The sequence below is a fragment of the Polaromonas sp. genome, from assembly GCF_030689685.1.
In the GTDB taxonomy this organism is placed as follows: domain Bacteria; phylum Pseudomonadota; class Gammaproteobacteria; order Burkholderiales; family Burkholderiaceae_C; genus Polaromonas.
The window spans coordinates 54,903-97,119 of the sequence record NZ_JAUYEY010000010.1 but is presented as its reverse complement, the minus strand read 5'-3'; the positions used below and the strand labels follow the sequence as shown (position 1 = coordinate 97,119).

At 62.3% G+C, this 42,217-nt stretch carries 44 protein-coding genes and 1 pseudogene (1 of these 45 running past the window's edge); 27 read left to right on the top strand and 18 right to left on the bottom strand.

Translation table 11 applies throughout. The features are described from left to right. Positions 1-185: 185 nt before the first annotated feature. The 11 genes from Q8O29_RS03230 to Q8O29_RS03180 all read left to right on the top strand — a co-directional run bounded on the left by Q8O29_RS03230 (position 186) and on the right by Q8O29_RS03180 (position 11,611). Positions 186-905: an SDR family oxidoreductase gene (locus tag Q8O29_RS03230; protein WP_305560616.1), complete on the top strand. Its 720-nt coding sequence runs from the start codon at positions 186-188 to the stop codon at positions 903-905. 1 nt (position 906) lies between these two features. Then, positions 907-1,500 (top strand): 2-hydroxychromene-2-carboxylate isomerase, encoded by a 594-nt coding sequence (locus tag Q8O29_RS03225; protein WP_305560615.1) that lies wholly within the window; start codon positions 907-909, stop codon positions 1,498-1,500. Positions 1,501-1,547: 47 nt separating this feature from the next. Beyond that, positions 1,548-2,321, top strand: a complete 774-nt coding sequence (locus Q8O29_RS03220; protein WP_305560614.1) for an enoyl-CoA hydratase — start codon at positions 1,548-1,550, stop codon at positions 2,319-2,321. 188 nt (positions 2,322-2,509) lie between these two features. Beyond that, a complete protein-coding gene (locus Q8O29_RS03215) occupies positions 2,510-3,235 on the top strand; it encodes a TetR/AcrR family transcriptional regulator (protein WP_305560613.1) in 726 nt (241 codons plus the stop codon). Continuing rightward, on the top strand, positions 3,232-4,200 hold the full coding sequence (locus tag Q8O29_RS03210; RefSeq protein ID WP_305560612.1) for an SDR family oxidoreductase: 969 nt from the start codon (positions 3,232-3,234) through the stop codon (positions 4,198-4,200). Before Q8O29_RS03215 ends, Q8O29_RS03210 begins: the two co-directional genes overlap by 4 nt. A gap of 68 nt (positions 4,201-4,268) precedes the next feature. Next, positions 4,269-5,858 (top strand): acyl-CoA carboxylase subunit beta, encoded by a 1,590-nt coding sequence (locus Q8O29_RS03205; RefSeq protein ID WP_305560623.1) that lies wholly within the window; start codon positions 4,269-4,271, stop codon positions 5,856-5,858. Positions 5,859-5,892: 34 nt separating this feature from the next. Continuing rightward, on the top strand, positions 5,893-7,071 hold the full coding sequence (locus Q8O29_RS03200; RefSeq protein WP_305560611.1) for an acyl-CoA dehydrogenase family protein: 1,179 nt from the start codon (positions 5,893-5,895) through the stop codon (positions 7,069-7,071). Next, positions 7,071-7,871 (top strand): enoyl-CoA hydratase/isomerase family protein, encoded by an 801-nt coding sequence (locus tag Q8O29_RS03195; RefSeq protein ID WP_305560610.1) that lies wholly within the window; start codon positions 7,071-7,073, stop codon positions 7,869-7,871. Before Q8O29_RS03200 ends, Q8O29_RS03195 begins: the two co-directional genes overlap by 1 nt. Positions 7,872-7,935: 64 nt before the next feature. Continuing rightward, positions 7,936-9,906: a biotin carboxylase N-terminal domain-containing protein gene (locus Q8O29_RS03190; RefSeq protein WP_305560622.1), complete on the top strand. Its 1,971-nt coding sequence runs from the start codon at positions 7,936-7,938 to the stop codon at positions 9,904-9,906. Continuing rightward, entirely contained in the window at positions 9,903-11,120 is a 1,218-nt protein-coding gene (locus tag Q8O29_RS03185; protein ID WP_305560609.1) for an acyl-CoA dehydrogenase family protein, read from the top strand. The genes Q8O29_RS03190 and Q8O29_RS03185 overlap by 4 nt, the downstream gene beginning before the upstream one ends. Further along, entirely contained in the window at positions 11,117-11,611 is a 495-nt protein-coding gene (locus Q8O29_RS03180) for a thioesterase family protein (RefSeq protein WP_305560608.1), read from the top strand. Before Q8O29_RS03185 ends, Q8O29_RS03180 begins: the two co-directional genes overlap by 4 nt. A 43-nt stretch (positions 11,612-11,654) precedes the next feature. Here the strand turns inward: Q8O29_RS03180 and Q8O29_RS03175 are convergent, their stop codons facing one another. Beyond that, the gene (locus Q8O29_RS03175; protein WP_305560607.1) at positions 11,655-12,812 is read right to left on the bottom strand and encodes an ABC transporter substrate-binding protein; all 1,158 of its coding nucleotides are present in this window, start codon (positions 12,810-12,812) and stop codon (positions 11,655-11,657) included. A gap of 167 nt (positions 12,813-12,979) precedes the next feature. Between Q8O29_RS03175 and Q8O29_RS03170 the strand changes: the two genes are divergently transcribed. Beyond that, the gene (locus tag Q8O29_RS03170) at positions 12,980-13,762 is read left to right on the top strand and encodes an enoyl-CoA hydratase/isomerase family protein (protein ID WP_305560606.1); all 783 of its coding nucleotides are present in this window, start codon (positions 12,980-12,982) and stop codon (positions 13,760-13,762) included. A 38-nt stretch (positions 13,763-13,800) separates the two neighbouring features. Here Q8O29_RS03170 and Q8O29_RS03165 read toward each other — a convergent pair whose 3' ends face one another. The 5 genes from Q8O29_RS03165 to Q8O29_RS03145 all read right to left on the bottom strand — a co-directional run bounded on the left by Q8O29_RS03165 (position 13,801) and on the right by Q8O29_RS03145 (position 19,388). After that, a complete protein-coding gene (locus Q8O29_RS03165) occupies positions 13,801-15,657 on the bottom strand; it encodes a long-chain fatty acid--CoA ligase (protein WP_305560605.1) in 1,857 nt (618 codons plus the stop codon). Positions 15,658-15,787: 130 nt separating this feature from the next. Further along, positions 15,788-16,585, bottom strand: a complete 798-nt coding sequence (locus tag Q8O29_RS03160; protein WP_305560604.1) for an ABC transporter ATP-binding protein — start codon at positions 16,583-16,585, stop codon at positions 15,788-15,790. Then, the gene (locus Q8O29_RS03155) at positions 16,582-17,412 is read right to left on the bottom strand and encodes an ABC transporter ATP-binding protein (RefSeq protein ID WP_305560603.1); all 831 of its coding nucleotides are present in this window, start codon (positions 17,410-17,412) and stop codon (positions 16,582-16,584) included. Before Q8O29_RS03155 ends, Q8O29_RS03160 begins: the two co-directional genes overlap by 4 nt. Continuing rightward, positions 17,409-18,485, bottom strand: coding sequence for a branched-chain amino acid ABC transporter permease (locus Q8O29_RS03150; protein ID WP_305560602.1), 1,077 nt, complete (start codon positions 18,483-18,485; stop codon positions 17,409-17,411). Before Q8O29_RS03150 ends, Q8O29_RS03155 begins: the two co-directional genes overlap by 4 nt. 6 nt (positions 18,486-18,491) lie before the next feature. Next, complete coding sequence (locus Q8O29_RS03145; RefSeq protein WP_305560601.1) at positions 18,492-19,388, bottom strand: branched-chain amino acid ABC transporter permease; 897 nt, start codon at positions 19,386-19,388, stop codon at positions 18,492-18,494. Between the two features lie 125 nt (positions 19,389-19,513). Between Q8O29_RS03145 and Q8O29_RS03140 the strand changes: the two genes are divergently transcribed. From Q8O29_RS03140 to Q8O29_RS03130, 3 genes are read left to right on the top strand one after another with little or no spacing between them, the layout of a single operon-like run. Further along, on the top strand, positions 19,514-20,905 hold the full coding sequence (locus tag Q8O29_RS03140) for an acyclic terpene utilization AtuA family protein (RefSeq protein ID WP_305560600.1): 1,392 nt from the start codon (positions 19,514-19,516) through the stop codon (positions 20,903-20,905). Beyond that, on the top strand, positions 20,902-21,291 hold the full coding sequence (locus Q8O29_RS03135; protein ID WP_305560599.1) for a hypothetical protein: 390 nt from the start codon (positions 20,902-20,904) through the stop codon (positions 21,289-21,291). The genes Q8O29_RS03140 and Q8O29_RS03135 overlap by 4 nt, the downstream gene beginning before the upstream one ends. Next, the gene (locus Q8O29_RS03130) at positions 21,288-22,094 is read left to right on the top strand and encodes a crotonase/enoyl-CoA hydratase family protein (protein ID WP_305560598.1); all 807 of its coding nucleotides are present in this window, start codon (positions 21,288-21,290) and stop codon (positions 22,092-22,094) included. Before Q8O29_RS03135 ends, Q8O29_RS03130 begins: the two co-directional genes overlap by 4 nt. Before the next feature lie 145 nt (positions 22,095-22,239). Here the strand turns inward: Q8O29_RS03130 and Q8O29_RS03125 are convergent, their stop codons facing one another. Together Q8O29_RS03125 and Q8O29_RS03120 are read right to left on the bottom strand one after the other, a co-directional pair. After that, positions 22,240-22,737, bottom strand: coding sequence for a hypothetical protein (locus tag Q8O29_RS03125; protein WP_305560597.1), 498 nt, complete (start codon positions 22,735-22,737; stop codon positions 22,240-22,242). A gap of 4 nt (positions 22,738-22,741) precedes the next feature. Next, complete coding sequence (locus tag Q8O29_RS03120; RefSeq protein WP_305560596.1) at positions 22,742-23,812, bottom strand: XRE family transcriptional regulator; 1,071 nt, start codon at positions 23,810-23,812, stop codon at positions 22,742-22,744. Between the two features lie 105 nt (positions 23,813-23,917). Here Q8O29_RS03120 and Q8O29_RS03115 point away from each other — a divergent pair, with 105 nt between their 5' ends. From Q8O29_RS03115 to Q8O29_RS03100, 4 genes are all read left to right on the top strand, one after another. Next, positions 23,918-24,151 carry a DUF2188 domain-containing protein gene (locus Q8O29_RS03115; RefSeq protein WP_305560595.1) on the top strand — a complete coding sequence of 78 codons (234 nt, stop codon included), beginning with the start codon at positions 23,918-23,920 and terminating at the stop codon, positions 24,149-24,151. Between the two features lie 251 nt (positions 24,152-24,402). Then, the gene (locus Q8O29_RS03110; protein WP_305560594.1) at positions 24,403-24,819 is read left to right on the top strand and encodes a MerR family transcriptional regulator; all 417 of its coding nucleotides are present in this window, start codon (positions 24,403-24,405) and stop codon (positions 24,817-24,819) included. Continuing rightward, positions 24,816-25,253, top strand: a complete 438-nt coding sequence (locus Q8O29_RS03105) for a PaaI family thioesterase (protein WP_305560593.1) — start codon at positions 24,816-24,818, stop codon at positions 25,251-25,253. Before Q8O29_RS03110 ends, Q8O29_RS03105 begins: the two co-directional genes overlap by 4 nt. Further along, positions 25,250-25,660, top strand: coding sequence for a PaaI family thioesterase (locus Q8O29_RS03100; protein ID WP_305560592.1), 411 nt, complete (start codon positions 25,250-25,252; stop codon positions 25,658-25,660). Before Q8O29_RS03105 ends, Q8O29_RS03100 begins: the two co-directional genes overlap by 4 nt. Before the next feature lie 60 nt (positions 25,661-25,720). On the opposite strand, the gene Q8O29_RS03095 is transcribed toward Q8O29_RS03100, so the two are convergent. Then, positions 25,721-26,578 carry an oxaloacetate decarboxylase gene (locus Q8O29_RS03095; RefSeq protein ID WP_305560591.1) on the bottom strand — a complete coding sequence of 286 codons (858 nt, stop codon included), beginning with the start codon at positions 26,576-26,578 and terminating at the stop codon, positions 25,721-25,723. Between the two features lie 89 nt (positions 26,579-26,667). Further along, the gene (locus Q8O29_RS03090; protein WP_305560590.1) at positions 26,668-27,099 is read right to left on the bottom strand and encodes an acyl-CoA thioesterase; all 432 of its coding nucleotides are present in this window, start codon (positions 27,097-27,099) and stop codon (positions 26,668-26,670) included. A 46-nt stretch (positions 27,100-27,145) separates the two neighbouring features. Here Q8O29_RS03090 and Q8O29_RS03085 point away from each other — a divergent pair, with 46 nt between their 5' ends. The 3 genes from Q8O29_RS03085 (at position 27,146) to Q8O29_RS03075 (ending at position 31,687) form a co-directional block, all read left to right on the top strand. Further along, positions 27,146-29,038, top strand: coding sequence for an ABC transporter ATP-binding protein/permease (locus tag Q8O29_RS03085; RefSeq protein ID WP_305560589.1), 1,893 nt, complete (start codon positions 27,146-27,148; stop codon positions 29,036-29,038). Positions 29,039-29,391: 353 nt separating this feature from the next. Next, on the top strand, positions 29,392-30,582 hold the full coding sequence (locus tag Q8O29_RS03080; protein WP_305560588.1) for an ATP-binding protein: 1,191 nt from the start codon (positions 29,392-29,394) through the stop codon (positions 30,580-30,582). A gap of 163 nt (positions 30,583-30,745) precedes the next feature. Further along, positions 30,746-31,687, top strand: coding sequence for a LysR substrate-binding domain-containing protein (locus tag Q8O29_RS03075; RefSeq protein ID WP_305560587.1), 942 nt, complete (start codon positions 30,746-30,748; stop codon positions 31,685-31,687). A gap of 406 nt (positions 31,688-32,093) precedes the next feature. On the opposite strand, the gene Q8O29_RS03070 is transcribed toward Q8O29_RS03075, so the two are convergent. From Q8O29_RS03070 to Q8O29_RS03055, 4 genes are all read right to left on the bottom strand, one after another. Further along, positions 32,094-33,503 carry an IS701 family transposase gene (locus Q8O29_RS03070; RefSeq protein ID WP_305560586.1) on the bottom strand — a complete coding sequence of 470 codons (1,410 nt, stop codon included), beginning with the start codon at positions 33,501-33,503 and terminating at the stop codon, positions 32,094-32,096. Positions 33,504-33,547: 44 nt separating this feature from the next. Beyond that, positions 33,548-34,861: a HAMP domain-containing sensor histidine kinase gene (locus Q8O29_RS03065; protein ID WP_305560585.1), complete on the bottom strand. Its 1,314-nt coding sequence runs from the start codon at positions 34,859-34,861 to the stop codon at positions 33,548-33,550. A gap of 5 nt (positions 34,862-34,866) precedes the next feature. Further along, entirely contained in the window at positions 34,867-35,577 is a 711-nt protein-coding gene (locus tag Q8O29_RS03060; protein ID WP_305560621.1) for a response regulator transcription factor, read from the bottom strand. A gap of 281 nt (positions 35,578-35,858) precedes the next feature. Next, complete coding sequence (locus Q8O29_RS03055; RefSeq protein WP_305560584.1) at positions 35,859-37,262, bottom strand: AmpG family muropeptide MFS transporter; 1,404 nt, start codon at positions 37,260-37,262, stop codon at positions 35,859-35,861. A 154-nt stretch (positions 37,263-37,416) separates the two neighbouring features. Between Q8O29_RS03055 and Q8O29_RS03050 the strand changes: the two genes are divergently transcribed. The 5 genes and pseudogenes from Q8O29_RS03050 to Q8O29_RS03030 all read left to right on the top strand — a co-directional run. Beyond that, positions 37,417-38,235 (top strand): M48 family metallopeptidase, encoded by an 819-nt coding sequence (locus Q8O29_RS03050; RefSeq protein WP_305560583.1) that lies wholly within the window; start codon positions 37,417-37,419, stop codon positions 38,233-38,235. A 50-nt stretch (positions 38,236-38,285) separates the two neighbouring features. Beyond that, complete coding sequence (locus Q8O29_RS03045; RefSeq protein WP_305560582.1) at positions 38,286-38,471, top strand: hypothetical protein; 186 nt, start codon at positions 38,286-38,288, stop codon at positions 38,469-38,471. Then, positions 38,468-38,803, top strand: coding sequence for an Hpt domain-containing protein (locus Q8O29_RS03040; protein ID WP_305560581.1), 336 nt, complete (start codon positions 38,468-38,470; stop codon positions 38,801-38,803). The genes Q8O29_RS03045 and Q8O29_RS03040 overlap by 4 nt, the downstream gene beginning before the upstream one ends. Before the next feature lie 72 nt (positions 38,804-38,875). Further along, positions 38,876-39,265 (top strand): response regulator, encoded by a 390-nt coding sequence (locus Q8O29_RS03035; RefSeq protein WP_305560580.1) that lies wholly within the window; start codon positions 38,876-38,878, stop codon positions 39,263-39,265. Between the two features lie 122 nt (positions 39,266-39,387). Continuing rightward, positions 39,388-40,078, top strand: a pseudogene (locus tag Q8O29_RS03030) (MFS transporter); the annotation flags it as partial. A 74-nt stretch (positions 40,079-40,152) separates the two neighbouring features. Here the strand turns inward: Q8O29_RS03030 and Q8O29_RS03025 are convergent. The 4 genes from Q8O29_RS03025 to Q8O29_RS03010 form a co-directional block, all read right to left on the bottom strand. After that, the gene (locus Q8O29_RS03025; protein ID WP_305560579.1) at positions 40,153-40,881 is read right to left on the bottom strand and encodes a GntR family transcriptional regulator; all 729 of its coding nucleotides are present in this window, start codon (positions 40,879-40,881) and stop codon (positions 40,153-40,155) included. Between the two features lie 9 nt (positions 40,882-40,890). Further along, positions 40,891-41,580 carry a cysteine hydrolase family protein gene (locus tag Q8O29_RS03020; RefSeq protein ID WP_305560578.1) on the bottom strand — a complete coding sequence of 230 codons (690 nt, stop codon included), beginning with the start codon at positions 41,578-41,580 and terminating at the stop codon, positions 40,891-40,893. 16 nt (positions 41,581-41,596) lie between these two features. Continuing rightward, positions 41,597-41,731 carry a hypothetical protein gene (locus Q8O29_RS03015; protein WP_305560577.1) on the bottom strand — a complete coding sequence of 45 codons (135 nt, stop codon included), beginning with the start codon at positions 41,729-41,731 and terminating at the stop codon, positions 41,597-41,599. A gap of 62 nt (positions 41,732-41,793) precedes the next feature. Continuing rightward, on the bottom strand, positions 41,794-42,217 hold the 3' portion of the coding sequence (locus tag Q8O29_RS03010; RefSeq protein ID WP_305560576.1) for an ABC transporter ATP-binding protein. Its footprint extends 1,205 nt past the window's final position; 424 of the gene's 1,629 nt are visible here — the last part of the coding sequence; its start codon lies beyond the right edge, outside the window; the stop codon is at positions 41,794-41,796.

The following is a 42,217-nucleotide window of genomic DNA, read 5'->3' as shown; positions in this document are numbered from 1 at the left end:
CCATCGTTGTGGCTTGCGAGATCGCTATTTGCGCAATTTCGATCGTCTCATCATCCCCGGTAACTGGACGTGCCATGACTTTCTCCATCAAGTATGATGGAGGATATTATTGCACTAATGTTGTGGAAATGGAATAACGACGCACCAAGTGGTCTATTTCAGAGAATGAGCATGAATAAGTCGCTTTGGTCATAGGCGCGGGCGACGCCACCGGCGGTGCCATCGCCCGGCGTTTTGCGCGCGAAGGCTATACCGCGTGTGTGACGCGCCGCAGCCTGGACAAGCTGCAGCCCCTGCTCGAACAGATACGCGCAGAAGGCGGCCAGGGCCACGGCTTTGCGTCTGACGCGCGCAAGGAAGAGGACGTCATTGCGCTGATCGAGCAGATTGAGTCCACCGTTGGCCCCATTGAGGTGCTGGTGTTCAACATCGGCGCCAATGCGCCCAGCAGCATTCTTGAAGAAAGCGCGCGCAAATATTTCAAGATCTGGGAGATGGCTTGCTTCGGCGGTTTCCTTAACGCCCGCGAAGTCGCCAAACGCATGGTGCAGCGCGGCGGCGACGGTCACCAGGGCACCATCATCTTCACCGGCGCCACCGCATCGCTGCGCGGCAGCGCCAACTTTGCCGCTTTTTCGGGCGCCAAGATGGCGCTGCGCGCGCTGGCGCAAAGCATGGCGCGTGAGCTGGGGCCACGCGGCATCCATGTGGCGCATGTGGTGGTCGATGGCGCCATCGACACGGCCTTTATCCGCGACAATTTCCCCGACCGTTACGCAATGAAAGACCAGGACGGCATTGTGAATCCCGACCACATCGCCGATACCTACTGGATGCTGCACCGGCAGCCGCGCGATGCCTGGACCCACGAGCTGGACCTGCGACCCTACATGGAGAAATTCTGAGATGGCAAAAACCGTGGATTTTTTTTTCGATGTGGGCAGCCCCGCTGCGTACCTGGCGTGGACGCAACTGCCGCATCTGTGCCGCCAAGCCGGTGGCCAGATCGACTACAAGCCCTTCCTGCTGGGCGGTGTGTTCCAGGCCACCGGCAACCATTCGCCGGCGACTGTTCCGGCCAAAGGCAAATACATGATGGAAGATCTGGCGCGCTTCGCCGACCGCTATGGCGTGCCTTTCCACAACAACCCGTATTTCCCCATCAACACGCTGATGCTGATGCGCGCTGCGGTCGGTGTGCAGTCGAGTGAGCCCCTGCGGTTCGCCGACTACGTCGATGCAGCCTATCGCGCGATATGGGTAGACCAGAAAAACATGAATGACCCGGCGGTGGTTGGTGAGGTGCTGGCGGCCGCGGGCTTCAACCCGTCCGCGATGCTGGCGCTGACGGCGGAGCAAGCGGTCAAGGACAAGCTCAAGGCCATCACGCAGGAGGCGGTGGAACGCGGCGTGTTCGGCGCCCCGACATTTTTTATCGACGGGACCATGTACTGGGGCCAGGATAGGCTCGACTTTGTGCGCGAGGCGCTTGCCGCCTGATCACGCGACGCGGCAGACCACACCATCAAAACACTTCAGGAACCACCATGAGCGATTTCAAAGACATTCTTTCCAGCCTTGACGCCGGCGTGATGACCCTCACCCTGAACCGGGTGGACAAGAAAAACGCCATCACCGCAGCCATGTACGCGGCCATGGCCGACGCGCTGGACGCCGCCGCCGTCGACCCTGCGGTGCGGGCGGTGGTGATCCAGGGCCACGAAAGTATTTTTTCAGCGGGCAACGACATCGGTGATTTTCTCAATGGCCCGCCCGCCACCCACGAGTCGCCGGTCTTTCGCTTCCTGCGCGGCATCAGCACCTTCCCGAAGCCGGTGGTCGCGTCGGTGTGTGGCCCGGCTGTCGGCATCGGCACCACGATGTTGTTGCACTGCGACCTGGTGTATGCCGGCGACAACGCGGCTTTCTCCATGCCCTTTGTGAACCTGGGGCTGTGCCCCGAAGCGGCGTCGAGCTTTCTGGCGCCGCAGTTGATGGGTTACGCCCGTGCGGCCGAGGTTTTGCTTCTGGGTGAGCCCTTCATGGCCGAGACGGCGCTGGAGATGGGCCTGGTCAACCGCATTGTTCCGCCGCTTGAAGCCAATGCGCTGGCGCAGCGCCAGGCGCAAAAACTCGCGGCCAAACCACTGAGTTCGCTGGTGGAAACCAAACGCCTGATGAAAAAAGGCCAGGCCAGCGTTGTTGCCGAGCGCATGGCCGAAGAGGGCGTCAGCTTTGGCCGCATGCTCAAGGAGCCCGCAGCCCGCGAAGCCTTCGGGGCCTTCATGGCAAAGCGCAAACCAGATTTCTCCAAACTTTAAGTACCAAATCGGCTTGCAGCCCATAACCAGTGGGCCTCAACAGCTATTCATTCAGTAGCGTTCTTGAATCAGAAGGCCCGAACAGCCCCTGCCCCGCCGGCCCCCAGATCAGCGACTTGCGCAGGGGTTTGTATTTATACAAAGCAACTGCTTGCTAAAAATATCGACTTTTGGTATGGTCGATTTCCATGGACACATCTCATGCGCGCAAGCGCTCGGCGGTGGGCCTGCCCGCTGCCTCTGAAGTGGCAGTGGCGCTGCCCGACAAGCGGCCGCGTGGCCGACCGCGCAAGACCGTGGCCGAGCGCGACGACGGTAACCGCCGCGTCGAGCTGGTCCATGCGGCGGCGCGGCTGTTTCGGCGCAAGGGCTTTGACGGCACCAGCACGCGGGACATTGCGACGGCCGTCGGCATGCACAGCGGCTCGCCGTTTTATCACTTCAAAAGCAAGGGTGCGCTGCTGTATGCGGTGATGGACGAGGGCATGCGCTCGGCCACCCTGCGCCAGACGGCGGCCCTTGAGCTGGCGTCTGCCGCAAAGCCCGATGCGGCTGCCCTGTTGCGCGTGCTGGTGCGCAACCATTTCGATATTCTTCTAGGCCCTGGCAGTGACTTCATCCCGGTCATGCTCTACGAGTCGCGCTCCATCACGGCGCGTCAGCGTACCTCTCTGGCCAAGCTGCAAAGCGACTACGAATCGGTCTGGCAGCCGGTGCTGCAGGCGCTGAGCGAACAGGGGCGCCTGGGCTGCCCGGTCAAACTCGCGCGCCTGTTGATTTTTGGCGCCCTGAACTGGTCCGCCCAATGGTTTGATGCAAAAAAAGGGGCGTCGCTCGACGAGCTCACCGACGCGGCCATTGCCCTGTTCATCGGCGACGACCCGAAACCGCCCGCCAGGAGAGTCCGACCATGAGTTACCGATCTGTTTTCACCTCCGGGCTGTTTGTCGGCAAGGTGATGGTGGTGACAGGCGGGGGCTCCGGCATAGGCCGCTGCACCGCTCACGAGCTCGCCGCACTGGGCGCGCAGGTGGTGCTGATCGGGCGCAAGCTTGAAAAGCTGCACGATGTGGCTGGCGAGATTGTTGCCGCCGGTGGCCGCGCCAGCTTTCACCCCTGTGACATCCGGCAGGAGGCTGCGGTGCAGGCCACGGTGGCGGCCATTGTGCTGGCGCATGGCCGCATCGACGGCCTGGTCAACAACGCCGGCGGCCAGTACATTGCGCCGCTGGAAAGCATCAGCGCCAATGGCTGGGAGGCGGTCCTCAACACCAACCTGACGGGCGGGTTTCTGATGGCGCGCGAGTGTTACCTGCAGGCCATGGCCGGGCACGGCGGCTGCATCGTCAACATCGTCGCCGACATCTGGGGCTCGATGCCGTCCATGGGCCACAGCGGCGCGGCGCGGGCCGGCATGGTCAGCTTCACCGAAACTGCGGCGGCCGAGTGGGCGCACAGCGGCGTGCGTATCAATGCGGTGGCGCCGGGTTATATCGCATCGAGTGGCATGGACCACTACCCGCCCGAGGCCGGCGCCATGTTGCGCGAGATGCGCAACACCGTGCCGCTGGGCCGCTTCGGCACCGAGGCTGAAACCTCTGCAGCGATTGTGTTTCTGCTGAGCCCCGGCGCCAGCTTCATCAGCGGCAGCGTGTTGCGTGTGGATGGCGCGCGGCCCCAGGTGCGCATGGGCTGGCCCATGCGCCTGCCCGATGCCCAGGCGCAGCAGCGTGACGCCGTCAAGCCGTTTGACGGGTTTCACCTGGCGACGACGCCGAAAGTGTTTCAGCAGCGCCCTCACCCTAACCCTCTCCCAGAGGGAGAGGGGACTGGCGGCGGGGCTCTTGCTCCCTCTCCCTCTGGGAGAGGGCAGGGGTGAGGGCGGTGACGGCCTACACATCCAGCTGGAACCCACAAAGCTTGCAGGCCCAGCAGCGGCGCGGAGCTATGCTCGCGCGCATTGCAGCTCTGCGTGCGCTCGAAGACCGTGCGGCACAGGCCTCGGCCAAGTCGAAACCGGTGTTTGACAAACGCGGTCAATTGTTGCCGCGTGAGCGCGTCGCCTTGCTGCTTGACCCCGGCACGCCTTATTTGCCGATCTGCGCGCTGGCCGGCTTCATGCAGGACAACCAGGACGCAGAACGTTCCGTGCCCGGCGGCGGTGTGGTGGCTGGCATCGGTTTTGTCGAGGGCGTGCGCTGCATGGTGGTGGCCAGCGACTCCGGCATCGAGGCTGGCGCCATCCAGGCCATGGGGCTGGACAAAATCCTGCGCGTGCAGGAGATCGCCTTGCAGAACAAGTTGCCCTTTATCCACCTGGTCGAAAGCGCCGGGGCCAACCTGATGCGTTACCGGGTCGAGGGTTTTGTCCACGGTGGCGCGCTGTTTCGCAACCTGGCGCGGCTGTCGGCGGCAGGTATTCCGGTCATCACAGTGCAGCATGGTTCCGGCACGGCTGGTGGCGCCTACATGCCGGGCCTGTCGGATGTGGTGATCATGGTGCGGAGCCGTTCGCGCGCCTTCCTGGCCGGCCCGCCGCTGCTGATGGCGGCCACCGGCGAGGTGGCCAGCGAAGAGGAACTGGGCGGCGCCGAGATGCACACCCGTATTTCCGGCCTGGGCGAGCAGTTGGCTGAAGATGATCGTCACGCGCTGGGGCTGGCGCGCCAGGTCTTGGCCCGAACTTCATGGTCAAATCGGCCTCTAGCCCATACCACGCGGGCGCAAGCAGCTATCAATTCAGGAGCGCCCGAGGAACGGGAGCCTCTGTACCCGGCCGCCGACCTGCTCGGGCTGATGAGCGCCGACCTGCGCCAGCCGGTGGACATGCAGGAGGTGATTGCGCGGCTGGTCGACGGCTCGGACTTTCTGCCTTTCAAGGCGCTGTACGGCGCCGCCACGGTCTGTGTGCAGGCGTCCATTCATGGCCATGCGGTCGGCATCATCAGCAACAACGGCCCGATTGATGTGGCGGGTGCCAACAAGGCGACTCACTTCATCCAGATGCTGTGCCAGCTCGGCCAGCCCATCATCTACCTGCAGAACACCACGGGCTACATGGTCGGCAAGGACAGCGAGCAAGCCGGCATGATCAAACACGGCTCCAAGATGATCCAGGCGGTGACAAATGCCACGGTGCCGCAGATCACCATCCAGTGCGGCGCCTCGTTTGGCGCCGGCAACTACGGCATGTGCGGGCGCGGCTACGCGCCGCGTTTCCTGTTCAGTTGGCCGAACGCCAGAACTGCAGTCATGGGCGGCGAGCAGGCCGCGCGCACCATGCAGATCGTCACCGAGGCGGCCATGGTGCGCAAGGGCATCGCCGTTGACGCGGTGCAGTCGCAGGCGCAGTTCGACAAGATGGTGGCCCTGTTTGAGTCACAGGCTGACGCGTTTTACACCTCGGGCCTGCTGCTCGACGACGGCGTGATTGACCCGCGCGACACCCGCGCGGTGCTGGCGCAGTGTCTGGCCATGTGTGCCGAAGCCGAGGCGCGGCAACTCAGGCCCATGCAGTTCGGCGTTGCGCGGATGTGAAGCGGCAGCGACAAAAATATCAGGAGACAAAACCATGCAATACACCCACGAACACCTCGAAATCCAGAAAACCCTCAAGCGCTTCATAGACGCCGAAATCAACCCGCATGTGGACGAGTGGGAGGCGGCTGAAATTTTTCCCGCACATGAAGTTTTCAAAAAACTCGGCAATCTTGGCCTGCTGGGTCTGACCAAGCCCGAGGAATACGGCGGCGCGGGCCTGGACTATTCCTACGGCGTGGCGATGGCCGAGGCGCTGGGCCATATCGATTGCGGCGGCGTGCCGATGGCCATCGGTGTGCAGACCGACATGTGCACGCCGGCGCTGGCACGCTTCGGCAGCGATGAACTCAAGCGCGAGTTCCTGGCGCCGGCGATAACCGGCGACACGGTTGGCTGCATAGGCGTGAGTGAGCCGGGCGCCGGCAGCGACGTGGCGGCCATCAAAAGCCATGCGCGCAAAGACGCAGGCGATTATGTGATCACCGGCCAGAAGATGTGGATCACCAACAGTCTGCAGGCCGACTGGATGTGCATGCTGGTCAACACCGGCGACGGGCCGCAACACAAAAACAAGAGCCTGGTGATGGTGCCCATGCGTGACAAGGGCAAACTGCGCAAGGGTATTGAGGTCGGCAAAAAGATCAAGAAGATAGGTATGAACGCCAGCGACACCGGTCTGATTTATTTTGACGAGGTGCGAGTGCCGCAACACAACCGGATTGGTGCCGAAGGCTCGGGCTTTATGTACCAGATGATGCAGTTTCAGGAAGAGCGGCTTTGGGCCGCAGCCAGTTGCCTACAGTCGCTGGGCAATTGTGTGGCCTGGACGGTGGAGTGGGCGCACGAGCGCAAGCTGTTTGGCGCCACGCTGGCGGACCAGCAGTGGGTGCAGTTCAAGCTGGCCGAGATGAAAACCGAGGTCGAAAGCCTGCGCGCCATGACCTACCGTGCCTGCGAGCTGTATGTGCAGGGCCAGGACGTGACCGAACTGGCGTCGATGGCCAAGCTCAAGGCCGGGCGCCTGAACCGCCTGGTGCCCGACACCTGCCTGCAGTTCTGGGGTGGCATGGGCTACACCTGGGAGAACAAGGTGGCGCGCATGTACCGCGACGGCCGGCTGGCGTCCATAGGCGGCGGCGCCGACGAGGTGATGATGGGCATCATTGCCAAAACCATGGGCTTGTCCAAAACCCGGAAGCCCGCAGCCTGATGGACGGCAACCTGACCGACAAGCTGCAGATCACCCGCACCGGCGAGGTCGAGTGCTGGACGCTGAATGACCCGGCCACGCGCAATGCCTTGACGGACGAGGTGGTGGCCGCGTTGCGCCAGGCCTGCGAGCGTGTTGCTGCCGACAACACCGTGCGGTTTGTGGTGCTGCAGGGCAGTGGCGGTGCGTTTTGCGCTGGCGGCAGCCTCGGTGGTTTCGCCGCCTCGATAGGCCAGGCCTTGCCTGCCGGCCAGGCCGACCCGCTGATCGCGATGAATGCCGGTTTCGGTGCGCTGCTGACCGCGCTGTGCGCCTTACCGCAGATGCTGCTGGTCGCCGTCGATGGCCCGGCCATGGGTGGCGGCCTGGGCCTGGTATGCTGCGCCGACTTTGTGCTGGCCACGCCAACGGCGGTGTTTGCGGCGCCTGAAGTCACGCTGGGTGTGGTGCCGGCCCAGATCGCCGCCTTTGTTCACCGCCGGCTCGGCGACCGCGCGGCACGCCGGCTGCTGCTGTCTGGCGAAAAACTCGCCGCAGACCAGGCGCTGGCGCTGGGTCTCGTCGATGAGGTCGCCGCTGATTTGCAGGCTGCGGTGACGCAGCGCATCCGCGTCCTGCGCCGCGCCGCCCCCGGTGCCGTGGCCCATACCAAGGCCTTGCTTTACATGCTAAATAGGCCTGTAGCCCATGACCTGTCTGTGCAAGCAGCTATTAAATTTGTAGCAAATTTGCGCAGCCCGGAGGCGGCTGAAGGTCTGGCGGCATTTGCCGGCAAGCGCAAGCCGGGGTGGGCGGCATGAGCCGCCCGGCCGTTCCGAAGGCGAATACCGCAACTCGCAGAGTGAAGCTTATCCAATGAGGCCCATCACACGCCTGCTGATCGCCAACCGCGGCGAGATCGCGCGCCGCATCCTGCGCACAGCGCATCGCCTGGGCATGACCACGGTGGCAGTGTATTCCGATGCCGATGCACAGGCCCTGCATGTGCGTGAAGCCGGCAGCGCGGTGGCGCTAGTTGGCAATGCGTCGGTCGATACCTATCTGCGCATCGACAAGTTGCTGGCCGCTGCCAAGGCCAGCGGCGCCGATGCGGTGCATCCGGGCTACGGCTTCCTGAGCGAAAACGCCGACTTTGCGCAGGCGGTGCTGGACGCCGGCCTGGTCTGGGTCGGCCCGCCGCCAGAAGCGATACGCGCGCTCGGCAACAAGGCTGCCGCCAAGCAGCTCGCGCTGGCGAAAAACGTGCCCTGCCTGCCGGGCTACCAGGGCCACGATCAGTCGAATGACCGGCTGGTGGCCGAGGCCGCAAAAGTAGGCTATCCGCTCATGGTCAAGGCCACGGCCGGCGGTGGCGGGCGCGGCATGCGCCGGGTGACGCAGGCCAACGGGCTGCAGGCTGCGCTGGACAGTGCCCGTTCCGAAGCCTTATCGTCTTTCGGCAGCGGCGAGTTGCTGCTGGAACGCGCGCTCTTGAGCCCGCGCCATGTCGAGGTGCAGGTGTTTGCCGATACACAGGGCCATTGCATCCATCTGGGGGAGCGTGATTGCTCGGTTCAGCGGCGCCACCAGAAGCTGATCGAGGAGTCGCCTAGTCCGGCGGTGGATGCGGCTTTGCGCGAGCGCATGGGTGCTTGTGCAGTGGCATTGGCGCAGGCGGCCGGGTATGTGGGTGCGGGTACGGTGGAATTTTTGCTCAATGAGCAGGGCGAGTTCTTTTTGATGGAGATGAACACCCGACTGCAGGTCGAGCATCCGGTGACTGAGGCAGTAACCGGGCTGGATCTGGTCGAGTGGCAACTCCGCATCGCGCAGGGCGAGCCGTTGCCGCTGCGCCAGGACGAAGTGAGGTTCAACGGCCATGTGATCGAGGTGCGCCTCTGCGCCGAGGACGAAGACTTCACGCCGCACACCGGCACGCTGATGCATTTCCGCGAGCCAGCTCTTGGCACCCTCTCCCCCTGGGAGAGGGCTGGGGTGAGGGTTCCGCGTTTTGACCACGCCCTGCAGTCCGGGGGGGAGGTCGCGCCGTACTACGACTCCATGCTCGGCAAACTCATTGTTCACGGCGCCAGCCGCAGCGAAGCGATTGAGAAGATGATTGCCGCGCTGGCTGGCACGCAGGTGCTGGGCGTGCCCACCAACCGCGCTTTTCTTGCAGCCTGTCTGGCGCACCCGGTGTTTAAAGCCGGTCAGGCGCTGATTCCCTTCCTGGCCGAGCACGGTGATGCGATTCGCCAGACCCTGCGGGCGCAGCAGGCGGAGGTTGTGTTGCCTGCCGCGCTTGGCATGCACTTCGGCAGCGGGCTCGGTGCAGCGCGGGCCTTGCCCTGCCCGTTTGCCAAAACCTTGCGCGTGCTGCACGGCGAGCAGGTGCTGGCGATCAACGTGACGGAAATTGGCCAGGGCCTGCTGACGGTTTCATCCAGTTCGCGGCAACACACGGCGAGCTGTGTGCGGGGCGGCAACGGCCAGATGTTTGTCACGGTCGATGGTCTGGGCAGCACCGTACAGGCTTGCCGCGTGGCAGACGGGCGCTGGCATGTGCAGGTCGGCGCCATCGATGTTTGGCTCAGGGACGCGAGTTTCGAGCCGACTGCCGGGCCGACATCGGCCAGCCGCGCGAGCGAGTTGCGGGCGCCGTTCAACGGCAAGCTGCTGGCCGTCAAGGTAGCGGCTGGTGCGAAGGTCCAGCGTGGCGACACCTTGCTGGTGATCGAATCGATGAAGCTGGAACACGCGGTGTGTGCCACGCGTGATGCGGTTGTCGCGGCGGTGGAGGTGGCACCTGGCCAGCAGACCGCGACCGGCCAGGTGCTGCTGAGGTTTGAAGCATGACGCCGCCGCCCTTTGACCTGGAGGCTCTGGCCGGTATCAGTGAATCGGTCCAACGGTTTGCCCAGCGCGAGATTGCGCCGCATGTGAGCCAGTGGGACGATGCCGGCGAGTTTCCGCGCGCGCTGTACCGCCAGGCGGCTGAACTGGGCCTGCTGGCTCTGGGTTATCCCGAGGCGCTGGGCGGCACACCGGCTTCATGGCGCTTGCGCAATGCGATGACGCTGGCGCTGTGCCGTTACGGCGGCAGCGGTGGCGTGCTGGCCAGTCTGTTTTCGCACAACATTGGCCTGCCGCCGGTCTTGCACCACGGGACCGGGGCTTTGCAGCAGGCCGTGATTCCGGCAGTGCTGCGTGGTGAAAAAATCGCTGCGCTGGCGATCACCGAGCCGGGCGGCGGCTCTGACGTAGCGGCCCTGCGCACCACCGCACGGCGCGACGGTGCGGACTATGTGCTGGATGGCGAGAAGGTCTTCATCACCTCGGGCATGCGTGCCGACTACATCACGGTGGCGGTGCGCACCGGTGAAATAGAGCCCCCACGCTTCGCTGCCCCCCAGGGGGGCGTTGGCGCCTTGGGGCGGCCCGGCGGCGCCAAAGGTGCGGGCGGCATTTCCATGATCCTGGTTCCAGGCAACAGCCCCGGTCTGTCCCGCAGTGCGCTTCAAAAAATGGGCTGGTGGTGCTCTGACACCGCGCACCTGCGTTTTGACGGCGTGCGTGTGCCGGCCAGCCACCTGTTGGGCGAGGAGGGCGGCGGCTTCAAGATCATCATGGGCAACTTCAACGGCGAGCGCCTGGCGATGTCGGCTGGGGCGCTGGGATTTGCCCAGGCCTGTTATGACGAGGCGCTGGACTGGGCGCGCCAGCGCAAAACCTTTGGCAGCCTGCTGACCGACAAGCAGGTGATCCGGCACAAGCTGGTGGACATGCAGATGCGCATCGCTTCTACCCAGGCCTGGGTGGAGGCGCTGGCGGACCGGGCTGACGCCGGTGACCAGGGCGCTGAGTGGGTGGCACAGGTCTGCATGCTCAAGAACCACGCGACGCAAACCATGCAGTTCTGTGCCGACCAGGCGGTGCAAATCTTGGGCGGCATGGGTTTTATGCGCGGCACCAAAAGCGAGCGCATTTACCGCGAAGTCAAGGTCATGATGATTGGCGGCGGCGCCGAAGAGATCATGAAAGACTTGGCTGCACGACAATTGGGACTATGACGCCAACACCACCGCTCCCTGCCGCAGCACCCACAGAATTCGAGCCCGAATTTATTGCCGGGCTAAAAACGTTGTTTGAAGAAAAAATCGTGTTCAACCGCGTGCTGGGCCTGAAAATCACCTTGCTGTTGCCGGCGCGTGTCGCGGGGCGCATCACAATGACCGACCAACTGGTAGGCCACTACGCACAAAACCGCATCCACGGCGGCGTCATCAGCGCCGGCCTGGACGCCATGGGTGGTCTGGCCGTGATGGCCGCCATAGGTGCACGCCACATGGACGAGTCGCCGCTGCAACGCCTGCAGCGTTTCAGCAAGCTCGGCACCATCGATCTGCGTGTGGACTACTTGCGTCCGGGCATTGGCGAATACTTCGAGCTGCGCGCCGAGGTCATGCGCCTGGGTTCGCGTGTGGCCAGTACGCGCATGGAGTTTTTGGGTGCCGACGGCAAGCTGCTGTCCACCGGGGCGGGCGCTTACATCGTGTCATGAAAAAAGCCACCCGAAGGTGGCTTTTTGATCCCTTGCAAGCCGACTACTTGATGTAGTCGGAAACCGCTTTCCATTTTCCATCGGTGATTTGTGACAGACGAGAAGCATCGCTGCCCAGGCGTTTGGTTGGCGAAAATGTAGACGGTGCGCTGCCAAACATGTCGGGTGGAATGGTCATCGTGTCCATGACCTTGATGAAACTGTCGGTCGTCAGGTTAGGTCCGGCTTTTTGCGCCGCTTTGGCAAACACGTCGATGATGGTGTAGCCATAGACCGAGAAAACGGTGGGGTCTTCATTGAACTTGGTCTTGTACTTGTTGGCCCAGAAGCGGATCGGCTGCGAGGCTTCGTCAAGATACGGGTTTTGCACGGTCATGGTGGCGTACAGCCCGTTCATGGCCGCGCCGCCCAGTTTGTGGATCAGGTCGGTGTAGGCGGCACTGGAGCCGAGAAACACCGGGTTGAACCCCGTCTTGCGCGACTCGCCAATGGCGCCAATGGTTTCACGGATGATGGTGCCAAGCACCACCATGTCGCAGCCTGCGGCCTTCATCTTCGCAACCTGCGACGAAAAATCGGTCGCGCCGCGCTTGTACGATGTTTTTTCTGCAAACTCCATGCCCATGGTTTTCAGGCCGGCTTCTCCGCCGCGCATCACTTCCAGCCCGAACTCGTCGTCCTGGTACATGGTGCAGACCTTCTTGATGCTTTTTTCTTTGACCATTTTTGGTACGGCATGGCGCATCTGGTCGAAGTAGGTGGCGGCGAAAGAATACTTCAGCTTGTGGAAGGGGTCGTACATCTCGCGCGCGGCGGTGATCGGGAAGAAGTTGATGACGTTTTTGTCAAACTGCACCGGCATCGCGGCCAGGTTTTGCGCCGTGCCAATGTGGCCGACCATCATGAAAATTTTGTCCTGGTTGACCAGCTTCTGCGCCGCCAGAACGGCTTTTTTCGGGTCATAAGCCGAGTCTTCCACAATGATTTTCAGCTTGCGGCCATTGATGCCGCCTTGTTCATTGATCTCATCGACGCGCAGCAGCATGCCCAGCCGTGACTGCTTGCCAAAACCTGCGATAGGCCCCGACAAATCCTGGATTGAGCCCAGGGTGATTTCGGTTTTGCTGACGCCTTGTTGGGCCATGGAATAGCCGGCAGCGAGTGCCAGTGCTGCCAGTGCCAGTGTGGATTTGAACTTCATCGAAAGTCTCCTGTAAATGAGAGGGCCGTTGTTAGCGCGAATCGGTGCGACGCATGCTGCATTTTTGACCCCAACCGGTGAAAGTCAAGCTGGCATAACTACGCAAGGGAAACTACTTAACGGTCGATATACTTGTCCGCTTCGACCGCCATCTCAAAGGAACCAGCATGAGTCGGCTCGTGGACATACAGGCCAAGGATGGAATCTGGACGGTTCGGCTGAACCGCCCCGAGGTGCGTAACGCCTTTTCCATCGAACTGATGCGCGGCATGACGCAGACGGCCGAGCGGCTGCGCGACGAAGCCGGGGTGCGCGCGGTGATCCTCACCGCTGCGGGCGAACACTTTTCCGCCGGCATGGACCTCAAGGATCTGAAGCGCTGGGATACCGACAAGCAGAGTCTGGGTGATCGGCGCGTGCTGGCATCCACCGGCGAGCGCATGTGCCAGGCCTGGGAAAACATCCCTGCGCTGACCATTTGCGCCATTGAAGGCCATTGCATCGGCGGCGGTGCCGCGCTCGCGGTGGCGACCGATTTACGCATCATCGGCGCATCGGCGTGGTTCTGGCTGCCTGAAATCGCCATCGGCATTCCGCTCGGCTGGGGCGCGCTGCCGCGCCTGGTGCGGCTGCTGGGTCCGGCCAAGGCGAAGCGTTTCATCATCCTGTGCGACCGCTTCGCTGGCCGGGAGGCGGTCGATTTCGGCCTGGCCGAGTACCTGGTCGCGGATGGCCAGGCGTACGCCGAGGCTTTGATGCTGGCGGCGCGTATCGCCGCTCTGCCGGAGATACCGGTGAAAATGAGCAAGGAGGCGGTCAACGCCACCGCCAATGCGCTCAACCACCTCGCCTCCTACATGGTGAGCGACCAGGTGGCGCTGGCGGTCGCAAGCGAGGAAGCGGTCGCGGCGCGTGCCAGGTTCGCCGCGAGAAAAAAGGGCGGGCGATGAAGCCGGGCGACATCGGCGCCTGACGAACCGGGGAAGATTTACAGGTACATCGCTTCGATCTGCTCGCCGTATTTCTTCTCGACCAGCTTGCGCTTGAGCTTCATCGTCGGTGTGAGTTCTTCGTCTTCCGCACTCAACTGTGTTTCGAGCAGGAAAAATTTCTTGATCTGCTCAACCCGCGCAAATTTCTTGTTGACCCGGTCCAGCTCGGCCTGGATCAATTCCTGCACCTCGGCCGAGCGTGTCAGGCTCAGGTAGTTGCTGAAGGGCACGTCATGGTCCTGCGCATATTTTTCGACGTTTTCCTGGTCAATCATCACGATGGCCGTCAGATAGGGGCGTTTGTCGCCAATCACGACGGCGTCGGTGATGTAGGGTGAAAATTTCAGCTCGTTTTCCAGCTCGCTGGGCGTGATGTTTTTTCCGCCGGCCGTGATGATGATGTCCTTCATGCGGTCGGTGATGCGGAAGAAGCCTTCATCATCCATGAGTCCGACGTCACCCGTGTGCAGCCAGCCGTCGGCATCTATCGTCTCGGCGGTTTTCTCGGGCATGTTCAGGTAGCCCATGAAAACATTGGTGCCGCGCACCATGATTTCCCCCGTCGTTGGGTCGAGTTTGACCTCGTTGTAACCGGCCGCCGGTCCGATGGAGCCGGGTTTGATGCGGCTGGCCGGAACGCCCGTCGCTGCGCCGCAGGTTTCCGTCATGCCCCACACCTCCAGCATCGGCACGCCCAGCGCCATGTACCACTTGACGAGTTCTGGCGAAATCGGTGCGGCGCCGGTGACGCAAAAGCGCGCACGGTGAATACCGATCAGCTTGCGCGCATTGTCCAGCGCGATCCAGCGCGCAATCGTGAACTTGAGTTTTAGCCAGCCGCTCACAGCCTCGCCCGCCATGACCTTGTCGGCGATTTCGGTACCCACACCTATGCCCCAGGCATACGCGCCCTGCTGCAGTCGGCTCGCTTCCTTGAGTGAAATCATCACACCGGAATAAAATTTTTCCCAGACGCGGGGCACAGCCGTGAACACGGTGGGCGCGATCTCGCGCACATTTTCCGGGATGGTCTCGGGATTTTCAACAAAGTTGAGCTTGGCGCCGGTGTACATCGCAAAGTATTCGCCGCCCATGCGCTCGGCAATGTGGCACAGCGGCAGAAAACACATGCGCTCGTCGTTCTCGTCCTGCGCCACCAGCGTGTTGTAGCCGCGCGCGGTGAACACCAGGCCCTTGTGGTTGTGCATGGCGCCCTTGGGCTTGCCGGTGGTGCCCGAGGTGTAGACCAGAATGGCCAGGTCTTCGGGCCTGCAGGCATTGACGCGCTTTTCAACGGCATCGGGATGCAGCGCCAGGTAGTTGCGGCCGAGTTCGCGCAACCCGGCCAGGCTGATGACATCGGCCTCATTCAGATCGCGCAGGCCTTCCATGTCAAACACAACAATTTTGCGCAGGCTGGCCAACTGGCTGCGCACTTCGAGGGCTTTGTCGAGCTGCTCGTCGTCTTCCACAAACAGGATGCGGGTAGCAGAGTCTTCACACAGGTAATGCACTTGCGACGCCGCATCGGTGGGGTAAATGCCGTTGGACACGCCGCCGCAGCTAAGCACGGCCAGATCAGCCAGCACCCATTCGATCAGCGTGTTGGACAGGATTGAGGCACATTCGCCCCGCGCAAAACCCAGGCTCATCAGGCCACCGGCGATTTCGCGTACTGCTTCGCCGGTCTGGTTCCAGCTCCAACTGCGCCAGATGCCGAGCTTTTTTTGCCGCATCCAGACCTTGTCCTGGCGCTGCCTGACCCCGTTCCAGAACAGGGCCGGAATGGTCTCGCCTTCAAGCACCACGCGGGTCTCGGGCTGGATGTGGGAAAGATCCCAAAGATTGCTCATTCAAAACTCCGGTGCCGGGTGAACCCAACTGACTCAATGCGGGGATGCTGCGGAACCGGCTTTGCCGGGCCGCTGGCGTCGTCCCCCAGTGGGGGGAGGAGGCCGAAGGCCGCTTGGGGGGGCGTCCTGCTCACCGCCATGTCTTTTTCTTCTTCCAGCGCCGCTCGCTGCGCACGCCGTCTTCCTTCATGCCCAGATAGAACTCCTTGATGTCTTCCTTTTCCCGCAGGCGGGCACAGGTGTCTTCCATCACGATGCGGCCATTTTCCAGCACGTAGCCGTAGTCGGAGGCGTTCAGCGCCATGTTGGCGTTTTGCTCGACCAGCAAAATGGTGGTGCCGCGCTCGCGGTTGATGCGCACCACAATCTCGAAGATTTCTTTCGTCAGCTTGGGGCTCAGGCCCAGGCTGGGCTCGTCGAGCAGGATCAGGTCGGGCGCAGCCATCAGCGCGCGCGAAATAGACAACATCTGCTGCTGGCCGCCCGACAGCAGGCCGGCGTCCTGCGAAGTCCGTTCGCGCAGGATCGGGAAGTAGCCGAACACAGTTTCCATGTCGCGCGCCACGCCGTCGCGGTCCTTGCGGGTGTAGGCGCCCATCAACAGGTTGTCGCGCACACTGAGCAGCGCAAACATCTCGCGGCCTTCCGGCACATGGCTCAGGCCCTGCTGCACGATGTAGGCCGGGTCCTGCGCGGTAATGTTGCCGCCCTTGAATTCGATAGTCCCCTTGCGCGGGTCGATGATGCCGGAGATGGTTTTTAAAATGGTCGTTTTGCCCGCGCCGTTGGAGCCCAGCACGGTGGCAATCTCGCCACGGCGCACCTGCAGGCTGACGCCACGTATTGCTTTGATCGGGCCGTACGAGCTTTCGACATTGAGCAGCTTGAGGACAGGCTGGTCGCTGATGGGTGGCGGCACAGCGCTCATGGGCGGGCCTCCTGGTTCAACTCGACCGGCTTGTGCTGCCGGCGCAGCGAAGAAACATCGTCAATCGAGCCCAGGTAGGCCTCGATCACGCCGGGGTCGTTTTGTACCTCGCGCGGTGTGCCCATGGCCAGCACCTCGCCTTGGTTCATGGCCAGTACGCGGTCGGAAACTTTGGAGACCAGTGTCATGTCATGCTCGACCATCAGCACCGTGATGCCCAGCTCGTTTTTGATGTCCTGTATCCAGAAGGCCATGTCATCGGTTTCCTCCACATTCAGGCCCGAGGATGGTTCGTCCAGCAGCAGCAGTTTGGGCTCGGTGCACAGGGCCCGTGCCAGTTCCACCACCTTGCGCACGCCGTAGGGCAGGCCGGCAACAAAGGAGTCGCGGTGGTGCTGCAGGTCCAGGAAGTCGATGACCTGTTCTGCTTTTTCACGGGCCTGAATTTCGGCTTCACGGGTTTTTTTCGTGAAGAACAGTTCACTCCACAGGCCGGTTTGCCGGTGGGTGTGCCGACCGATTAGCAGGTTGTGCAGTACCGTGGCATGTTCAAACAGCTCAATGTTCTGGAAGGTGCGGGCAATGCCCAGCGCCGCGATCTTGTGCGGCGGCTGGTCGGTCAGCTTCGCGCCCATGTAGACAATCTCGCCGGTGGTCGGTGTGTAGATTCGGCTGATCAGGTTGAACACCGTGGTTTTACCCGCGCCGTTGGGGCCGATCAAAGTGAATACTTCACCCTGCTTGACATCGAAACTGACATTGTTGACAGCCAGCACGCCGCCAAAGCGAACGCTGAGATTTTTCGCGGAGAGAAGAATTTCAGTCATTTCAGACGATCTGATTTCTGGAAGGATTTTTGACGCTTGAACATGCCTTTGCGGTAGAACGGAAAGGTCTGCAGGTAGGTACGAATCTTGAACCAGCGGCCATACAGGCCGAGCGGCTCAAACAGCACAAAAGCGATCAGCACCATGCCGTACACCACGCCCTGTAGGCCCGGCGCCTGACCGATGGCGGCAGGCAGATAGTCCTTGACCAGTGCAATCGCCTGCGGCATCGATATCAGGAAGATGGCACCCAGAAAAGCGCCGTGCACAGAGCCGAGACCACCCACCACAATCATCAGCAGCAAATCAATAGACTGCAGAATATTGAATTGCTCGGGCGAGATAAATTGCAGCTTGTGTGCGTACAACGCGCCGGCAACACCGGCCAGCGCTGCCGACAGCGCAAACGACAGCGTCTTGTAGCGCGCCAGATGGATGCCCATGCTTTGCGCCGAGATTTCCGAGTCGCGGATGGCGACAAAGGCACGGCCGGTCGGGGAACGGAGCAGGTTGAGAATGGCCAATGTCGAGACGATGGCGATCACCAGACAGAGAAAGTAAAAAGCTTCCCCGCTGTCCAGCTTCCAGCCAAACATCTCGGGCGCCTTGATATGGATGCCGGCATTGCCGCCGGTCACGCTCTCCCATCGTGCAAACACTTCTTCGACGATGAAGCCGAAGGCCAAGGTGGCTATGCCCAGGTAAATGCCTTTGACGCGCAGGGCCGGCAGCCCGACGACCAGACCCACCGCAGCGGACAGGCCCGCGGCGCAGGCCAGTGCAATCGGGAAGGGCAGCCCGGCGTTGGTCAGAACCGCCTGCGTGTATGCGCCAACGCCGAGAAAGGCTGCATGGCCCAGCGAAAACAGCCCGGTGAACCCGGCCAGCAGCATCAGGCCCAGGCCGGCGATGCTGTAGATCAAAATAAACGTCAGCTGCGCCAGCCAGTACTCGGCAAACAGCCACGGTGCGGCGGCCAGCAGCAGCAGCAGGGCGCCGTACCAGAATAGCTGGCCACCGTGCTTGACCAGCTTGATGTCCTGGCCGTAGTCGGTCTTGAAAATAAAACGCATGGGGGCTTAGACTTTCTTACGGAGTTTGTCGCCAAACAGGCCGTTGGGTTTGACCATCAGCATGATCAGCACCACCACATAGGCAGCGATGTCCTTGATGCCGTCGGGCGCGTAAAAACCGGCCAGCGATTCGACGATGCCGATGATCAGGCCGCCGACAATCGCGCCGGGCAGGCTGCCAAAGCCGCCGACCACCGCCGCCGGAAAAGCCTTCAGGCCGATGAAACCCATGTTGGCGTGCACGAAAGTGATGGGTGCCAGCAGCAGGCCGGCAATCGCCGCCACCGCAGCGGCCAGACCCCAGACCAGGCCGTTGAGTCGCTTGACGGGAATGCCCATGTAGTACGCGGCTAGCTGGTTCTGTGAAGCGGCCTGCATCGCGACGCCCAGCTTGCTGTACCGGAACAGCGCAAACAGCAGCAGGCATAAAACGGCGGTGGTGCCGATGACGGCCATCTGCTCGACATTGAGGATCAATGCGCCTTGCGCGTTTGCATCCCCACCGACTTTCCAGATCATGTCCTTGTAGGGCACGGGCAAGGTGTGGGTTTCGGTGCCGATGCCGGGAATCATGGTGATCAGGCCGCGCGCCGTGTAGCCGACACCGATGGTCAGCATCACAATTGAAAACGCCGGTTGACCGAGGATGGGGCGTATCACCAGCCGCTCCAGCAACACGCCGAACAGCGCCATGCCGGTGATGGCGCTGATGACCGCCAGCCAGAACGGAAAACCGAGCAGGGTCATGCAGGCCAGTCCGCCAAACGCGCCCAGCATCATCAGCTCGCCTTGCGCGAAGCTCACCGTTTCGGTGGCCTTGTAGATGAGAACGAAACCCAGGGCGATGAGCCCGTAAATACAGCCTTGCGCGATGCCGCTGATGATCAATTGCAATAACTGCACTTTTGCTCCACAATTAATTTTTACCAAGCAAGTGCTTGGTAAAAATAATTTACCACCCAGAAAGCGGGAAGAACCGATTTTTAGTCCGGTCTATCCCTGACAGGACGGATCATGAGCTGCATTCAATGAAAAAATCAATCCGGGTTGGTGCCGGGTTGGGTTTCTACGGAGACGCCTGGGAACCGGTGCTGGCGAGCATCGAACGCGGTGGTGTGCAGTACATCGCCAGCGACCATCTGGCCGAGCTGACGCTGGCCATCCTGCAGAAAGATTTACAGCGCGACGCTTCGCTGGGCTACGCCAGGGATGTGGTGCCCATGCTCATGCGCTTGTGGCCTGCGATGGCGCAGCGAAAAGTGCGCTTCATCTGCAACGCCGGAGGGCTCAATCCGGCCGCCGCAGCCGCCGCTGTTCGCGATGCTTTTGCGGCAAAAGGATGGGCTGCGCACGTCGCCGTTGTGACAGGCGATGAGGTCATGGAGCAGCTGTCCGGCCTAGCACCGGCACACATGGTTAATGGCGCGTCTTTCGATTCGGTGCGTGAGCGCATGGTGTTTGCAAATGCCTATCTGGGTGCGAGGCCGATCATTTCCGCGCTACAGCAGGGCGCAGATATCGTGATCACGGGGCGTGTGGCCGACGCCGCCCTTTTTCTGGCGCCGCTGGTGCATGAGTTCAACTGGAACCTGGGCGATGAGAACCCCGCGACAGCGTCCGACCTGAACCGCCTGGCCCAGGGTCTGGCGGTCGGGCACCTGCTCGAATGTTCAGGCCAGGGCAGCGGCGGCAACTTCGGCAGCCTGCAGGCCTGGAAGGCCATTCCCGATCTGGCCCACATTGGTTACCCGATTGCCGAAGTCAGCGAAGACGGCAGCGCAGTCATCATGAAAGCCCCGGGCACGGGCGGGCGCATCAACTTTGACACCGTGCGCCAGCAGCTTTTGTACGAGGTGCACAACCCGAACGAGTATTTTTCACCCGATGTGGTGCTGGATATGTCCACCATCCACCTTGAGGACTTGGGCCAGGACCGGGTGCGCATGACGGGCGCCACCGGCCACCCGCGCACCGGCCAGCTCAAGGTGGTGGGCGGCTACCGCGATGGTTTCAAGGCCGAGGTGACCTGGGGCTTTAGCTGGCCCGATGCTTATGACAAGGCGCTGGCGGCGGTGGACATGGTGAAGACGCAACTGGCCGACAAGCGCGTGCCGCACGAAGCTTTGTTCGTTGAGTTTCCGGGCCTCAATTCGGCGCATGGCGCGCTGGCGCCCCTGCCGGAGCCGCAGGCGCTGGCCGAGCTCAACGAGGTCTGGGTGCGCATGGTGCTGCGTACCCGCGAAAAAGCGGCCGCCGACGGCTTCGGCCGCCTGTTCCCGTGGATGGGGCTGAGCGGGCCGGCCTACACCTGCGGCTTTCACGGCCTGCACAACACCAGCGAATTGCTGGGCATCTGGCCGGCGCTCATTGATCGCGCCCTGGTCGAGCCGCACACCCGGGTGGAGCTGCTGCAAACATGACCCTGGCCACACAAAAAATCCGGCTGGCCCAACTGGCCCATGCGCGCAGCGGTGACAAGGCCGACTGGGTGGACTTTGGCCTGTTCGCCTGGAACGAAGCGGGTTATGCCGTGCTGGCGCGCGAGGTCACGGCGCAGCGGGTGCAGGCCCACTTTGCGCCCTGGCTGCCGGGCCAGGTCGAGTGCTGGACCCTGCCGAATATTCTGGCGCTCAAGCTGGTGCTGCACGACGCGCTACAGGGCGGTGGTGCGCGCAACCTGCGCCTGGACAACCTCGGCAAGTCCATGGCGGCGGCCTTGCTGCGTATGGAAATTGATGTCAACGCGGACGAGCTGGCGGTGTGCCTGGCCACACCGCGCGTCGGCTGGTGGGGAGATCCGGCATGACGGTCAGAGTGGACAAAGACGGCGGCGTGACGGTCATCACCCTGGCCCGCCCCGACGTGCGCAATGCGGTGGACAGCGAACATGCGCGCGCGCTGTACGACGCTTTTCTGGCCTTTGATGCTGATGCCAGCGCGCGGGTGGCGGTGTTTCATGGCGCGCATGGCCATTTTTGTGCAGGCTGGGACTTGCAGTTCGGCGCGAAGATGCTGAGCGAACCGCCAGCCGATGGCAAGGGCCTGTGGTCCGACCTGGAATTTCAGGCAGGAGATGACAAGCCATTGGGCCCGATGGGGCCGTCGCGCCTGCTGTTGTCCAAACCGGTGATTGCCGCCGTCAGCGGCGCCGCGGTTGCCGGCGGCATGGAGCTGGCGCTGTGGTGCGATATGCGGGTGATGGAGGAAGACGCCTATTTCGGTGTTTACTGCCGCCGCTTTGGCGTTCCGCTGATCGACGGCGGGACAGTGCGCCTGCCGCGCCTGATCGGCATGGGCCACGCGATGGATTTGATCCTGACCGGCCGCAAGGTGGAGGCGGCCGAAGCCTTGCAAATGGGTTTGTGCAACCGGGTCGTGCCGAGCGGCCAGGCGCTGGCAGCCGCACTTGAATTGGCACAGCAGCTGTGCTGCTTCCCGCAAAAAACCATGCTGGCCGACCGCCTGAGCGCCTACACCCAATGGGACATGGATTTGCCGCACGCGCTGCACCAGGAATGGGAGCGCGGCAAGGGCTGCATTGTCGAGGGTCTGCAGGGCGCTATGCGTTTTGCGGCAGGGCACGGCCGGCATGGCGAGTTTAATGATTAAAAGTGCCTCTAGCCCTTATGGAATATGCGAAAGCAGCTTCTTTTTTAATAGCAAATCTAAAGCAACTTTTCCGCTATAGCTGCACGCCCGGTTCCAACCCAAGACTACGCCACTGACTTGTAAGGCTCCCAAATGGCGTGCTTGTTCATCGTTCCCCGCTCCAAGCCTTCAATCGCTTTTGAATCTCGGCTTTTGGCAGCCTGCAGCGAGACCCTTGCGAAATCTTTGTCAGCCCCTCGTGTAGGGCCGGGTAGGTGCCTGTTCCACTTTCAGCCAGCCCATCCAGTAGCCACAGCAAGCCATATATCTCCACGCCGTAATCTTTGGCGGCAATTCGCAGTGGGCCGTCGCCCGTGAGCAGCACATGGTCTGGTCGACGCGCGCATGAGAGCGCAAAACAATCTGGCAGGCTCAAGGGCTTGCGTTCGTTTTTGACGAGCTGCGCAAAGCTCATCTCGTCAGGTTGCAGGGTCACTATTTGCAGCCCCAGTGCCCGATAGTAGGCACCGTTGTAGGGCTCCAATTCCTTCTCGTAAAGCAAATCAGGCACCACCAGGGGTATCCCCGTGGCAAAGGCCATCGGGAGCAAGTCTCCCCGCTCAAGATCAATCAATACTGAAGTGTCCGAGACGAGGAGAATCACGTTCTCAAGCCCCTGCTGGCGACAGACGTGCATCCAGTTCCCGGACGCTGATTTGAAGAAGCTCGCCTGCCTTAGGCCCTGACATGGCTTCTTCCATCACCGCGCGCAGGCACAGGCGCTCCATACGCGTGGGAGTTTCGGCTGCGAATGGGTTGGGCTCTATTGCCGATTTGCCTACCCATTTCATTCGCACCATGGTTCCCCACAAGCTGTTGAACACGGCTTGACTAATGATGCCCAGTTGCTTGCATCGCACTGCCAGCATCGATACGCTGACCCTGAAGAAAGCCTTCAGCTCCAGCAGTTCGCCCAGCGACAATGCCGTGCGTACCTTGCCCAACCGCTTGAAAAGCATCTCGCTCGTGACCAAAAAAGCACCGGCAAAACGGTCAGCCGCTTTTTCACCTTCTTTTTCTTCCCACTCGCCCCTGAGCTGCAGGACCAGGTGCGCCAACTCGTGCGCCAGCGTGAAGCGTTGCCGCTCGCCGTTGTGGTTTTTGTTGACCACAATGACCGCTACAGGGTGCTGCCCATCGCGGCTGGCAAATGCCTTGGACCCTGACACCGCCTGCGGCAAGTCAAGCGCGATCACTTTCACACCGTTGTCTTCGAGCAGTTCGGCCATGGCAGGTATCGGGTCAATGCCAATCTTCCACAAGCGGCGCAAGGCATCTGCGGCAGCCTCTGCGTCCTCAGGCGAACTGATGGCAAACGCCTTGCCCATGGGTGCAATCCAATCCAGCATCGCGTCCGGCAGTAGTTCTTCAACCTCCAGGTAGCGCTCAAGGTGGTCAATGACAACGGCTTCCACCGCTTTTTCTTCTTTGGCGCCGGCGGCGGGTTCTTTACGAAAATCCACACCCGACAGTGCAATGTCACGGTTGCTGAGCAGGTATTCAGGCGAGACTTTCAAGGCCCGCGCCAGCGCCAGCAACACGTCTGAGCCCGGCATCATCTGGTCGTTCTCGTACTTTCCAATGGCCTGCGCAGACACCTTGCCCTTGATGGCATCTTCCATCGCACGCAGTGATAAACCGGCCGCTTCGCGCGCCAGTCTTAGGCGGTTTCCAATCATGGTGCTTCTCCGGGGGATTTAACTGACTGTTTACAAATTGACATTTTATACTTTGTTTTGTAAACTTCAATCTTCGTAATTCCCCTTTATCAGAGGAGTATTTTCATGAGCAATCCAAAAGATGTTCACATTGTTCGCCACGGCGATGATTGGGCGGCACGCCGCCCTAACACGGACCGGGTGTCCAAAGTGTTCGACACCCAAAAGCAGGCTATCGACTACGGCCGTCAGATCGCCCAGCGCGACCACAGCGAGTTGCTGGTCCACAACCGCGAGAACCAGATTCGCCACCGCGACAGCTTCGGCAACGACCCCTGCCCGCCCAAAGACAAAGAATAGCGCTGGGCGGCACCAAGACTGAAAAATATGGACTAAATATGCCTCTAGCCCACGTCTAATATGCATTGTTAGCTATACAAATAGTAGCGATTGACGTGTCACGGTTCATTGCGGTGCCGTTCTGGGTTGTGCGGTGCTGCGCCGCTTACTGCGCGGCAGCTCAGCGGCGCAGCGTCCACGCAAATTAATTTTCAGTCCGTGCCTGTTGCCCCCAAGCTTCGCATTGTGCGAGGCTTGCTATCCTCGTTCCCATGAAAGTGTCTGAACTCGCAGAGCGCACAAAAGTGTCGGCCCACCGGCTGCGCCGCTACGAGGCCATGGGGCTGATCGTTGCGCAACGCAACGCCAGTGGTTACCGCGAATTTACAGATCGCACCGTGCGCGAAGTGATCTTTATCTCCATGAGCCGCGAACTTGGGTTCTCTTTGAAGTACCTGAGTGAGTACGTGCCCTTGTACCGCGCGGGCACGCTCACATTCGACCAGATGGTGGACAACATGCGGCACCGTATTGCCGAAGTGGATGTGCAAATCGCTGCGCACCAGGCGTTGCGCAAAAAACTGGTGTCACACATCGCCTGGCTGAAAAAGCGCAAGCGCGAATTTGCCAAGCGCGCTCTGGACAAGTCGTCGTCTCCCTGGTCTAGAAATAGAGAATCAAAATCATGAACTCACCCACCCCGCTGTTTGAAGCAACAAGGACCGCCGTGATGACCATGCCGATGGCGCAGACGCTCAAGATTGAGTTTCGCCGCATCGAGCCCGGTTTTGTCGAACTTGAAATACCGGTGCAAGAGACGTTTTGCTTTCGTCCGGGTCAACTGCAAGCCACGCCAGTGTTCGCTGCCGCTGACTTCGCGGCGGTTGTTGCTGCGGGCACCCTGTTGCCACCGGGTTTCATCAACGCCACCATCGACGCTACTCTAAAAATCGTCGCGCCCGCGCGCGGCAGCCACCTGATAGCGCGAGGCCGGGTGGTCAGCGCATCGCGCCTGCTGACGGTGTGCGCCGCCGACGTGTTTGCCGTGGACAACGGCAACGAGACCCTGTGCGCCACGCTGTTGGGAACCGCCCGCAACATTGACATGAGGATCAAGCCATGATGCCCACCGGTTACCAGCCGCACACCCGGCGCAGCCCGTTGACGGACCCGTGGGAGCCGCTGCTGTCGCGGCAAACCGCCGACGCCCTGTATCTGGCTCTGGAAATCCGCGAAGCGCACTGCAACGCACGCGGCTTTGCGCACGGCGGTCTGATTTCCGCATTGGCCGACAACGCGATGGGCCACTCCGCCGTGCAGCAGGCGCGTCGCCGCGCAGGCGCTGAAAAGGCCAGTGCCGTCACCGTGTCGCTGTCGCTGGACTTCATTGACACCGCGCAGGTCGGCGACTGCGTTGAATTTCAGCCCACGGTGTTGAAGGTAGGCCGCACGCTGGCATTTGTAGACTGCCGAGTGGTGTGCGGCGAACGCTTGATTGCCAGGGGCAGTGCGAGTTTTCGGATGGTCTAGTAGCTAAATCTGCCTCTATTCCTTGTCGTATATGCATATGTAGCTACTAAATAAATTGCGTCAAGCAATTCCTGAACGATTTTCTTTAAACAGCAGATTTAGCTCCTTGCCCGAAGCCGCGTCAGCAAACCCGTCAAACTTGCCGTGCTCTGCCAGCATCTGGGCCGAGCGCATGAAGCCGCCCCACGCAGCGCGGGCCATGGCACCTCCCACGCTGATGCGCCGCACGCCCAGTGCGGCAATGTCGGCCACCGTCAGCGGGCTGGCGGAGCCGACCAGCAGGTTGAAGGGTTTGGGTGCGACCGCTTGCACCAGGGCGCTGATCTGCTCGCGCGTGGACACGCCGGGCGCATACAGGCAGTCGGCTCCCGCGTTGGCGTAGGCTTGCAGGCGCGCGATGGTTTCCGCCATGTCCGGTCGGCCCACCAAAAAGCATTCGGCGCGACCGACCAGCAGCACATCGCCACCGGATTTGTCGATGGCTTGGCGCGCGGTGCGCATTCGCTCAACGCCTTCGTCCATCGTGAACAGCGGGCGCGCCGCATCGCCAGTGGAGTCTTCAATGGATAGGCCCGCAACGCCAGTTTCCGCCGCCAGCCGTACGCTTTCAGCCACGCCTGCGGCATCGCTGGCAAAGCCGCTCTCAAAATCAGCGTTGATTGGCACGTCCACCGCTTGCACCATTTCATGGAGGTGCGCCAGCGCCATGTCGCGCGTGATCGCGTTGTCAGCGCGGGCACGCGACCAGGCAAAGCCCGAGCTGGTGGTGGCCAGCGCCTTGAAACCGAGGCTCTGTAGGTAGCGCGCGCTGCCCACGTCCCAAGGGTTGGGGAGGACGAAGCACCCGGTTTGGTGCAGCGCACGGAGGACAATCCGTTTGTCGGCGATGCTGACGGCGGTTGTGCTGGATTGTTCCATGGCAGCAGGGTTTGATTTCATAAAAAAATAACTACATAAGGCTGTAGCCTGCGGTGGATATGAATAGTCAGCTATTATTAATGTAGCAATCAAGAGTCGGCTGACTTCGGCACTTCGCGCGGCTGGCCGGCATCGTCAATCGCCACATAGGTCACGCTGGCCTCGGTCACCTTGATGTAGCGACCCTGTGAGAGAAAACGCTCGGCATAGACCTCGACCTTGACGGTCATCGACGTGCGGCCAATCCGTGTCAGTTCTGAATAAAAAGACAGGATGTCGCCGACCCGCACCGGCTGCTTGAAGATGAACTCGTTGACGGCCACGGTGGCCATGCGGCCGGCCGCGTAACGCGCCGGAATCACCGAGCCGGCCAGGTCCACCTGGGCCATGACCCAGCCGCCAAAAATGTCGCCGTTCGCGTTGCAGTCTGCAGGCATGGGAATCACTTTGAGCACCAGTTCCTTGTCCAGGGGCAGCTTGACGCTCAAAGAGTCATGGGGAAGGCCGGTTTCGGTGGACATAGGCACAATCAGGTGAAGAAATCAATAAACTGGACAATTGTCTCCGATGCGCTCATTCGCCCCTGTCACGACATCCCCGCCCGCTCCGGGCTCCACCCCCGACCCTGCCTTCGACCGCTCTGACTGGGCCACCCTGCAGCGTCTGTTTCCCTATCTGTGGGACTACAAATGGCGGGTGCTGGCCGCGCTGGCTTTCATGGTGGGCGCCAAGGTCGCCAACGTCGGCGTGCCGCTGCTGCTGAAAAACCTGGTCGACGCAATGAGCTTCAAACCTGGCGATGTGCAGGCCGTGTTGATCGTGCCGGCCGCGCTGCTCGTCGGCTATGGGCTGCTTCGGCTATCAACTTCGCTGTTCACTGAGTTGCGCGAGCTGGTGTTTGCCAAAGCCACCGAAGGCGCGGCGCGCCGCATCTCGCTGGAGGTGTTCCGGCACCTGCATGCGCTGAGCCTGCGTTTCCACCTGGAGCGCCAGACCGGCGGCATGACGCGCGACATCGAGCGCGGCACGCGCGGCGTGCATTCGTTAATCTCCTACTCGCTCTACAGCATCATCCCGACGCTGATCGAGGTGACGCTGGTGTTGACTTTGCTGGCGGTCAAGTTTGATGTCTGGTTTGCCGGCATCACCATCATCGCGCTGGTGTTCTACATCACCTTCACGGTGACGGTGACCGAGTGGCGCACCAAGTTTCGCAAGGAAATGAACGAACTGGATTCGTCGGCCCACAGCCGCGCCATCGACTCGCTGCTCAATTACGAAACCGTCAAATATTTCAACAACGAAGAGTTTGAAGCAAAGCGTTATGACGAAAACCTGATTCGTTACCGCCGCGCCGCCGTCAAAAGCCAGACCACACTGAGCCTGCTCAACACCGGCCAGCAACTGATCATTGCCGCCGGCCTGGTGGCCATGCTCTGGCGTGCGACGCAAGGTGTGGTCGATGGCCGCATGACGCTGGGCGACCTGGTCATGGTCAACGCTTTCATGATCCAGCTCTACATTCCGCTGGGTTTTCTTGGCGTGTTGTACCGCGAGATCAAGCAAAGCCTGACCGATCTGGCCAAGATGTTCAACCTGATGGAAAAAGAGCGCGAGGTGGCCGACCAGCCCGGCGCAAAGCCCTTGGTCTTCCATCCCATGGCTTCGCTCCCTCTCCCCCTGGGAGAGGGCAGGGGTGAGGGCGCCCCCGCATTCTCCCCAGTCTTCAACTCCACCGTCAAATTTGAAAACGTCAGCTTCGCCTACGACCCCGCTCGCCCCATTCTGAAAGACGTGAGTTTTGTCATTCCTTCGGGCAAGACGGTGGCCGTGGTCGGTTCATCGGGTGCTGGAAAATCAACCCTGGCGCGGCTGCTGTTTCGCTTCTACGACGTTCAGCGGGGCAGCATCACAGTGGGCGGCCAGGACATCAAGGCCGTGACCCAGGCCAGCGTGCGCCAGGCCATCGGTATCGTGCCGCAAGACACCGTGCTGTTCAACGACACGGTGGAATACAACATTGCCTATGGCCAGCCCGGCGCCAGCCGTGCCGAAGTGGAAGAGGCCGCCCGCGCCGCACGCATCCACGACTTCATCAGCTCCACCCCGGCCGGTTACGCCACCATGGTCGGCGAGCGCGGCCTCAAGCTGTCGGGTGGCGAGAAGCAGCGTGTGGCGATTGCCCGCACCCTGCTGAAAAATCCGCCCATCATGATTTTTGACGAGGCCACCTCGGCGCTAGATTCGGCCAACGAACGTGCGATCCAGGCCGAGCTGCGCAGCATCGCCGAAAACAAGACCACCCTGGTGATCGCGCACCGGCTGTCCACCGTGGTCGATGCGCACGAAATCCTGGTGATGGAAGCCGGGCAGATCATCGAGCGCGGCACCCATGCCGAACTCTTGGGCCTGGGCCAGCGTTATGCGGCGATGTGGGCGTTACAGCAGAGTTCCGAGTAGTTAACCTAGAAACCGCAGTTGACCGCTCACTTGCGCTTGCAAGGCCGCATGGACACTGACTTCTGTACTCACGAACGCTCTCACCTTTTGGGTGACAACGCTACGTACCCGATTGAGCCGCCCTGGCGCGCTCTGGCGGCGTTGCTCCTCCTTGCGGGCAGTAGCCCGCAGCGTCGTCGCGCCTTGCCAGAACACGCCATGACGGCCCACTCGGGCACGTCCAACTGCAGTTTCTAGGTTCAAGCTATATTGGCCTTCAACCCACATCTGGCGGGGCGTAAGCAGCTACCTGTATGTTTGGCGCACATCATATATTAATGCATTATAAGGAATAAAATACGTATAATGCATGAATGATTCACCGCGATTTACATCCCACTTTGCTTGAAGCTCTGGCCGACAGCCCGGCTGTGGCCTTGCTCGGGCCACGTCAGGCGGGCAAGACAACGTTAGCCAGGCAAATCGGTGACCAACGCATCGTTGATCAACTGGCAGGCAGCATTTATCTGGATTTGGAAAGTCCACAGGATCGGCAAAAGCTGTTCGATGCGGAAGCCTACTTGCGCGCGCATGAAAACAAGCTGGTGATTTTGGATGAGGTGCAGCACATGCCTGAACTGTTTCAGGCGCTGCGCAGCCTGATTGACCAAGGGCGGCGCAAGGGCTTGCTGGTCGGGCGGTTTTTGCTGCTGGGCTCGGCTTCTGGTGAGCTGCTCAGGCAATCGGGTGAGAGTTTGGCGGGGCGTATTGCTTATCTGGAATTGCCGCCTCTTCAACCGCTTGAATTGAAGGCTGGCGAGCAAGATCAGCTCTGGCTGCGTGGCGGTTTTCCAAGCAGCTTTTTGGCCAGTTCGCAGCCCAAAAGCATGAGCTGGCGGCAGAACCTGATCAACACCTATTTGCAGCGCGACATTCCTGCTTATGGCACCCGCATCCCGGCAGAAACGCTGCGCCGCTTGTGGACGATGCTGGCGCACCACCAAGGCGGTTTGCTGGATGTGTCAACGCTGGGCAGAAATTTGATGCTGGATGCGAAGACGGTGCATCGTTATCTGGACTTGTTTGTTGACCTGATGCTGCTGCGCCGCTTGAGTCCTTGGCATAGCAATGTGGGGAAGCGGATGGTGAAGTCGCCCAAGTTGTATATCCGCGATTCCGGGCTGGTGCATGCGCTGCTGGGCATTGTGTCGGCGGATGATCTGTTGGCGCATCCGGTGGTGGGTAGCAGTTGGGTGGGCTTTGTGGTGGAGGCGCTGCTCAATGCCGCGCCTGTCAACACCAGCGCAGGGTTTTATCGCACAAGCAATGGCGCAGAAATTGACTTGGTGTTGAACCTTCCCGGCCACGGCATTTGGGCAATTGAGATCAAGCGCGGCATGGGCAGTCCACCCAGGCGCGGGTTTTACAGCGCTTGCGAAGATATTCAGCCTTCGCGGCGTTTTGTGGTGTACCCGGCTGGTGAGGCATATCCACTTGGCGAGGGTGTAGAGGCGGCAGGCGTACGCGCCTTGGTTGAGCTGCTGCGCAAGTGTCGCTTGCGGTAGGCACGGCTCAGCTTGCTGTTTTAGCGTTGACTTCTTGCTGCACCCACGCACTGGCTTTTGAAGCTGGCTGCGTCGCCGTTGGTGTCGGTGCAAATTGCGCCTCGCCCTGTCGCCATGGGCTTCCCCGTACTTCAAAAGCCTGACCAACTCGCATAATTGCCCCATGGAAACCAAATGGCTGGAAGATTTTGTCAGTCTGGCTGAAACCCGCAGTTTCAGCCGTTCGGCGACGCTGCGCCACGTCACGCAACCGGCGTTCTCGCGGCGCATCCAGGCGCTGGAGGCCTGGGCCGGCACGGACCTGGTGGACCGCAGCTCATACCCGACACGCCTGACCCCCGCCGGGGAAACGCTGTACAGCCAGTCGCTGGAAATGCTGCAGGGCCTGCAATCGACCCGCGCCATGCTGCGGGGCCACAACTCGGCCGGGCAGGACGTGATCGAGTTTGCGGTGCCGCATTCACTGGCCTTCACCTTTTTTCCGGCCTGGGTCAGCAGTCTGCGCGAGAAGTTTGGGCCGATCAAAAGCCGGTTGATAGCCCTCAATGTCCATGATGCGGTGCTGCGCCTGGTTGAGGGCAGCTGCGATCTGCTGATTGCCTATCACCATGATTCGCAGCCTTTCCAGCTCGACGCAGACCGCTACGAGTTGATCAGCCTGGGGCAGGAGGTGCTGGCACCTTTTGTCAAAGCCGATGCCGACGGCACGCCGCTGTTCCGGCTGCCGGGCCGCGCCGGGCAACCGCTGCCTTACCTCGGATATGCGCCTGGCGCTTACCTTGGCCGGGTGGTGGACCTGATTCTCAAGCAGTCGGGCACCGCCATCCATCTGGACCGGGTGTATGAGACCGATATGGCGGAGGGCCTCAAGGCGATGGCGCTGGAAGGGCACGGGATCGCGTTTTTGCCGTTCAGCGCGGTCAAGAAAGAGCTTAGGGCCAAAAAACTGGTCAGCGCCGGTGAGGGGCTGGAGATGACCATGGATGTTCGCGTGTACCGCGAGCGCCCGACCAGCAAGGACGCAGCCAAAAGCCCGGCCCAGGCGCTGTGGCATTTTCTGGAAAGCCAGTCGCCGCCCAAGCCGCCTGCCAAACCGCGTCCCTGATCTGTGGCTCCCGGGCGAGTCTTGGTGGCAACCCTTAGTCGTTATTAAAAAAATGCATAAGCCCGCACGTTATCGGCATTGGCTTTTCACAGGCCTTAAATTTACAGTCCGGTTCGTTCTGCGATGCAGGGAAAGTGACTTTCTGACGAGGCCTGCCGGGGTCTTCTGAAGGGCTGGCACAAAGACTGCTTAGCTTGACAGCTCTGCTCCGTCGACTTGAACGCAAGCACTCTCTTGGGGACTGCTTTTTGTTTGATATGCTCTTTGCCTTCAAGCGCTGCGGTTTTACCCGCATGCTGTCGGCCCAGGGTTCGTCAAGCGCGTTCCTGGACATACCAGTCCATCGGCTGGCGCGTCAAGGGCTGGGGTAAACCTTGGGCATAGTCCCATGACCGGCTCCTTAGTCTTACTGTGTCATAAGTTTAGTCTCGGACTTATCCAATGGCAATGCGGGCAATGACCCAGGGCGCTTGCGAGTGCGACGCTCAGCAGCAGGCGCAGCGTTGTGATCGAGCTTGGCACGTGACGCTGCGCGCGCTGGACGGCCCCGAGGGACGTAATCTTTGGGAATGGCAGGCACTTGGCGTTGGGCGAAGTTTTTTTTGACTCTGGCACTATTGCCAGCTTTGAGTCGCTCGGCCATCAGGAAGCCGTAGGCTGCGATGCTCAGCGTGGCGTGATGGTGAAAGCCGCGCCAACCCCGTCCCTCATAGTGACCCAGCCCGAAGTCCTGCTTGAGGTCCTGATAGTCGCGCTCGATGCGCCAACGCATCTTGGTGACGAACACCATTTGCGCCAAGGTGGCCTCCTCTGGCGCGGTGGTGAGGAAGTATTTCGCTGGCTCGGCCTCACCCTCGGGCCATTCGATCAGCAACCACTCCTGGGGGCGCATCTTGGTGGCGAGATAGTCCCGATGTGCAGGACGCACGCGTAACGCGGCAAAGCGCCCGCTGAGCTCGTCGTTGGTGCCTTCGCGCCAAGCAACAGTGCTCCAGGCTTGCGCTGGCAACGCCATGGCCAGTGCCTTGACTGTCACCGGCTCGTTGCCTGGCTCACGACGCAGCTTCGTGGGCTTTTTGCCGCGTCCAACCCAGGCTTTGGGCGGCAGCGGCGCAGTCCCCGGCGCCCACACCGTGGTGCCCGGGCGAATACCGACCGCGTAGCGCATGCCCAATGCGGTGATGCCATCGCGAAAGGCGGTCTCATCGCCATAACCGGCGTCTGCCAGCACCACCCCCATGGGGACACCCGCAGCGACTGCCTGGCGCATCTGTGCCGAGGCGATTTCGGGTTTGGTTGCGAAGGCAATGCCCTCAGGAACACCAGCGGTCTTGCGCCGCACCGGGTCAGCCGCCCAGTCTTGGGGAACGTAGAGTTGGTAGGCGATGGGAATGCTGCCTTGCGCGCTTGCCAGTGACAGGCTGACGGCCACCTGGCAATTGTCTTGCTTGCCCAACTGGCCGCAATACTGGCGGGCAACACCCACCGAGTGTTTGCCCTTCTTGGGAAAGCCCGTGTCGTCGATGATCCAGTAGCAGCCGCTATCGAGCCCAAGCCAGGGCATGACCCAATCGCGCACACGAACCATCACGCTTGAGTCTGGCCACTCGGACGTGGCCACAAAGTGATGCAGCGCCTGATGGCGCGCGCTGGCATGCAGGGGATCAACGCGCGCGGCCATGGGCTCGACACTTTTGCGCGACAAAGGCAGCATGAGGCCGGTGCAATACCCTCTGAGTCCCGCGTGGCGGTCAGCATGCCCGAGTCCCTCGGACAAATGAGAGATGTAACGATTGAACTCCTTGGCTGCGTCCATAAAGCCTCCGGTCAGAATTGATGCTATTGAAATAATAGCATATTTTATGACATAGTAAGACTAGGAGCCTGGGCGGCAGCCAGCACCGGCAGTTCCACGACGAAGGACGCGCCGCCGCCCGGCCGGTCTTCGCAGCGCACCTTGCCGCCGTGGCGCTCGGTGATGGACTTGACCAGCGCCAGGCCCAGGCCTACGCCGCCCTCTCGCTCGCTGGCACCCGGCAGGCGGTAGAAGGGCTCGAAGATGCGTTCCCGCTGGCTGGCCGGCACGCCGGGGCCGCGGTCGTTGACCCGGATCACCACACGTTCCTGCGTGCCCATGCCTGATTGCGACAGCTCCAGGCTGATCTCGCCGGTGCCGTAACGCCTGGCGTTTTCCAGCAGGTTGCGAATCAGGCGGCGCAGCAGGCGCGCCGAGCCTTGCACCGTCAGGCTGTGGGTTTGGGCGGCGGTGCCCAGCTCGGCCTGCACACGGGCGCATTCCTCGGCGGCCAGGCCGGTCAGGTCCAGGGTTTCAAACGGCTCGGCGTCGGCCTGGCGTGCATCGAGCCGGCTGGCCAGCAGGATTTCGTCGATTAGCTGGTCCAGCTCCTGGATGCTCCGCGAGATTTCCTGCATGGCGACTGTCGAAGGTTCAAGCGCCGTCGAACGCAGCGAAGGGCCGCCCCGAGCAAGTTCAGCCCCCTCGGGGGGCAGCGCAGTACGCGAAGCGACAAGCGTGGGGGTCAGTAGCTCCAGCCCCATGCGTATGCGTGCCAGGGGCGAGCGCAGCTCGTGCGAGGCGTTGGCCAGCAGGGATTTGTGCGACACCAGCAGGGATTTTTGCGTCTCCATCAGCGTTTCAATGCGCTCGGCCGCGTGGTTGAAGCGTTCTGCCAGAAAGGCCACCTCGTCGCTGCCGTGCACCGTCACCCGTGCCGACAGGTCGCCGCTGCCCCAGCGCTCCACGCCGCGCTGCAGACCTTCAAGCCGTTGCGTCAGGCGTCGCACGATGGGATAGGTTCCGAGTGCTACCGCCAGTCCTACCAACACCAGCATCCAGCCAAAACCAAACGGAGGACGGTTCCACGGATTGCCGGACGGGCGTTGTGGACGGGGTAGCACCAGATGCAGCGTCTCCCCGTGTTTGGTCTGCACACTGAACTCCAGGCCGTCCCTGGGTTTGCGATCAGTCCGGGATTGGGCCGTGCCAATGATCTCGCCGACCCCATTGAGGATCAGGACTTCACGTATTGGCAACTGGGGCGGAGCGGTAGTAAGCCGCCACGCTGCTCCCACCAGAAAGGTGAGCACCAGCACAGTGGCGACCACGGCCAGCCAGATGCGCACATACAGGTGCGACGTAAAACGCCTCCACACGCCGGTCAGTCCTGCTGCTTGGCAAACACATACCCCACACCGCGCACGGTCAGGATGCGTTTGGGGTCCTTGGCATCGAGTTCGATGGCGCTGCGGATGCGGCCCATGTGCACGTCGATGGAGCGGTCAAAGGCTTCGAGCTCGCGGCCGCGCACGGCTTCCATGATCTGGTCACGGCTGAGTACGCGGCCGGCGCGCTCGGCCAGCGCCACCAGCAGGTCGAACTGGTAAGAGGTCAGGTCGCAGGTTTTGCCGGTGACCTGCACGGTGCGCGCGTCGCGGTCAATTTCGAGGGAGCCGAAACGCATGGTTTTCTGCGTGCCGGCGGTCGCGCCGGTCTCACCGCTGCGGCGGAGCACAGCGCGGATTCGGGCCAGCAGCTCGCGCGGCTCGAAAGGTTTGGGCAGGTAGTCGTCGGCGCCGATTTCCAGACCGACGATGCGGTCCATCGGGTCGCCCTTGGCGGTCAACATCAGCACGGCGGTGCGGGCGCTGTCGCCGCCGAGGTTCTTGATGCGCCGACACACTTCGAGGCCGTCCATGTCGGGCAGCATCAGGTCCAGGATCACCAGGTCCGGTTTGCTGGTTTGCATCGCCTCCAGACCTTTCGCGCCGTCCACCGCGTGGGTGAAGCCGTAACCGGACTGGCGCAGGTATTCGCCCACCATGGTGGCCAGGCGGGTGTCGTCCTCGATCATCAAGAGTTGCTGCGTCATGGTCTGGCTCGCTGGACATTGGGATGCGTGAGGACCAGTGTAGCCACTGGCTTCGGTGCTGTTGGGCGCCAGCACGTCCGCGCCCGTGAAAGGGCTGGGGGGGTTGGCTGGGTAAGTTGCGCTGCTGCGGTGTTCGCTCATGGTGTTCTCCGTCGATGACCAGACTGGCCATGCTGCGCCCGAAGCAACAAGTCGCGTTGAAGCGGCTGTAAAGTTAGGTAAACCGTTGCGGTTAGCGGTGCCAATCTGCTACTTTTTTAATAGCTGCTTGCGCCCGTGGGTTATGGGCTGGAGGGCGATTTCATGCGTGAAGCCAGCCACACCAGCAGCAGCACCGGCACACCCAGCAGCGCCGTCGCAGTGAAGAAGTGGCTGTAACCGAAACTGTCCACGTAGCTGCCGGAATAACCGGCCAGAAACTTCGGCAGCAGCAGCATCATGGAGCTGAAGAGTGCGTACTGCGTGGCCGAATAGTTGATGTTGGTCAGGCTCGACAGGTAGGCAATGAAGGCGGCCGAGGCGATGCCGCTGGACAGGTTGTCGGCCGAGATCACAAAGACCAGCGCCTGGACATCGTGCCCGCGCGAGCCCAGCCAGGCAAACAGCAGGTTGCTGGCAGCGCTCAGCACCGCGCCCAGCATCAGCACCTTCATCACACCGAAACGCATGGCCAGCGCGCCGCCGGCAAAGGCGCCGACCAGTGTCATCAGCACACCGTAGACCTTGGTAACGCTGGCCACCTCGTCCTTGGTGTAACCCATGTCAACATAAAAGGGGTTGGCCATGATGCCCATCACCACGTCGCTGATGCGGTACACGGCAATCAGCGCCAGGATCAGCAGCGCGTGTTTGCCGTAGCGGCGCAGGAAGTCGGCAAACGGCTCGACCAGCGCGCTTTTGAGCCATTCGGCGGCATTGCGTGCCGGTGGCATGTCGCGCCCCGCCGGTTCCGGCGAAAACAGCACCGTCACCATGCCCAGTAGCATGGAGGCGGCCATCACCAGGTAGGCGGTCTGCCAGGCGCCGTGTTGGTAGCTGCCTGCGCCGGCCACCTCAGCGCGTGCGGCAATCCAGAGCACGCCGGCACCCGCCCAGATCATCGCGATGCGGTAACCGGTCTGGTAGGTGGCGGCCAGCGCTGCCTGACGTCGTATGTCGGCCGACTCGATGCGAAACGCGTCCAGCGCAATGTCCTGGGTGGCCGAGGCAAAGGCCACCGCCAGCGCGCACCAGACCATCGGCAGCAACGCAGCCTGCGGATCGGTCAGCGCCATGCTGACCAGCGCGGCCATGATGACGGCCTGCGACAGCAGCAGCCAGCTACGCCGACGCCCCAGCAAGCGCGTCAGCACCGGAATCGGCAGCCGGTCCACCAGCGGCGCCCAGACCCACTTGAAGCCGTAAGCCAGCCCGACCCAGCTCAGGTAGCCAATGGTGGTGCGGTCGATGCCGGCCTCGCGCAGCCAGAAGCTCAGCGTGCCGAAGACCAGCAGCAGCGGCAGGCCGGCGGAAAAGCCCAGCAGCAGCATGCGCAGCGTCGGCGCCTCCAGGTAGACCCGCAGCGTCTCGCCCCAGCCGGGCTTTGGCGCGGCGACTTCGGGCACCGCTTCGGGCACCAGAGCGACGGCTGAATGCGGCGGCGGCTGACGCGGGGCCTGCGGATTCTCGGGTACGGTGTCGCTCATGCGGGAATAATACGCTGTGACCTATTGAGCGCTTCAGAAATCATGACAGGCAGAACGCTCAATCCCTCGCCTCGACCCTCTCCCAGGGGGCGAGGGTGGGAGCAGTCCGGTTTACTGTCGTGTATTTGGAAAAAATCAATAATCTGGAGCTGCCATGAGAATCGCTTCGACGCTGTACCTTGCCGCCTTGTCCACCGCCCTGTTGCTGGGCGCCGTCCCGGCATTGGCCCAGAACGACGGTGTTCAGGTGGGGGGCAATTCCGGCTTCACCAAGCTGGTCCCGGCTGAAGAGATCGAGCAGGCTGCCAAACAGCAATACGCCAAGATGATGCAGGAGGCGGCGGCGCAGAAAACGCTGGCGCCGCCAAACAACGCCCAGCTCCAGCGCCTGCGCCGGATTGCCCAGCGCATCATTCCGCATGCCGAAGCCTGGAACCCGCGCGCCAAGGCCTGGCAGTGGGAGGTCAACCTGATCGGCAGCAAGCAGATCAATGCCTTTTGCATGCCCGGCGGAAAAATTGCTTTCTACACCGGTATCCTCGAACAGCTACAACTGACCGACGACGAGGTGGCAATGATCATGGGCCACGAAATGGCGCATGCCCTGCGCGAGCATGCACGCGAACGCATGGGCAAGTCGGCCGCCACCAGCATAGGCGCCAGTGTGCTGTCGCAACTGTTTGGCCTGGGCGACCTGGGCCAGACGGTGGCCAGCTACGGTGTGCAACTGCTCAACCTGCGCTTCGGCCGCGAGGACGAGTCCGAGGCCGATCTGGTCGGCATGGAGCTGGGCGCGCGCGCCGGCTTCAATCCGCGCGCCGGCATCACGCTGTGGCAAAAAATGGCGGCGGCCAACAAGGGTGCCCCGCCCCAGTGGCTGAGCACCCACCCGGCCGGCGCCACCCGGATTGCGGACATGGAGCGCAACCTGCCGCGTGTGATGCCGTTGTACGAGCGTGCACCCAAGGGCTGAACGCCCCATCTGGGGCGACCGAGGCGCTGCGGTAAGCTGCGCCTTGCACCATGAGTTCTCTCTCCCCCCACGCTGATGTCGCGCGCGAGCCTTTGCTGGCGCGCGCTTTTTCGTGGCTGCAATCGCTGCGTCCGGGACTGGCCAGCCTGGCCCGGCGGGTGGGCGTCATCGCCCAGTTCGGCAGGGTGGCCGCCCTGGTCGGGCCATCGACGCCGCTTCGCGAGGCGACGCCATGAGCACGCCGCAAGAGCAGTTTCAGCAATTTCTCGATCTGCAGCGCGCTGATTACAAACGTGGCTTGCCGGAAAAACTGGCGCATCTCCAGACACTCTGGGCGGCGGTGGAGGCAGGCGCCGCGCCGCGCGCGCTGGCCGAACTGGAGCGCCTGGCGCACACGCTGGCGGGCACGGCCGGCACCCTGGGTCTGCGCGAGGTGGGCCTGGCCGCCAAGTCGCTCGAAGTGCTGCTGGCCCAGGCTGGCGAGGGCGGTGGGGTGTTGACGCCCGAGCACCAGTCCGGGATTTCGCTGGCCGTTGCCGCGCTGCAGGCCAGCCTGCCCCGCGACTGAGCGGGTAGACTGGCTTGCCGGTGCGTACTTTCGACCGCCTACTGGCCCGCAGATACTGACAAGGACTCACGCATGCCCCAACCTCTTGCCCGCATCCTGTATGTGGAAGACGAACCCGATATCCGCATGGTTGCCCAGATGGCGCTGGAAGCCGTTGGTGGTTTTGCCGTGATCGCCTGCGCCTCTGGCAGCGAGGCGCTGGCCGCCGCGCCCGCCGCCTCCGCTGATCTGCTGTTGCTCGACGTGATGATGCCCGGCATGGACGGGCCCAGCACGCTGAAGGCCTTGCGGGACTTGCCGGCCACGGCGCAGACGCCGGTGATTTTCATGACCGCCAAGGTGCAGGCCGCCGAGGTGGCCCAGTACATGGCGCTTGGCGCCATCGACGTGATCCACAAACCGTTTGACCCGATGGAGCTGTCGGCCCAGATCAGCCGCATCTGGGAACTCAAAGGCGGGTGAGGAACTGCCGCCGGGGACGGCGCATGAAAGTTTGGGGACAATAGCCGCGTGCCAGAACCCAGCCCCGGCGGCAACACGCTCCCTTGTCGGCCTGGGCGCCGCTGAGTTCTCCGGTGTTCCGGATGTTGTGGTTCACCTGGCTGGCGGCCAATATCTGCATGTAGATGAACGACGTGGCGGCGGCCTGGCTGATGACCTCGCTGACCACCTCGCCAATCTGGGTGGCGCTGGTCCAGTCGGCCTCAACCCTGCCGGTGTTTTTGCTGGGCCTGCCCAGCGGCGCGTTGGCCGACATCCTGGACCGGCGGCGTTATTTCATCATCACGCAGTTCTGGGCGGCGGCCGTCGCCGTGATTCTGTGCCTCACCATCGTGATGGGCGGCATGACCGCGCCGCTGCTGCTGGCGCTGACTTTTGCCAACGGCGTGGGACTGGCGATGCGTTGGCCGGTGCCTGCTGCCGCTGGTGGTGCGTGGCCTGGGGGGCGGCGCCGGCGGCTTCACCTTGCTGCTGGCGTCCATGGGTGTGGGTGCGATTGCGCTGGTTTGTGTGCTGCCGTAGCTGCGCCAGCGGCTGTCGCGCGATGCGCTGGTGCTGGGCGGTGTGCTGCTGCAGTCAGGCGCCACCGCGCTGGTGGCCCTGTCGTCCAGCATCTATATCGCGGCGCCTGCGATGGCGCTGGCCAGCGCGGCCTGGCTGACCACCGCCAACACCCTGAGTGTGTCGGCCCAGGTGGCGCTGCCCGACTGGGTGCAGGCGCGCGGCATGTCGATCTTCCAGATGGCCATCATGGGCGCCAGCGCTGCCGGGGCCGGTGCCCAGGCTTCTAGGAGTCGGGGGTTTTTCGGCGTCGCACTGCGTTTCAGGGCCACCCGCTGCGGGACACGTCAGCCAGTCCCGGCCCCCATTTGCCGCGCCAGATGCACTTGATGCAGCGTGATCTTGCGCACCTCGGCCTGGCTGGTCTGAATGTGTGAGCGCAGCAGCAGGGCGGCCTGGTCGCCGCGCTTGCGCTGGATCGCCTTGAGGATCTTGGCGTGCTCCTCGAAGGTGGCGTCGATGCGCGGCTGCTTGGTGAAGTCAAGCCGACGGATCACGCGTATGCGTTCGGTCACGTCGCGGTGTACGCGCGCCATCTCGGCATTGCCGGCCGCCACCACCAGCGCGCAGTGAAAAGCCTCGTCCCACTGCGCCACCTGCACGGTGTCGCTGCTGCGTTGCTCCGGGCTGACCAGCCAGATGGCAGCCAGTTCATCCAGCACTGCCGGATTGACTTTCAAGGCGTCTTCGCAAAGCCGGTGCGCCGCCGTGGTCTCCAGCACCATGCGCAGGTCGTACAGCTCCTCAAACTGGTTGAAGTCAAACGGCAGCACGCGCCAGCCGCTGCGAAACAGCACCTCGACAAAACCTTCATGCTGCATGCGGAACAGCGCCTGCCGCACCGGCGTGCGTGACACGCCCAGCCGCTCGCTGATTTCGGTTTCGGTGAAACGGTCGCCCGGAACGAGCTTGAACTCGGACACATCGCGCTTGAGCTGCTCATACACCTCGTCGGCACGCGAGCGGTGAACGGGCGCAGCCCCGAGGGCGGCTAGATGGCTGGCGGCGGTGGGCATGGCGAAACTCTAGCAGTGTTGGGGCTGTGCCGGCAGGGCCGCCAGCGCCGGCAGCAACTGGGCGCTGGTCGCGGTCCAGCCGACGATGGCGCCCTGGGCGCACATCATCGCCACAGCCGCCGTTTTGAAGGCGGGGAAATAACTTTCAGTGCAGTCTTCCAGTAGCAGGCAGTCATAACCCCGGTCGTTGGCTTCACGCATTGAGGTTTGCACGCAGACCTCGGTGGTCACGCCCATGAACAGCAGGTGCGTGATGCCGACGTGCTGCAGCTGCTCGTGCAGGCCGGTGGCGTAGAAGGCGCCTTTGCCAGGCTTGTCGATGGCGATCTCGCCGCGCTGCGGCGCAAGTCCGGGGATGATCTGGTTGCCCGGCTCGCCAGCGACCAGGATGCGGCCCATCGCGCCCCTGTCGCCGATGCGCAGTGCCGGGTTGCCGCGGTTGCGCTTGGCGGGCGGGCAATCCGACAGGTCGGCCTTGTGCGCCTCGCGCGTGTGCACCACCAGGCCGCCGGCGCGGCGCCAGGCCTCCAGCACGGCCTGGCAGGCCGGCACGATGGCCTGCAGCAACGAGACATCGTTGCCCAGCGTTTCGCCAAAGCCGCCCGGCTCAATGAAGTCGCGCTGCATGTCGATGATGACGAGGGCGGTGGACTTCAGCCCGAAGCTGAAGGGGAAGGGTTGGGCTTCGGCTAGTTGCATATGGGCTCTTTGGGCGTCATGCTGCCGCTGGCGTATGTGCCAGTGCCAGCGTAGCCAGAACTTCGGGCAAGCCCCGGCTTGCAGGCACACCTCCAACGCTGGAGGGAAAGACAGCTTCGACAGGCTCAGCCCGAACGGTGTTCAACTTCATGGATGAGACCCCCTCGCCCGCCGGGGCGAAACCCGGCTTCCAGCAAGAAGCCACAAAGCAATTCACGCCACGCTCTCTGGCACAGGAGCGTGATGCCCCCCACCCATATGCGCCCCCAACACCTGCCGCTCCGCCCCCGCAGCAGCGGTCTCGAAGACGATGCGCCCTTCACTCATCACCACGATGCGGTCGGCCAGTTCGAGCAGCTCGTCCAGGTCCTCGCTGATCAGCAGCACCGCGCCGCCCTGCTGCGCCACGCCGCGCAGGCGGGTGTGGATTTCCTTGACAGCGGCAAAGTCGAGGCCGAACACCGGGTTGGCGGCGATCAGCACATTGATCTCGCCATGCAGTTCACGCGCCAGCACGGCGCGCTGCACGTTGCCGCCCGACAGGCTGCGGATCGGCGCATTTTCGCCTTGGGTCTTGATGCCGTAGCCAGTGATCCATTCGCGCGCGCGGCTGCGCCAGTGCCCGAAACGCAAGCGT

Excerpts from the sequence above, each read along its gene's own strand:
- Q8O29_RS03100 (WP_305560592.1), top strand. The coding sequence starts at position 25,250 with ATGATGCCCACCGGTTACCAGCCGCACACCCGGCGCAGCCCGTTGACG.
- Q8O29_RS03040 (WP_305560581.1), top strand. The coding sequence starts at position 38,468 with ATGAGCACGCCGCAAGAGCAGTTTCAGCAATTTCTCGATCTGCAGCGC.
- Q8O29_RS03165 (WP_305560605.1), bottom strand. The coding sequence starts at position 15,657 with ATGAGCAATCTTTGGGATCTTTCCCACATCCAGCCCGAGACCCGCGTG.
- Q8O29_RS03055 (WP_305560584.1), bottom strand. The coding sequence starts at position 37,262 with ATGAGCGACACCGTACCCGAGAATCCGCAGGCCCCGCGTCAGCCGCCG.
- Q8O29_RS03185 (WP_305560609.1), top strand. The coding sequence starts at position 9,903 with ATGACGCCGCCGCCCTTTGACCTGGAGGCTCTGGCCGGTATCAGTGAA.
- Q8O29_RS03205 (WP_305560623.1), top strand. The coding sequence starts at position 4,269 with ATGCTCGCGCGCATTGCAGCTCTGCGTGCGCTCGAAGACCGTGCGGCA.
- Q8O29_RS03090 (WP_305560590.1), bottom strand. The coding sequence starts at position 27,099 with ATGTCCACCGAAACCGGCCTTCCCCATGACTCTTTGAGCGTCAAGCTG.
- Q8O29_RS03160 (WP_305560604.1), bottom strand. The coding sequence starts at position 16,585 with ATGAGCGCTGTGCCGCCACCCATCAGCGACCAGCCTGTCCTCAAGCTG.
- Q8O29_RS03080 (WP_305560588.1), top strand. The coding sequence starts at position 29,392 with ATGATTCACCGCGATTTACATCCCACTTTGCTTGAAGCTCTGGCCGAC.
- Q8O29_RS03015 (WP_305560577.1), bottom strand. The coding sequence starts at position 41,731 with ATGAAGTTGAACACCGTTCGGGCTGAGCCTGTCGAAGCTGTCTTTCCC.
- Q8O29_RS03045 (WP_305560582.1), top strand. The coding sequence starts at position 38,286 with ATGAGTTCTCTCTCCCCCCACGCTGATGTCGCGCGCGAGCCTTTGCTG.
- Q8O29_RS03130 (WP_305560598.1), top strand. The coding sequence starts at position 21,288 with ATGACGGTCAGAGTGGACAAAGACGGCGGCGTGACGGTCATCACCCTG.
- Q8O29_RS03140 (WP_305560600.1), top strand. The coding sequence starts at position 19,514 with ATGAAAAAATCAATCCGGGTTGGTGCCGGGTTGGGTTTCTACGGAGAC.
- Q8O29_RS03085 (WP_305560589.1), top strand. The coding sequence starts at position 27,146 with ATGCGCTCATTCGCCCCTGTCACGACATCCCCGCCCGCTCCGGGCTCC.
- Q8O29_RS03225 (WP_305560615.1), top strand. The coding sequence starts at position 907 with ATGGCAAAAACCGTGGATTTTTTTTTCGATGTGGGCAGCCCCGCTGCG.
- Q8O29_RS03060 (WP_305560621.1), bottom strand. The coding sequence starts at position 35,577 with ATGACGCAGCAACTCTTGATGATCGAGGACGACACCCGCCTGGCCACC.
- Q8O29_RS03215 (WP_305560613.1), top strand. The coding sequence starts at position 2,510 with ATGGACACATCTCATGCGCGCAAGCGCTCGGCGGTGGGCCTGCCCGCT.
- Q8O29_RS03135 (WP_305560599.1), top strand. The coding sequence starts at position 20,902 with ATGACCCTGGCCACACAAAAAATCCGGCTGGCCCAACTGGCCCATGCG.
- Q8O29_RS03120 (WP_305560596.1), bottom strand. The coding sequence starts at position 23,812 with ATGATTGGAAACCGCCTAAGACTGGCGCGCGAAGCGGCCGGTTTATCA.
- Q8O29_RS03095 (WP_305560591.1), bottom strand. The coding sequence starts at position 26,578 with ATGGAACAATCCAGCACAACCGCCGTCAGCATCGCCGACAAACGGATT.
- Q8O29_RS03105 (WP_305560593.1), top strand. The coding sequence starts at position 24,816 with ATGAACTCACCCACCCCGCTGTTTGAAGCAACAAGGACCGCCGTGATG.
- Q8O29_RS03210 (WP_305560612.1), top strand. The coding sequence starts at position 3,232 with ATGAGTTACCGATCTGTTTTCACCTCCGGGCTGTTTGTCGGCAAGGTG.
- Q8O29_RS03020 (WP_305560578.1), bottom strand. The coding sequence starts at position 41,580 with ATGCAACTAGCCGAAGCCCAACCCTTCCCCTTCAGCTTCGGGCTGAAG.
- Q8O29_RS03075 (WP_305560587.1), top strand. The coding sequence starts at position 30,746 with ATGGAAACCAAATGGCTGGAAGATTTTGTCAGTCTGGCTGAAACCCGC.
- Q8O29_RS03070 (WP_305560586.1), bottom strand. The coding sequence starts at position 33,503 with ATGGACGCAGCCAAGGAGTTCAATCGTTACATCTCTCATTTGTCCGAG.
- Q8O29_RS03220 (WP_305560614.1), top strand. The coding sequence starts at position 1,548 with ATGAGCGATTTCAAAGACATTCTTTCCAGCCTTGACGCCGGCGTGATG.
- Q8O29_RS03155 (WP_305560603.1), bottom strand. The coding sequence starts at position 17,412 with ATGACTGAAATTCTTCTCTCCGCGAAAAATCTCAGCGTTCGCTTTGGC.
- Q8O29_RS03170 (WP_305560606.1), top strand. The coding sequence starts at position 12,980 with ATGAGTCGGCTCGTGGACATACAGGCCAAGGATGGAATCTGGACGGTT.
- Q8O29_RS03115 (WP_305560595.1), top strand. The coding sequence starts at position 23,918 with ATGAGCAATCCAAAAGATGTTCACATTGTTCGCCACGGCGATGATTGG.
- Q8O29_RS03175 (WP_305560607.1), bottom strand. The coding sequence starts at position 12,812 with ATGAAGTTCAAATCCACACTGGCACTGGCAGCACTGGCACTCGCTGCC.
- Q8O29_RS03110 (WP_305560594.1), top strand. The coding sequence starts at position 24,403 with ATGAAAGTGTCTGAACTCGCAGAGCGCACAAAAGTGTCGGCCCACCGG.
- Q8O29_RS03025 (WP_305560579.1), bottom strand. The coding sequence starts at position 40,881 with ATGCCCACCGCCGCCAGCCATCTAGCCGCCCTCGGGGCTGCGCCCGTT.
- Q8O29_RS03180 (WP_305560608.1), top strand. The coding sequence starts at position 11,117 with ATGACGCCAACACCACCGCTCCCTGCCGCAGCACCCACAGAATTCGAG.
- Q8O29_RS03150 (WP_305560602.1), bottom strand. The coding sequence starts at position 18,485 with ATGCGTTTTATTTTCAAGACCGACTACGGCCAGGACATCAAGCTGGTC.
- Q8O29_RS03050 (WP_305560583.1), top strand. The coding sequence starts at position 37,417 with ATGAGAATCGCTTCGACGCTGTACCTTGCCGCCTTGTCCACCGCCCTG.
- Q8O29_RS03195 (WP_305560610.1), top strand. The coding sequence starts at position 7,071 with ATGGACGGCAACCTGACCGACAAGCTGCAGATCACCCGCACCGGCGAG.
- Q8O29_RS03035 (WP_305560580.1), top strand. The coding sequence starts at position 38,876 with ATGCCCCAACCTCTTGCCCGCATCCTGTATGTGGAAGACGAACCCGAT.
- Q8O29_RS03200 (WP_305560611.1), top strand. The coding sequence starts at position 5,893 with ATGCAATACACCCACGAACACCTCGAAATCCAGAAAACCCTCAAGCGC.